Here is a 56,070-nt window from a genome sequence, read left to right on the forward strand (position 1 = left end):
AGGCGAGTGTCGTCATCGCGTCCGACCACACGCCGGTGCCCACAAGCAGTCCGACACACACGGCAGTTGTGACCCCGGAGCGCCAACCGCCGACGACCACGCCGATGCCGATCAGAGCCGCGCCGACGAGCCACCACGGGGAGTCGGTGAGCAGCGACTGGAACGGATTGAGCAGACCGTTGGTGATCGCGTCCCGGAAGGCGTTGGTGACCCCGGAGAGGTTGTCCTGCGCCCAAGTCGTCACGCTGTCCGCCGCGTTGGCGATGTGGCTGCCGGTCGTGCCGTCGCCGGGGTACTGCGCCGCCCAGAGGTACGTGTGCGACAGATAGATCAGCACGACGACGACCACCGCGCCCGAACCGAGCAGCGGGCGGCGCCACTTGAGGAAGCGGCCGGAGGAGTTGCGGGCCTGTTCCGCACGCGTGCTGGAGGCGGTCGTGACCCGGTCCAGGACGATCGCCATGATGACGATCGCGAGGCCCGCGTTGAAGGCCGTGCCGACGTCGAGCGACTGAAGGGCCTGCATGACGGTCTTGCCGAGGCCGGGCGCGTCGATCAGGGCCGCGATGGTGACCATGGCCAGGGCGGCCATGATGGTCTGGTTGACGCCCATCACCACGGTCCGCTTGGCCATCGGCAACAGCACCTTGAGCAGCGACTGCCAGCGGGTCGAGCCCATCGAGTCGGCCGCTTCCACGGTCGTCTCCGGGACGTTGCGGATGCCGTGCGCGGTGATGCGGATCGCGGGCGGGGCCGCGTAGATCACCGTGGCGATCACGGCGGAGGCCGGGCCGATGAGGAAGATCAGGGTCAGGGGCGCGAGGTAGACGAAGGTCGGCATCGTCTGCATGAAGTCGAGGAAGGGCGTGATGATCCGGTTGAACCGGTCGGACAACCCCGCCCACACGCCCAGCGGGATCGCGAACACCAGCGCCACGAGGACCGCGGAGAGGGTGAGCGCCAGGGTGTCCATGCTCTCCTGCCACAGGCCCTGGAGCCCGAAGAAGGCGAACCCTGCCACGGCGAGGAGCGCGACCCGCCAGTTGCCGACGGCCCAGGACACGAAGCCCGTGATGCCGACGACTCCGAGCCAGCCGATCTGCGGCACCGGCCGGTCGCCGCTCGGCTGCGAGATCAGGTCCTGGACGAAGGTCACCAGGTTGTCGATGACCAGGCGGATCTCGTTGAAGAAGTAGAGGAAGAGCGGGTTGGAGTTGCGGTTCGCGCCGACCGAGTCGTTGAGGTCGTTGAACCACCGGTGCAGTCCGGTGAGATCGGCCGCCGCGAGCGTCAGCGTCTGCTTCCCGCGCAGTACGGCGAACAGCACGAGCCACACGACGAGGATGGCGCCGACCATCATGGGCCGGGTGATCTTGCGTCGCGGGCCCTTCACGTCCGGTACGGCGTCCGCGACTTGCGCTGTCGGCTCCGGTTTCTCCACGGCGACGGTCATCACGCGTCGCCTTCCCGCCCGGCGACGACCGCGAGGATCTCCTCGTCGCCGACGATGCCGAGCAGCTTGCCGTTCTCGACGACCTTGACCGGCCTGTCGGCGGCGAGCACCGCGCGCGTGGCCTCGCGTACGACGACGTCCGGACCCAACTCCGGCCCGTCCAGGGGGTCTTCGTCCACGGCCGGGCGCATGATCCAGCGCAGGGTGAGGACGTCACCGCGCGGCACGTCCTTCACGAACTCGCGCACGTAGTCGTCGGCCGGGGCACCGACGAGCTCGTCGCCCGTACCGCACTGCACCATCTTGCCGTCGCGCATGATGAGGATCCGGTCGCCCAGCTTCAGGGCCTCGGACAGGTCGTGGGTGATGAACACCATGGTCTTGCCGACCTCGTGGTGCAGCCGGATGACCTCGTTCTGCATGTCGCGGCGGATCAGCGGGTCGAGCGCGGAGAAGGGTTCGTCGAAGAGGAGGACGTCCGGGTCGCCCGCCAACGCCCGGGCGAGACCCACGCGTTGCTGCATACCGCCGGAGAGCTGGTCGGGGTAGGAGTTCTCGTACCCCGACAGACCCACCAACTCGACGACCTCCAGGGCCCGTTTGGTCCGCTCGGCCTTGCTCATGCCGCGGATCTCCAGGCCGAAGGACACGTTGTCGACGACCCTGCGGTGCGGCAGCAGCCCGAAGTGCTGGAAGACCATGGAGAACTTACGGCGCCGCAGCTCGCGCAGCCGCTTGGCGTCCGCGTCCCGGATGTCCTCGCCCTCGAAGACGATCTCACCCGAAGTGGGTTCGATCAGCCGGGTGAGACATCGCACCAGGGTGGACTTCCCGGAGCCGGACAGGCCCATGACGACGAAGACCTCGCCGGGCGAGACCTCGAAGTTCACATCGCGTACGGCGGCGGTGCAGCCGGTGCGGTCCATCAGCTCACGGCGGGTGAGCCCGCACAGTTCCTCTGAGTCGGGTACCTGGTCCGCCTTCGGCCCGAACACCTTCCACAGCTTGCGCACGGATATGACCGGGGTGGGGCCCGAGTCCTGGGGCGTGCCGCGCCGCTGCGGCACCTCGGTCTGTGCTGGGGTCACGATCGACCTCTTTTCGGCGTTCAGCCGCGGAACCAGTGCTGCGGCCGGGGTTGGATGTTCTGCCAGATGTGCTTGGGCTCTCGGTACTCGTTCAGGCCGGTCGGTCCCAACTCCCGGCCCACGCCCGAGTGTCCGAAGCCACCCCATTCCGCCTGCGGCACATAGGGGTGGTAGTCGTTGATCCACACCGTGCCGTGCCGCAGCCGCCGGGCGACCCGCTGGGCCTTGCCCGCGTCCTGGGTCCAGACGGCGCCGGCGAGTCCGTACTCGGTGTCGTTGGCGATGCGTACGGCGTCGTCCTCGTCGCTGAAGCGCTCGACGGTCAGGACCGGTCCAAAGGACTCCTCGTGCACCACCCGCATGTCCTGCGTGCAGCCGTCGAGGACGGTCGGCGGGTAGAAGTGCCCGTCGGCGAGGGCGGGTTCGGTCGGCCGCTCACCGCCACACCGCAGTACGGCACCCTCGGCGATGCCGGCCGCGACATACGCCTCGACCTTCTCGCGGTGCTGTGCGGAGATCAGTGCGCCGGTCTCGGCCTCGGGGTCGAAGGGGCCGCCGAGCCTGATCTGCCTCGCGCGGCGCACCACTTCGTCCACGAAGCGGTCGTGCAGCGAGTCCTCGACGATCAACCGGGCCCCGGCGGAGCAGACTTGGCCGGAGTGCAGGAAGACGGCCGTGAGCGCGAAGTCCACGGCCGTCTCGAAGTCGGCGTCGGCGAAGATGACGTTGGGGTTCTTGCCGCCCAGCTCCAGCGCGACCTTTTTCACGCTCGCGGCGGCGGTGGCCATGATGCGTTTGCCGGTCTCCAGGCCTCCGGTGAAGGAGACCATGTCGACGGCGGGGTCCTCGGAGAGCGGTGCGCCCACCTCGGGTCCGGTCCCGAGGACGAGGTTGGCGGCACCGGCCGGCAGCCCGGCCTCCTCCAGCGCCTTCATCAGCAGGATGGAGGTGGAGGGGGTGAGCTCGCTGGGCTTGAGGACGATCGTGTTGCCCGCGAGGAGCGCCGGGGCGACCTTCCAACTGGCCTGCAGCAACGGGTAGTTCCAGGGCGTGATGAGCCCGCACACCCCAACAGGCTCGTAAACGACCCGGCTTACGGCGTCGTCGCGTCCGGTGTCGATGACCCGTCCGGCGTCGGTGCCGCCGATCCCGCCGTAGTAGCGGAAACAGGAGACGACGTCGGCGATGTCGTACTCGCTCTCCACCAGCCGCTTGCCGGTGTCCAGCGACTCGGCGCGGGCGAATTCCTTGGCGTCGCGTTCGAGGATGTCGGCGGTGCGCAGCAGCAGCGCGGCACGCTCCCGCTCGGGGGTGCGCGGCCAGGGTCCGTCGTCGAAGGCGTGGCGGGCGGCTGCGATCGCGGCCTCGGTGTCGGGACGTGTTCCCTCGGACACGGTCGCGGTGAGCGTGCCGTCGGCGGGACAGCGGATCTCACGGTGACCGCCGGCCACCGCGTCGCGCCATTCTCCGTCCACATACAGGTCTGCCACGTGTGGAGCCCTTCGAGCGAATTCCGTTGCGCATTGTGCACCGTATTGCTTGTGGTGGAACACCCTGGCGAATGTGCAGACATACGTCAAGGGGTTGGCAGATGACGATTTCGCCATGCGGCACATTGCCCGGCCACCTCTTGACCGGGAGCCGCGCCCGGCCCAACCATGTTGCGTATCGCTCACCATGTTGCGCAACACGCACCGACGGAGGCCGTTCATGTCCCCTCGACCGCACCCTGGCCGCGAATTCGTCCTCACCCTCTCGTGCCCGGACACCACCGGACTGGTCCACGCCGTGAGCGGCTTCCTCGTCCGGAACTCCGGCAACATCCTGGAGAGCCGGCAATTCGATGATCGGCTCAAGGGCCGCTTCTTCATGAGGGTCCACTTCGACGTTTCCGATCCAAACGCCGACCTGAAAACACTGCGTTACCGATTCGGTCCGGTCGCCGAGGCATACCGCATCTCCTGGACCCTCCGGGACGCCTCGACGCCGACCCGAACCCTGATCATGGTGTCCAAATTCGGCCACTGCCTGAACGACCTGCTCTTCCGCAAGCGCACCGGCGCCCTCAACATCGAGATCCCCGCGATCGTCTCCAACCACCGGGACTTCGAGGGCCTCGCGGACACCTACGGCATTTCCTTCCACCACATCCCGGTCACGAGGGACACGAAGGCCGAGGCCGAGGCACGCCTCCTGGAACTGGTGCGCGAGCTGGACATCGACCTGGTGGTGCTGGCCCGCTACATGCAGGTCCTCTCCGACGACCTGTGCAAGGAGCTCGAAGGCCGCGCCATCAACATCCACCACTCCTTCCTCCCCAGTTTCAAGGGCGCCCGCCCCTACCAGCAGGCGTACGACCGCGGGGTGAAGCTCGTGGGCGCGACCGCGCACTATGTGACGCCGGAGCTGGACGAGGGCCAGATCATCGACCAGGACGTGGTCCGGGTGGACCACTCGCTCGACGCCGAGGAGCTGGTGACGGTGGGGCGGGACGTGGAGGCGCAGGTGCTGGCGCACGCGGTGAAGTGGCACAGCGAGAGCCGGGTGATGGTGGACGGGAATCGGACGGTGGTGTTCCGGTAGGAGCGAGCGCTGTATACGGCTTCTGGTGGCGGTACTTGGGGCGCAGGCCGGTACAAGTCGGCCCTTCAGGCGGTGCCCTTTCAGCGCGGGCCGGCACAATCCAGCCGTCCGGCGTTTGAGGACGAGGCTCCTTCAGGGCCGAAGCGGGGGCTGGGGGCGGCAGCCCCCAGCACGGCAGAAGCCCGCTACCCGCCCAACCGCTCCAACGCGGCCCGGCGCCACCGCTCCGTCTCGGCGAGCTGGTTGAAGGTGAAGACGTGCAGCCCCGCCACACCCGCCGAGGGCGCGGTCAGCTCCTCCGCGGCACGGCCGAGCAGCCGATCCGGCGAGTAACCACCAGGCGCCGCGAACCGCAAGAACCACGACGCGTGCTTCGTGAGGAAGCGCGTCGACTCCCCCACCCCGATCTTCGTCGCCATGGCCAGCAGCTTCGCGCGCTGCACCGGCCCCGCGACGCCCACGTACAGCGGCAGGGTGACGTCACGGCGTCGGATCCGGCCGACCCACTCCCCCAGCACGCGCGCGTCGAAGCAGAGGTTGCTCACGATGTACGTGGCGTGCGCGCGCTTGTCCCACATGGCCTGGATGGTGAGGTCGTCGTGGATGAGGGGGTGGCTCTCGGGGTAGCCGGTGATGCCGACGCGGCCGAACGGGTCGCCCAGTTCGCCGAGCCTGCGCAGCACCGGCAGCGCCCCGTCGTAGACCCCGGCCGGCGGATCGGCGTCGCCCGCCGGGACGAACACGTCGTCGACACCGGCCTGCCGGAGCCGGTCGACGACGTCCTTGAGGTGCGCGTCGTCCCGCAGCAGCCGAGCGGGGACGTGTGGGACCACGCGGTAACCGTGCGCCGACAATCGCCCGACGAGGTCGAGGGTCGGTTCCAGCCCTTTGACCGGCGACGCCGTCACGGTGACGACGACATCGCGCGCCACATGGGCGAGGACCTTCTCCTCGGTCGCCTTCGCGGGCAGCACCTCGTAACGGACGCTCGACAGCAGCGTCTTGAGACCGTCGCCGCCCAACCCGGCCTACCCGGACTGCTTCTGGGCGTCGCGGTGGCGGTAGTACACGGCCTTGGAAGGAGCCAGTGGCTCCTTGCCCAGGATGAGGTCGGCCGCCTTCTCGGCGATCATCATGACGGGCGCATAGATGTTGCCGTTGGTGACGTACGGCATCACCGACGCGTCGACGACCCGCAGCCCCTCGACTCCGTGCACCCGCATGCTGGTCGGGTCCACGACGGACATCTCGTCGGTGCCCATCTTGCAGGTGCAGGACGGATGCAGGGCGGTCTCGCCCTCCTTGGCCACCCAGGCGAGGATCTCCTCGTCGGTCTCGACGGACGGGCCGGGCGAGATCTCCCCGTCGTTGTACGGGGCCAGCGCCGGCTGATTGAGGAGCTTGCGGGCGACCCGGATCGACTCGACCCACTCGCGCCGGTCCTGTTCCGTGGAGAGGTAGTTGAAGCGCAGCGCCGGGTGCTCCAGCGGGTCCTTGCTCTTGATCTTCACCGAGCCGATGGCGTCGGAGTACATGGGCCCGACGTGCACCTGGTAGCCGTGGCCGCCGGCCGGCGAGGAGCCGTCGTAGCGGACCGCGATCGGCAGGAAGTGGAACATCAGGTTGGGGTAGTCGACGTCCTCGTTGCTGCGGGCGAAGCCGCCGGCCTCGAAGTGGTTGGTGGCGGCGGGTCCCTTGCGGAAGAGCCACTGCAGGCCGATGAAGGGGGCGCGCCACTTCGCCATGTACGGCTGCATGGAGACGGGTTGCTTGCAGGCGTACTGGATGTACACCTCCAGGTGGTCCTGCATGTTCTCGCCGACGCCCGGCAGGTCGTGGACGACGTCGATACCGAGCGCGCTCAGCTCCTCCGCGTTGCCGACGCCCGAAAGCTGAAGCAGCTGGGGGGAGTTGATGGCGCCGCCGCAGAGGATGACCTCGCGGGCGCGCACCTGGTGGACCTTGCCGCGATGCTTGTACTCGACGCCGACGGCCTTCTTGCCCTCGAAGAGGACGCGGTGGACCATCGCGCGGGTGGTGACGGTGAGGTTGGGCCGCTTGCGTACGGGCTTCAAGTACGCCTTGGAGGCGGAGAGCCGGCGGCCCCGGCTGACGTTGCGGTCGAAGGGGGCGAAGCCCTCCTGCTGATAGCCGTTGACGTCGTCGGTGCGCGGATAACCGGCCTCCTGCACCGCGTTGAGGAAGGCGCCGAACAACGGGTTGGCGGCGGGCCCGCGTTCGAGGACGAGGGGGCCGTCGTGGCCGCGGAACTCGTCGTCGGGATCGGCCGCGAGGCAGTTCTCCATGCGCTTGAAGTACGGCAGACAGTGCGCGTAGTCCCAGCTCTCCATGCCGGCGTCGGCGGCCCAGCGCTCGTAGTCCATGGGGTTGCCGCGCTGGAAGATCATGCCGTTGATGCTGCTGGAGCCGCCCAGCACCTTGCCGCGGGCGTGGTAGACGCGCCGGTTGCCCATGTGCGGCTCGGGTTCCGACTCGTACTTCCAGTCGTAGAACCGGCTGCCGATCGGGTAGGTCAGCGCGGCGGGCATGTGGATGAAGACGTCCCACGGGTAGTCGGGCCGGCCGGCCTCCAGGACGAGCACCTGGTTGCCCGGGTCCGCGGAGAGCCGGTTCGCCAGTGCGCTGCCGGCGGATCCACCGCCGACGATGACGAAGTCGTATTGCAGGGGAGCCATGATCTCTCGTCTCGCTCGCGCCGTAGATACGCGAGGCATGCTAATACGGGTATCGCCATACGCACCAGGTTGCGAGCAACGCAACTTGCAAGGTCCAGGTTTCCGGGTTGTTACCGGTGGTCGAGCGGGTCGGGGCCGGTGGCGGGCAGCGCTCGGCGGCCCCGGACACCGGGGCGAGCGGCAGGTGGGGCAGGACTACGGGGCGAGCGGGTGGACCGCGCCCATGGCCTGGTCGAGAAGCCGGGACAGGGGGACGGTGCCGTCGCGTTCGACCCAGGTCTCGATGGCCGCGTCGAGGCAGCCGAGGGCGCCGGCGACGAGAGCCGACGCGGCCGGTTCGGCCGCCGTGCCGGTGCGGCGGACCACCTCGGGGCGCAGCAGTTCCCGCATCTGCAGGTAGCGCTCCTGGTAGCGGCTGCGCACCGAGGGCGACCGGACGATCGCCCGGGCCGTCTGGAGTGCGGCGGCACTGTCCTTGACCTGCCGAACCGCGGGCTCCAGGGCGTGCCGCAGCGCCGTCCAGATCGGTTCGTCCTCCGGCCGCCGCTCAAGGGCGTCCCGCGCGTGCCGGGCGTGGTCCTCCGTCATGACCAGGAGGCCGTCTTCCTTGGTGGGGAAATAGCGGAAGAATGTCGCCCGGGACACCCCGCGGCCTTGGCGATCTGCTCGATCGTGGTCTGCTCGAAGCCGCGCGACAGAAACATCTCCAGCGCGATCTCGGCAACTTGCGCCTTGACCGCCAGCCGCGTGCGCTCTCGGAGCGACAGCACGGGCTCTGCAGGAGGGGTAACCCTGATCACGCGCTATCGCGTTTCCTTTACCAGCCTCTGTCTCACTCGCGCGACTCGATACCCCACGACGAAGCCGCTGGCCACAGTCGGGCGCGAACAGTTCGGGGCGTCGACGACACGGCCGAGTTCCACGCGGCGCGGAAGCGACTCAAACGCGCGTGTTCGAAACCGGCGGCGGGCTCGTTGTCCCGGTCAGCATCAGTCGTCCCCAACCCGGCCTGTACGCAGCCCTGTTGGTGACGCATGCCGGTGGCCGCCGTAGGCGCCGCCACCGGTCCACGCTTCGTTCGCCCACCTGACCGACCGCTGACGTCCCCGCCGCCCGAACGCCCAGAAGGAGAAACCCCGTGACACACCCGCAGCCGGGTGAATGGAACACCCACTACGCGCAGGGGCGACGCTTCCGCGCCCTCAGGGACGCGGAACGGACGCTGCTGGCCGAGCACGTACCGTCCCCCGGCAACGGCGGTCGGGCCCTCGAAGTCGGCTGTGGTCTGGGCGAGTTGGCCTTCCACCTGGCGTCGACGGGCTTCACCGTCGACGCCGTGGACTGGTCCGACACCGCCCTCGAACACGCCCGCGCCGGCAGTCCGGCCGACGTGCGCTGGCTCCGCCTGGACATCGAGCGGGACGACCTCGCTCCCCTGGAGAAGAACACGTACGACCTGATCACGCTCCGCCTCGTGTACGCCTTCCTCGGCGACCGCACCCGCGTCCTGCACGACCTCGGGAGCCGGTTGTGCGAGGACGGCGCGATCGTGGTGATCACCCCGCTCGCCGCGAACACCCCGGCCGGGAAACGGGACATCGCCCTGGACGAGGACGAGATCAGCCTGCTGAGCGCCGGTTGGGAACAGGTCCGGCGCTTCGACGCGGACGGGCTCGCGTTGGTGATCCTGCGCGGCCCGCGCCGAGACCACGCCATTGCGGTGGAGAAGAACCGGCCCGCGCCGCACGCGGTGACCGGCGCCTGCGCGGTCGTGACCGACGCCGACGGCCGGGTCCTGCTGGGCCGTTCCACCAGCGGGATGTGGGAGCTGCCGGGCGGGCGTACCGAGGGGTCCGAACCGTTCGAGCGGACGGCGGTGCGTGAACTGGCCGAGGAGACCGGCCTGATCGCCGCCCTTGCCGACGCGCAGGTGCTGAGCATGCTCTGGGACGACCACCACGGCATCTCCCGCCTGACCGCCGTGGTCCGCGTCACCGCCCATTCCGGCACTCCCAGGCGCTGCGAGCCCGACAAGTTCGCACGCTGGGAGTGGCATCCGACGCACACCCTGGCCCACCTCGACCGGATCTTCGCCCCGTCCGCACAGGCACTGATCGCCGTCTGGCCCGGCGTCCTCCCCGGCCTGACGCCCGTGCGTGCCTACCCGCACGCGGGACGGATTCCAGGAGATTCCGCGGGTGGTGCCGTTTGACCTTGACACGGTGGCAAGGTCTTCACTGCCTCCCAGGAGGTGGCCCCGATGACCATGACAACAAGGCAGGACACGGCTACGACACGCGCGCTCCGGGCGCTGGACGACACGAGTTCGTCCGTGCGGCTGCGGGCGGCGCTGGCGGTCGGGACGGCGCCGGACCCGTGCTTCGTCGGCAAGCTCGTCGAGCGGTGCGCGGTCGAGCCCGAGTTCTTCGTCCGGGACATGCTGACCTGGGCGCTCACCCGTCACCCGGTGTCCCTGACGCTCCCCGCGCTGTTCCGCGAACTCCGTTCGGAGCGTGCGCAGGCGCGCAGTCAGGCGCTGCACACGCTGTCCAAGATCGGGGACCGGCAGGCATGGCCGGCGATCACCCGGGCGCTGTTGTCCGACGCCGACGAAGAGGTGGCGAGGAGCGCCTGGCGGGCCGCGGTCGTACTCGTGCCGGACGGCGAGGAATCCGCCCTGGCCACGGTGCTGGCAACCCAACTCGGGCGCAGTGAGCGGGAGTCGCAGCTGAGTCTGAGCCAGGCGCTGGTCGCGCTGGGTGAGGTGATCGGGCCGGCTCTGCATGCGGCGACGACGGTCTCCGACCCGCGGGTACGTGCGCACGCGCTCGCGACGCAGAGGCTGCTGCGCGACCCGGACGCCGGGTTCGAGTCGGCGATCGAGGAGGCCAAGCGCGTCGTGGCCCTCACCGGGGCGCCCAGGACGGACGATGAGAACCGTGCTGATCGGTGAGGTGTCGAGACGGTCCGGGGTCAGTGCCCGCATGCTCCGGCACTACGAGTCCCTCGGTCTGGTGCGGCCTTCGGGTCGGACGGGATCCGGTTATCGGGAGTACTCCGGGGAGGACATCCGGCGGATCTTCCACATCGAGAGCCTACGGTCGCTGGGCCTGTCGCTGCGTGACATCGGGCGCGCGCTCGACGATCCCGGTTTCACGCCCTCGGCGCTCGTCGGCGACCTCATCCGGCAGACGCACGACCGCATCGCGGCCGAGACCGAGCTGCTCACGCGGCTCGGCCGGATCCGTGCGGCGGATCCCGTCGGCTGGGAGGACGTACTCCAGATCGTCGCGCTCCTCCAGGCGCTGGGCTCGAAGAGCGCGGACGCGCGGCAGCGCGCGGTCCTCTCCTCGGGCGACGAGGTGCCGGTGGAGGCTCTGGTGGAGGCGGCACTCGGCGAGACGGAGCCGAACGTCGCGGGCGCCCTGCGCTGGGCGCTCGCGCGATCGGAGGACGGCGGTGTCCCGGCGCTGCTGGCCGAGGCCCTCGGTTCACCGGTGGCAGCGGTGCGGGAACGTGCCGTTCAAGCCCTCGTCGAGCTGCCCGGCGATGAAGCCTCCGCGCGGCTGCGGGACGCCCTCGCGAACCCCGACGCCGTTGTGCGCGGGTATGCGGCTCTGGCGCTCGGTACGCGTGGTGCGGCCGAGGCGGTCCGCGCGCTCGTCGACATGATCGTGGAGGGAAGGAACGACACCGACGCGGCCGATGCTCTGAGCGTGCTGGCGAGCGACACCGCGACTGCGGACCGGATCGCGACCAGGCTCGTCGACCGCCTCGCCGACGACACCACCGAGGCGCCCGCACGCGGGCGGCTGACCCAGGCACTCGCGGACATCCCGGGGCCGACGGCATCACGCGCCCTCGTAGAACTGTCACAGGACGAGGACCGCGCCGTCGCGCTGACCGCCACGTACCTTCTTCGGCTCCGGGACGCGCGATGACAAGGCCTACGCCCGGCTCGCCTCCGTGCCGTCGTCATCCCTGTCGTACGGCCCGGGGCTGACGAGGCCCGTCTCGTATGCGACGACGACTGCCTGGGCGCGGTCGCGGAGGGTGAGTTTGCCGAGGATGTGGGAGACGTGGGTCTTCACCGTGGCCTCGGACAGGTGGAGTCCGGTGGCCAGTTCGGCGTTGCTCAGGCCCTGCGCGAGGAGGCGCAGGACGTCCAGTTCGCGGGGTGTGAGGGCGGCCAGATCGCGGTGCAGGGACGGCCGTTCCGGGCTGCGGCGGGCGAACCGCTCCACCAGGCGGCGGGTGATGGCGGGGGCGAGCAGCCCGTCGCCGGCCCGGACCGTGCGGACGGCGGCCACGAGGTGTTCCGGGGTGACGTCCTTGAGCAGGACTACGGCAGCGCCTCCCTCGACGCGGCCGTGTCGGGGATGAGCGGACCCGTCACCGTGACCGCGTTCGACGGTGACGCCTCCTGGGGCGGATTCACGATGGTCGGTGGGCGGTGGTTCAGCGGGGCGGGCGAGGTCGTCGTGCCCAGCACGATTCTGAGCGCCACCGGAACGAAGGTCGGCGACAGCGTCACCATCACCGTGCGGGGCAGGCCAGTTGTCGTGCGAATCGTCGGCGAGGTGTTCGACACCGGCAACGACGGTCGCCGGGTCTTCACCGACGCCGCCACACTCCGGACCGCCGCGCCCGGTCTCAAGTCCACGGCCGAGTACGTCGATCTGAAACCCGGCACCGGCACGGACGCGTATGTCAGCGCGCTCAACGCCGAGTTGAAGCCTTTTGGAGTGAGCGCGACGAGTGCCAAGTACGCGAACGGCAGTGACACCGCGACCGTTCTCGACTCGCTCACCGCTCTGCTCACCGTGCTGCTGGTCTGTGTCGCCGGGCTCGGTGTGCTGGGCGGGGTCGTGCTCGACACCCACGAGCGCGTTCACGACCTGGGCATCCACAAGGCGCTCGGCATGACACCGCGCCAGACCGTCACGATGGTCGTCACCTCGGTCGTGCTGCCGGGACTGGCCGGCGGCGCCCTCGGCGTACCGCCGGGCCTGGCCGTGCACCACGCGGTGCTCCCCGCGATGGACCGGGCGGCGGGGCTGCGGCTGCCCGACTTCGTCGTCGACGTCTACGGCGCCGGGGACCTGGTCCTGCTCGGGCTCGCCGGAGTCGCCGTCGCCGTCCTCGGCTCCCTGCTCCCGGCCGGCTGGGCAGCACGCCTCCGCACGGCGACCGCGCTCCGAGCCGAGTAGCGGAGTAGCCAGTAGCGGACTAGCCGAGCCGAACGGACACGCAACCTTCTCGCAACCTCGCGCGTGCTGCGATGGGCCATCGCATCCGGCTACTGGGGACGGCAGACATGGACGACAACACCCCGCGCGTCGAGCTCACCCCCGCCGCGGAGGACCTGCTGCGCCAACTGCACGCACAGCACGGTCCGCTGATGTTCCATCAGTCGGGTGGCTGCTGCGACGGCAGTGCACCCATGTGCTACCCGGAGGGCGAGTTCCGCACCGGTGGCTCGGACGTGCTGCTCGCCGAGCTTGAGGTCGAGGGTGTGCCGGAACCCGTGACGTTCTGGATCTCGCGCAGCCAGTACGAGGTCTGGAGCCACACGCGGCTGATCGTGGACGTCGTAGCGGGTCGCGGCAGCGGTTTCTCGCTGGAAGCACCCGAGGGGGTGCGTTTTCTCACCCGTTCCCGTGTAGTCGGCGCCTAGGAGCCCCGTCGGCCATCGCCTTCTGATGCACTTCCCCTGAGTCCTGGGAAAGTTGACGAGACATCAGGGGGCACTGTGACGCATCGTCAGAAGCGTTCCGGAGCAGCACGTTTCAGAGTCGAACGGTTAAGAACAGGCAAGTCGGCACTCGCGTTTCTCGCGGTATTCGGTGCGCTGGCCGGTGCGGCCCTGGCGGGGGCGGCACCGGCCGGCGCCGTGCCGGGCACCACGCGGCTCGTGCCGGGCACCACGCGGCTGGCGCCGGGCGTCACCTACCGGCAGTTCGACATCAGGGCGGCCAGGGGTGTGACCCACGCCCATGTGGTCGTGGTGGATCTGCGCAACTCCCATGTGCGCGTGAACCTGCTGTACCCGGGCGCGGTGGCGGCCCGGGAGCCCGTCTCCGAGCTGGCCGACTCGGCGGGCGCCGTCGCGGGCGTCAACGGGGACTTCTTCAACATCACCGAGACCCAGCACCCGGGCGTCGCGGCCACGGGTTCCACCGACGGACCGGCCATCGCGAGCGGTGTCGCGCTCAAGGGGGCCGTGCCGGACGGCCAGCGCTTCGGACCCGCGCTGCCGCCCGGCACGAACACACGGAACGTGCTCGGCGTGGGCGTCGACCGCGTGGCCCGGCTGGACAGCCTCACCCTCAAGGGGACGGTCGGTACCCCGCAGGGCCGGATGCCGCTCGGCGGGTTCAACCAGTACGCGCTGCCGGTGAACTCCATCGGTGCGTTCACCCCACAGTGGGGCAGCGTCTCCCGGGTGCGTGCCACCTGTGGCACGGACACGAACCGGGCCGCCGCGTGCAGCACGGACACCTACGAAGTCACCATTCGCCACGCGCGGGTCGTGTCGGCGTCCCACACTCCCGGCAGTGGTGCCATCGCCGCCGGCACCACGGTCCTCGTCGGCCGTGAGGCGGGTGCCCAGCAGCTGCGGAAGCTGTCCGTCGGCGAGCGGGTGCAGGTGCTGCACCACCTGGTGGCGTCGAGGTCCGGGGTTCCGTACCGCTTCGCCCTGGGCGGCTACCCGGTCCTGCGGGGCGGACGGCCCCTGGCCGGCCTCGACGACACGACCTCCGCCGTGCGCACCGCCGTGGGGATCGCGAACCACGGCCACCGCCTGCTGCTGTTCGCCACGGACGGGGCGGTCGCGTACCGCACCGGTCTGACGATCGCCGAAGTCGCCACCGAGATGCGGACGTTGGGCTCCATCGACGCCTTCAGTCTGGACGGCGGCGGCTCGACGACCCTGGTCGCCCGCGCACCCGGCGCGAGCGCCGTCACGGTACGGAACCACCCCAGCGGAGGCGCCGAGCGGCCCGTACCGAACGGCGTCGGGGTCTTCTCAACCCGCTGATCAACCCGCCGGCCTCATGGATGCAGTGCGCTCACCAGATCCGCGGTGGCCGTGAGGCCACTGTGGATCGTGGGCGCGATGCTGGTGCCGGCCATGAAGAACCCGAGCAGTGCGCAGACCAGCGCATGGGAGAGCTTCAGCCCGCCGCTGCGCATGAAGATCACCGCAAGGATCAGGAGCAGCAGCACCACAGAGATGGAAATGGCCATCGTCACCCTCCTCCGCCACGCCGACGTGTCCGGTTCGCGGCGTTCGGCCGCAAGTGTGGCGTAGCGGAGGGTTCATCCGGGCTACCGACGTGTCCCCCGAACGTGTGGTGTCATCCCGTGTCACGTGACCACATGTGGTGTCACGCCGTGCGGTGGGCGTCCAGGAAGGCTTCCAGGCCGGCGAGGTCGTCGGTGTTGAGGAAGTCCACACCGGCGGCGAACAGTTCCTCCCACAGTGCTTCACGGGCGGGGCCCGCCACATCCGGGGTGTTCCAGAACCGCACGGTCTGCCCGGCCGCGTGCGCCTGCCGCACGATGTCGCGCAGCTTCTGCCGCTCGGCGGCGGGGAAGGCACCGTCGCCGAGCCAGGTGAAGTTGGTCTGCCAGTTGTCGCTGATGAGCGAGATGAAGGAGGCGGGCACCGAGCTGCCGAGGTCGGTGAGCCGGCCGTCGTAGAAGGCGCGGCGCACGGCCTGCGCCTCCATCGGGATGCGGGCCGCGCGGTCGCCGGAGATGACGTTGGTGACCGCGCCCCGGTGGACGCGTCCGTGGGCGTAGGTGGTGAACAGGTGCTTGTAGCGCCGGAGATGACGGTCGAGTTCGAGGTACGTCGAGGAGCCCTCGGTCTTGATGTCGATCAGGAGCTGGAGCGGCTTGCGCCAACCCCGGTACACGGAGCCGTGGTTGGCCTTCACGAGGGCGGAGAGAGGGTCCAGGTAGAGGGATTCGAGGGTGCGGCTCGGGTCGAGTTCGGATGCGTCGTGTCCGATGAGGAGTTGGTCGCCGACGAGGAAGATGTCGGCCTCGACACTGCCGAAACGGTGGTCGAGGGCGTCGAAGAGGGGCCGGGGGTGCTCGTAGTCGTTGTGGGCGTGGGCGCGCCACAACGGGCGTCGGCGGTGCCCCTGTTCGGCGGCGAACGCGCTGCCTGCGGGCGGGGCGAGCACGACCGCGAGGGTGGCGCCGAACGCGGTGAGGGCTCTGCGGCGGGTGATGAGGGCCATGGTGTTCCTCCCTGTGGGGCGGGTTCGAACCACAGGGAGTATGGGGCTGTACGGCCCCCAATGAACCTGTACATGCCAGGAGTTGGCCGGACCGTCCTCGCCTGTTCACTCCTTCGGCGGGGACGCACGGAAAAGCCCGCCCCAGGTGGGACGGGCTTCACCGGATGGTCGAACGGCGGTCAGGGGGCGCGCAGATCGACCAGTTCCGCCAGTGCCTCACGATGGGCGCCCGCCGTGCCGTAGGCGATGGAGTCGGCCTTGGCCCGCTTCAGGTAGAGGTGGGCGGGGTGCTCCCACGTCATACCGATGCCGCCGTGCAACTGGACGGCCTCCTCGGCCGCGTGGACGACGACGGACGTCGCGTAGGCCTGCGCGACGGCGACCGCGACGTCGGTGTCGTCGCCGGTCGTGAGGGCGTCGGCCGCGTTCCGTGCGGCGGCCCGCAGACTGACGACCTCCAGCCACAGCTGCGCGAGCCGGTGCTTGAGCGCCTGGAACCCGCCGACCGGCCGGTTGAACTGCTTGCGCTCCTTGAGGTACCGGACCGTCTCCGTCAACGTCCAGTCGGCGACGCCCAGTTGCTCGGACGCGAGCAGCCCGGCCCCGGCCCGCAGGGCACGTCGTACGGCAGGCGCCGCGTCACCGATCCGGCGTCCCGCGGCCCCGTCGAGCATCACCCGCGCCAGCGGCCGGGTCAGGTCCAGGGACACCTGCGGTTCGACGGTCACCGCGCCCGCCTCGACGGCGTACAGCCCGCCGTCCTCGCCCGGCACCAGCAGTACATCGGCGGCGGCAGCGTCCGCGATGCCGGTCAACTCCCCGTGCAGGGAGCCGTTTTCGAGCCGCACGGTCGTGTGGGCGGCGCCCGGAGCGACGCTCAGGGAGACGGCGAGGGCACCGATCCTGCGCCCGGACGCCAGCTCGGCGAGGAGGTCCTCGGCCCCGCACTCCAGCAGTGCCTCGGTGGCGACGACCGCGCTCGTGAGGTACGGGACGGGGGCGACGGCGCGGCCCAACTCCTCCAGTACGACGGCGACTTCGCGGTGCGTGGCGCCCTGGCCGCCCTGTGCCTCGGGCACCAGGAGTCCGGCGAGGCCGATGCCGTCGGCGAGGGACTTCCACAGGGACAGGTCGTGCGGGGCGTCCGACTCGGTGCGCGCGATGACGCCCGCCGCGTCGCAGTGGTCGGTGAGCAGGTCCCGGACGACGGCGCGCAGCGCCTCTTCCTCCTCCGAGTAGAGAAGATCTGTCATCGGGCCAGGTCCTTCCAGGCGACGTCCTTGTCGGTGCGCGGCTCGGCCGGGAGGCCCAGGACGCGTTCGGCGACGATGTTCAGCAGGACCTCGCTGGTCCCGCCCTCGATGCTGTTGCCCTTGGAGCGGAGGTAGCGGTAACCGGCGTCGCGGCCGGTGAAGTCCACCAGTTCCGGGCGGCGCATGGTCCAGTCGTCGTACAACAGGCCCTCCTCGCCCCGGAGTTCGACCTCCAGGCCGCTGATCTCCTGGTTGAGGCGGGCGAAGGAGAGCTTCATGCCGGCGCCCTCGTGACCGGGCTGGCCCGCGGCGAGCTGCTGGCGCAGCCGCTCGCCGGAGAGCCGGGCGACCTCGGCCTCCACCCAGAGCTTGAGGAGGCGCTGGTGGAGGTCGTGGGTGCGCAACTCGGGGCGCTCGCGCCAGGTTTGGCTGATCGGGCCGATCATGCCGCCCTCGCGGGGGATGCGCATGCCTCCGATGGAGACGCGTTCGTTCATGAGCGTGGTCTGCGCGACCCGCCAGCCGTCGCCGACCTCGCCGAGGCGGTGGGCGTCGGGGATGCGGACGTCGGTGAGGAAGACCTCGTTGAACTCGGCCTCGCCGGTGATCTGGCGCAGCGGCCGGACCTCGACTCCGGGGTCGGTCATGTCGCAGACGAAGTAGGTGATGCCCGCGTGCTTGGGCACGTCCGGGTCGGTGCGCGCGATGAGGATGGCCCAGCGGGCGAGGTGGGCGCTGGAGGTCCACACCTTCTGCCCGTTGACGATCCAGCCTCCCCCACTCTCGGCTTCGCTCGAGCGGGAGGGGCCCCCATCCTCCCGTACCGCCCGCGTGCCGAGCGCGGCCAGGTCGGACCCGGCGCCCGGCTCGCTGAAGAGCTGGCACCAGACCTCCTCGCCGACCCAGAGAGGCCGCAGGAACTGCTGCTTCTGCTCCTCCGTGCCGTACTTGAGGATCGTCGGGGCGGCCATGCCGAGGCCGATGCCGATCCGGCGCGGGTCGTTGTCGGGGGCGCCCGCGGCCGCCAACTCGGCGTCCACGACGGCCTGGAGGGCGCGCGGGGCACCGAGGCCACCGAGGCCCTCGGGGTAGTGGACCCAGGCCAGTCCCGCGTCGAAGCGGGCCTTGAGGAAGTCCAGGCGGTCGGTCTCCAGGGGCGGGTGCGCGGTCAGCAACTCGGCCGTGCGGCGCCCGAGTTCGGCTGCGTCGACGGTCTTCTCACTCATACGGCGGCTCCGTTCTCCAGCGACGGCAGGATCGTGACCCGGCCGGTCGTGACCCCGTCGGCGACCCGCTGCACGGCGGCCGCGGCGCCGCTCAGCGGCACGCGCTCGCTCACCAGGGGCTTGATGACACCCCGGGCGGCCAGGTCGGTGAGCTGCTCGTGGCAGTGGAGGATCAGCTTCGGGTTCTTGGTGGCGTACAGGCCCCAGTGCAGGCCCAGGATCGAGTAGTTCTTCACCAGGGCGTGGTTGAGCGACGGGCTCGGGATGGTGCCGCTCGCGAAGCCCACGACCACGATCCGGCCCTCGAAGGCGACGACCTTCGTGGACTGCGTGTAGGCCTCGCCGCCGACCGGGTCGTAGATCACGTCGGCACCGCGTCCGCCGGTGGCCTCCTTGACGGCCGCGACGACGTCCTCGGTCCGCCGGTCGATCACGACGTCGCAGCCCAACTCCCGTGCCACGGCGGCCTTGTCGGCACCGCCGACGACACCGATGACGGTGGCACCTGCGGCCTTGCCGAGCTGCACGGCCGCGCTGCCGACCCCGCCCGCGGCGGCGTGCACGAGGAGCGTCTCGCCCGCCTCCAGGTGGGCGCGCCGGTGGAGGCCGAACCAGCCCGTCTGGTAGCCGATGTGCAGCGCGGCACTCTCCGCGTCGTCCAGCGACTCGGGCGCGGGCAGCAGTCCGGCGGCGTCCGCGACGGCGTACTCGGCGAAACCGCCGTACGGCAGCGCGGGGTTGGCGATCACGCGGCGGCCGTCCTCGGTCTCGCCGCAGATCTCCACGCCCGGGGTGAACGGGAGCGGCGGCCTGACCTGGTAGTGGCCGCGGCACATCAGCACGTCCGGGAAGTTGATGTTCGCGGCACGCACCTTCAGCAGGACCTGGCCGTCACCGGGGGTCGGCCGCTGCACCTCCTCCAGGCGCATCGCCTCACTCGGCTCGCCGTTCTGGTGCACTTGCCATGCCTGCATGCGGGGCCTCCACGGACTGCTCTGTCTTACCGGGCTTGGTCGCATACTAAGCGGTCGCTTGCAGATCGGGAACCGTCGGGTTCGTCACGGTCCGGGGGTGCGTGCAGTTCTTTGACCGCGAGCCGGTGGGGGCTGGGCGCGCAGTTCCCCGCACCCCTTCAGGGCGCGCTTTGCCGGGCCTTCCTCGGGCGTGCACGGACGTGCATGCGCTCGCCCTGCGGGCCGAACAGGCTCAGGAACTCCGCGGGGCCCTCCCCCGTCGACCCGAACCAGTGCGGCACCCGCGTGTCGAACTCGACGGCCTCCCCCGTCGCGAGCACCACGTCGTGCTCGGCGAGCACGAGCCGCAGCCGCCCGGACATCACGTAGAGCCACTCGTAGCCCTCGTGGGTCCGCAGATCGGGTTCCTCCTGCCGTTGGGGCACCAGCACCTTGAAGGCCTGGAGTCCGCCCGGCTGACGCGTGAGCGGCCAGTAGGTGCGCCCGTGCCGCCGGATCGGCTCGGACCGCACCCGGGGATCACTCACCGGCGGCGTCCCCACCAGTTCGTCCAACGGCACCTGATGGGCCCGTGCGATCGGCAGCAGCAGTTCCAGGCTGGGCTTGCGCAGCCCGGACTCCAGCCGGGACAGGGTGCTCACCGAGATGCCGGTCGTCGCCGAGAGGCCGGCGAGGGTCGCGCCGCGCTCCTTCCGGATCCGCCGAAGCCTCGATCCGACCTCCGCAAGGACCTCGTCCGTGTCGTCACTCATGACCGTTATTGCAGTTTCAGCAAACGCGTTTGTCAATACGGCAGCGATGGAGCGACCTTCGGGGGTGGAGGTGGTCACCATGACCGAGACACATACCGAGCCCTACGAAGTGGTCGTCATCGGCGGCGGCGCGGCCGGACTGTCCGCCTCGCTGGTCCTGGGCCGGTCCCGGCGCCGCACGCTGGTCGTCGACGCGGGCGAGCCGCGCAACACGCCCGCCGCGCACATGCAGGGCTATCTGACCCGGGACGGCATGTCCCCCGCCGAGTTCCTGGCCCTGGGCCGAGAGGAGATCGCGCGCTACGGCGTCGAACTGGTCCGGGACCGCGCGGTGGATGTCACGACGGGCCAGGACTTCGCCGTGGCGCTGGCGAGCGGGGAGACCGTGCGCGCACGCCGACTCGTCATGGCCACCGGTCTCAAGGACGAGCTGCCCACCGTCCCCGGAGTCGCCGAGCGCTTCGGCCGGGACGTGATCCACTGCCCGTACTGCCACGGCTGGGAGGTCCGCGACCAGGCCTTCGGCGTGCTCGCCACGGCACCGATGAGCGTGCACCAGGCGCTGATGGTCTCGCAGTGGTCCAAGGACGTGACCCTGTTCCTGCACACCGTCGCCGAGTCCGGGCTGACGGACGACGACCTGCGCAGGCTGGCGGCCGCCGGGATCGCCGTGGTCCCCGGTGAGGTCGCGGAGCTCGTCGTCGAGGACGACAGACTCACCGGTGTGCGCCTGGCAGACGGCACCACGCACCCCCGCGAGGCCGTTTTCGTCGCACCCCGTCCGGTCCCGCAGACCGGCCTCCTGGAGAAGCTGGGCGCCGAAATGCAGGAGACCCCGTTCGGGACGTATCCCGTGGTCGACCCGACGGGCCTGACGACCGTGCCCGGGGTGTGGGCGGTCGGCAACGCGATGGGCTTCGGCGAGCAGGTCGTGAACGCGGCCTCCGCCGGTTACCGCGCGGGCGCCACCATCAACGGGGAGCTCCTCATGGCCGACCTCGACGCCGGCATCCGGGCGTAGCTGTCCGGGTGTAGACCGCCCGCCTCCGTTGCACGATGGCTGCATGCTGCTGACCCGGCTCGCGCACGTGTCCCAGGAGGTCGCCGCCACCTCGGCGCGGTCCCGGAAGATCGCCCTGCTCGCGGAGCTCTTCCGGGACGCGGAGGCCGACGACGTCCCGATCGTCATCCCGTATCTGGCGGGCCGCCTGCCACAGGGCCGGCTCGGCATCGGCTGGAAGGTGCTGAGCCGGCTGGTCGATCCAGCATCGGAACCCACCCTGACCGTGCGCGAGGTGGACGCCCGCCTCACCGCTCTCGGCAAGGTGTCGGGCACCGGCTCGCAGGTCGAACGGGCGCGCCTGGTGGGCGAGTTGATGGGTGCGGCCACCGCGGACGAGCAGCGCTTCCTGTTCGGTCTGATCACCGGCGAGGTCCGGCAGGGCGCGCTGGACGCGGTCGCCGTGGAGGGTCTGGCGGAGGCGACCGGCACACCTCCGGCGGACGTACGGCGGGCGGTGATGCTGGCCGGTTCGCTCCAGACGGTGGCGGAAGCCCTGCTCGCCCAGGGCCCCGCCTCCCTCGACCGGTTCCGGCTGACCGTGGGCCGCCCGGTCCTGCCGATGCTCGCGCACACCGCCTCCTCCGTCGCCGAGGCCGTCGGGAAACTGGGCGAGTGCGCGGTCGAGGAGAAGCTGGACGGCATCCGTGTCCAGGTCCACCGCGACGGCGAGACCGTACGGCTCTACACCCGCACGCTCGACGACATCACCGACCGCCTCCCCGAACTCACCGCAGCGGCCCTGGAGTTGAGAGGCGAGCGGTTCATCCTGGACGGTGAGGTCATCTCCTTCGACGCGGACGGACGGCCGCGCTCCTTCCAGGAAACGGCCGGCCGGGTGGGCTCCCGGGTGGACGTGGCCACGGCCGCCGAGACCGTCCCCGTCTCCCCCGTGTTCTTCGACGCGCTGTCCGTCGACGGCCACGACCTGCTAGACCTGCCCTTCGCCGAACGACACGCGGAACTGGCCCGGTTGGTGCCGGAACCGATGCGCGTCCGCCGCACCCTCGTCTCCGGCCCGGAGGACATCCCCGCGGCGGATGCCTTCCTCACCGAGACCCTGAGGCGCGGCCACGAGGGAGTCGTCGTCAAGGGCCTCGACGCCTCCTACAGCGCTGGCCGCCGGGGCGCCTCCTGGCTGAAGGTGAAGCCCGTCCACACGCTCGACCTGGTCGTGCTGGCCGCCGAGTGGGGCCACGGCCGCCGCACCGGCAAGCTCTCCAACCTCCACCTCGGCGCCCGCAACCCCGACGGCTCCTTCGCGATGCTCGGCAAGACCTTCAAGGGCATGACCGACGCCGTGCTGACCTGGCAGACCGAGCGCCTCCAGGAGCTGGCCGTGGAGAGCGACGGGCACGTGGTGACCGTACGGCCCGAACTCGTCGTAGAGATCGCGTACGACGGACTGCAGAGGTCGACCCGCTACCCGGCCGGTGTCACGCTCCGCTTCGCGCGGGTCGTGCGCTACCGCGAGGACAAGCGGCCGGAGGAGGCCGACACCGTGGAGACACTGCTGGCCGCACATCCGGAGGTGAAGCCGTGAGCGGGACGGGAAAACGGAGCGCCGGGCTGCTGTTGTTCCGGCACACCGATCGCGGTCTGGAGGTGTTGCTCGGGCATATGGGTGGCCCGTTCTTCGCACGGCGGGACGCGGGCGCGTGGAGTGTGCCGAAGGGTGAGTACGAGCCCGACGAGACCGCCTGGGACGCGGCCCGGCGCGAGTTCCGGGAGGAGCTGGGGCTCGCGCCGCCCGAGGGCGAGGCGATCGAGCTCGGCGAGGTGCGGCAGACCAACGGGAAGGTCGTCACCGCGTGGGCGATCGAGGCCGATCTCGATCCGGCGACCGTGGTGCCCGGCACGTTCCGGATGGAGTGGCCGCCGAAGTCCGGGCAGGTCCAGGAGTTCCCGGAGCTGGACCGGGTCGAGTGGATGGACCTCGAACGGGCGCGGGCCGTCGTCGTCAAGGCGCAGGCCACGTTTCTCGACCGGCTGGCGGAGCACTCGGACTGAGCAAGCCCGCACGCGTTGCGGCCGTCCCCGCCACGCGGGAAGGTCGAAGGACAGCCCGCACCAGGAGGTCAGCCATGCCCATCGCGACGGTCAACCCGGCCAACGGCGAGACACTCAAGACGTACGAGGCCATGGGTGACGAGGAGATCGAACGCCGGCTCCGGCTCGCGGAGGCCACGTTCCGTACCTACCGCACGTCCTCCTTCGCCGAGCGCGCCCGGCTCATGCACCGGGCCGCCGACCTGCTCGACGAGGATCAGCAGGACATCGGCCGCATCATGACCACCGAGATGGGCAAGCCGGTCAGGCAGGCCCGCGCGGAGGCCGCCAAGTGCGCGAAGTCGATGCGCTGGTACGCCGACCACGCACAGGAGCTGCTCGCCGACGAGGAGCCCGCCGCCTCCGACGTGAAGGACTCCGGCGCCTCGCGGGCGCTGGTCCGCTACCGGCCGCTCGGCCCGGTGCTCGCGGTGATGCCGTGGAACTTCCCGCTGTGGCAGGTGATCCGCTTCGCGGCACCCGCGCTGATGGCGGGCAACGTCGGTCTGCTCAAGCACGCCTCGAACGTCCCGCAGACCGCCCTCTACCTGGAGGACCTGTTCCACCGCGCGGGCTTCCCCGAGGGCGCCTTCCAGACCCTCCTGGTCGGCTCCGGCGCGATCGAGGAGATCCTGCGCGACGAGCGGGTGAAGGCGGCCACCCTCACCGGCAGCGAACCCGCGGGGCGGGCGGTCGCGTCCGTCGCCGGGGACATGGTCAAGAAGACGGTGCTGGAGCTGGGCGGCAGCGACCCCTACGTCGTCATGCCGTCCGCCGACATCGACCGGGCGGCGAAGACCGCGGTGACGGCGCGGGTGCAGAACAACGGGCAGTCGTGCATCGCCGCCAAGCGGTTCATCGTGCACACGGATGTCTTCGACGCGTTCGCCGAACGGTTCGTGGCCGGCATGAAGGCGCTCACCGTCGGTGATCCGCTGGCGGAGGAGACCGAGGTCGGACCGCTCGCGAGCGAACAGGGCCGCAGCGATCTGGAGGAACTCGTCGACGACGCCGTGGAGAGCGGCGCGACCGTGCTGTGCGGCGGCGAGCGGCCCGACGGGGACGGCTGGTACTACCCGCCGACCGTCCTCGCCGACATCACCCGCGAGATGCGGATCCACCGTGAGGAGACGTTCGGGCCCGTCGCCACGCTGTACCGCGTCGCCGACCTCGACGAGGCGGTCCTGGTCGCCAACGACACGCCGTTCGGGCTGAGTTCCAACGTCTGGACCCGGGACGAGGCCGAGGTCGACCGTTTCGTACGGGATCTGGAGGCCGGCGGAGTCTTCTTCAACGGGATGACCGCGTCCCATCCGGCGTTCCCGTTCGGCGGGGTGAAGCGGTCCGGGTACGGGCGGGAGCTGTCGGGGCACGGAATCCGGGAGTTCTGCAACATCACAACGGTATGGCACGGAGCGTGAGCGTTCCGCGGCTACGATCCCCCGTGTGAACCGCGAAGTGACTCTGCCTCTGATCGTCGACGACCGCGGGACCTTGCAGGTGGCTGCCGCGGATGTCAGCAAGCTTTTGCGTACCGTGGGTGGGCGGTGGCTGCACCTTGTCGAGGCCGGTGAGGAGGGGCTCGATGAGGACACGGTGGCTGCGTTGACGATCGAGTTGGCGAAGTTGGCCGATCGGATTGACGTGGCTTGTATCGCCCACAGCAGTGGGGGTTCTGGTTGATCGCGACTGCGGGTCCTATGTGGCTGGGCGCGCCCACGCGGCGGAGCCGCAAATAGACACAGCCCCGCGCCCCTGGGCGGGGTTGCCGAGCGTTGACCAGAAGCTCGCCTCATAAGCCTTGAGCAAGGTGCTGTACGCGGTCACCAAACCGTCATTCACCTTGCCCGCCCGGATCGCCGCCGTCGCCCTTTGTTCCAATTCCGGGGACGGCTCGGCGAAGAGGTCGAAGAAGCCGCACGCTTCCTCCGTGAAGCCGTAGTGCTCACGCAGCGCGCCCGCGATCGTCGCGCAGTAGCCGCCCCATTCCGCGAAGTTGGACGTCAACGCCCGTACTACGTCCGTCGGTTCCGCGTTGAGGGCCAGCCACGCCACATATGCCGGGTACGCCTGACAGCCCGCCAGCGGCTCATAAGTCCGCAACCGGGCCTCGTCCACGCCGCACGCCTCCGCGAACGCGATGAGCCGCTCGCCTGCCATCGCCTCGCCCTCCGCCAGGAACTCGAAGAATTCGGCCGCTTCCGGAGTGGCCGTCCCGCGTTGCGCCAGATGCAGGAAGGCGCGGCGGTCGGCCGGGATGACGCGGTGCTGTTCCAGGGCCAGGGTTGCGAGGGTTTCTCGCGGGGCGGTGCCGGTCTCGATCCGGGCTACCAGAGGGTTGGTGGTCATGGCGTCCTTCTTCGGCCGGGGTCCGGATACTGATCCGACCTTTACACAGGGTCCCTGAATTGGAGTAGTCCACCGAGAGATCGTCGCCCTCAAGGGTGATCGTGGGTGCACCACCCTCTGAGGTGAACCACCTTCTGACCGGCGGGCGAAGGCCTTCCGGAAGGCGAAAGCAGGGACGGTTCATGGCGACTTTGTGCAAGCCCTCGGTGTCGGTTCCCGAGCACGTGATCACGATGGAGGAGACGCTGGAGCTGGCGCGCTCCCGTCACGCGGACCACCCCAACCTGCCGCTGGCCCTCCGGCTGATCGAGAACACCGGTGTGCGTACCCGGCACATCGTGCAGCCCATCGAGGAGACCCTGAAGCACCCCGGGTTCGAGGACCGCAACAAGATCTACACGGCCGAGGCGAAGGCCCGGGTCCCGGCGGTGGTGCAGCGGGCACTCGACGAGGCCGAGCTCCTCACCACGGACATCGACGTGATCATCTACGTCTCGTGCACGGGCTTCATGATGCCCTCGCTCACGGCCTGGCTGATCAACGAGATGGCCTTCGAGTCCACCACCCGCCAGATCCCGATCGCCCAGCTCGGCTGCGCGGCCGGCGGCGCGGCGATCAACCGGGCGCACGACTTCTGCACGGCGTACCCGGACGCCAACGCGCTCATCGTGGCCTGCGAGTTCTGCTCGCTGTGCTACCAGCCGACCGACCTCGGCATCGGCTCCCTGCTGTCCAACGGGCTCTTCGGCGACGGCATCGCCGCGGCCGTGGTGCGCGGGCGGGGCGGCACGGGCATCCAGCTGGAGCGCAACGGGTCGTACCTGATCCCCAAGACCGAAGAGTGGATCATGTACGACGTGCGGGCCACCGGGTTCCACTTCCTGCTGGACAAGCGGGTGCCGGCCACCATGGAGCCCCTCGCACCGGCGCTCCAGGACCTCGCGGGACTGCACGGCTGGGACGCGGCCGACCTGGACTTCTACATAGTCCACGCGGGCGGGCCTCGAATACTCGACGACCTGAGCAAGTTCCTCCAGGTCGACCCGCACGCGTTCCGGTTCAGCCGGGCCACCCTCACCGAGTACGGCAACATCGCCAGCGCCGTCGTCCTGGACGCGCTGCGCCGGCTCTTCGACGAGGGCGGCGCCGAACACCGGGCGCGCGGACTGCTCGCCGGGTTCGGACCCGGCATCACCGCCGAGATGGCCCTGGGCCGCTGGCACAACGACGACCGAGAGACGGCTTGAGTACGGCATGACTGAAGAGACGCTCACCGAGACCCTGCCCCCGGTCCGGCCCTGGCCGGCCCTCGACCTGACCGGGGTGGACTTCGACCCGGTCCTCGCCAAGCTGATGCGGGAGGGTCCGGTCAACCGGATCAAGCTGCCCAACGGCGAGGGCTGGGCGTGGCTGGTCACCCGGCACGAGGACGTGCGGATGGTCACCAACGACCCCCGGTTCAGCCGCGAGGCGGTGATGGACCAGCCGGTGACCCGGCTCGCCCCGCACTTCATCCCGGCCCGTGGCGCGGTCGGCTTCCTGGACCCGCCGGACCACACCCGGCTGCGGCGCTCGGTCGCCCCGGCGTTCACGACGCGCGGGGTGGAGCGGGTGCGGGAGCAGTCCCGGCTGCTGCTCGACGAGTTGGTCGACGAGCTGATCCAGGACGGACCCCCGGCCGATCTCACCGCGACCGTGCTGAGTCCCTTCCCGATCGCGGTGATCTGCGAGCTCATGGGCGTGCCGGCGGCCGACCGGCACGGCATGCACACCTGGACCCAGCTCATCCTGTCCTCCTCGCACGGCGCCGAGGTCAGCGAGCAGGCCAAGCAGGAGATGGGCGCCTACTTCGGCGATCTCATCGGTCTGCGGGAGGGCAGCGACGGCGAGGACGCCGCCTCGCTGCTCGGCGCCGCCGTGGGCCGGGAGGAGATCACCCTGGAGGAGGCGGTCGGGCTCGCGGTGCTGCTGCAGATCGGCGGCGAGGCGGTCACCAACAACAGCGGGCAGATGTTCTATCTGCTGCTGACCCGCCCCGATCTCGTCGAACGGCTGCGCGCCGAGCCCGAGTCGAGGCCCCAGGCCATCGACGAACTGCTGCGCTACATCCCGCACCGCAACGCGGTCGGGCTGTCCCGGATCGCCATGGAGGACGTGGAGATCCGTGGGGTCCGGATGCGGGCGGGCGACCCGGTGTACGTGTCGTACCTGGCCGCCAACCGCGACCCGGACGTCTTCCCCGACCCCGAGAAGATCGACTTCTCGCGCAGTCCGAACCCGCACGTGTCCTTCGGTTTCGGCCCGCACTTCTGTCCCGGCAACATGCTGGCGCGGATGGAGTCCGAGCTGCTGGTGGACGCGCTGCTGGACCGGCTGCCGAGGCTCCGGCTCGCCGTACCGGCCGATCAAGTGCCGTTCAAGAAGGGCGCGTTGATCCGCGGTCCCGAGGCACTGCCCGTGACGTGGTGAGGTGCCGATGACGGCGACGGAGGGGCTGCTCGTACCGCCGGGGCACGGCCGGATCGTACAGACACCCGCGCAGCACGTGACGTTCAAGGTGACCGGCTCGCACTCGCGGACGGCGTCCACCTTCGAGGTGGTGGTGCCGCCGGGGTTCGACGTCGGGGCCCATGTGCACACGCGCAGCGAGGAGTTGTTCTACGTGCTCGAAGGCGAGCTGGACGTGCTCGCCTTCGAGCCGCGCATCCGGACCCCGGACAACTGGCAGCGCTGGGAGTCGAGTTCGGGCACCCGGGTGGTACGGGCGACACCGGGCACGGTGATCGTCGTACCGCCCGGTTGTCCGCACGCGTTCGCCAACCCCACGGAGACGCCCGCGAAGATGTTCTTCCAGGCGTCTCCGCCGCCCGACCACGAGCGGTATTTCGAGGAGCTGCTGGAGATCCTCGGGAGCGGGGGTCCGCCGGATCACGCGGCGATCGAGGAGCTGCGCGCGCGGTACGACATCGAGCAGCTGACGCCCCTCAAGCACCGTTGACCCTCCGGCGCGGACGGTAATCCAGTTGATCGGCGCGGAGAGGCTCGGCTAGGAAGGGCCCATGCTGCGAGGAAACAGGATCGGGCTCCGGGCCACGCGGGAGTCGGACGTCCCGATCCTGCACGCCGAGTTGTACGACGACGTGGAGACGAGGTCGAGAGCCGACTCACGGCCCTGGCGGCCCCTCCCGCCGGACCCCGCGACCTCGCCCTTCGCGGCCACCGAGCCCGACGAGGATGCCGCCCCCTTCTCCGTGGTGTCCCTCGACCACGACGAGTTGGCGGGCGCCGCGGGGTTGTGGGGCATCGACACCCACAACAGAAGCGCCCACCTGGGCATGTCGTTGCGGCCGGGGTTCCGCGGCCGCGGTCTCGCCGCCGACGTCGTGAAAGTCCTGTGCACATATGGCTTCACGGTCCGCGGCCTGCACCGCCTCCAGCTGGAGACCCTGGCCGACAACACGGCGATGATCCGGGCGGCCTCCCGCGCCGGTTTCACCCAGGAGGGCAGGCTCCGCGGCGCGGCGTGGGTGAACGGCGAGTTCGTGGACGAGGTGATCCTCGGGTTGCCGGCCGAGGACTGGAACCCCGGTGCGCACGAGCGCCCTGAAGGGGCGGGGGGCTGAATCGATGTGCGGCTCCGCCGCGTGGGCTCGTCCAGCCCCCACCGCCCCGCACCCGAATCTCAACGAATGGGCATCCCCGACAACGTTCTGGCGATCACCAGCCGCTGAATCTCACTGGTGCCCTCGAAGATCGTGTAGATCGCCGCATCCCGGTGCATCCGCTCGACCGGATACTCACGGGTGTACCCGTTCCCACCGAGGATCTGGATCGCCTGCGCGGTCACCTTCTTCGCCGTCTCGCTGGCGAACAGCTTCGACATCGACCCCTCGGCCGCCGTGAACTGCTTGCCGTTGACCGCCATCCAGGACGCCCGCCACACCAGCAGCCGAGCCGCGTCGATGGACGTACGCATGTCGGCGATCTGGAAGGCGACACCCTGGTTGTCGATGATCGGCCGGCCGAACTGCTCGCGGGTCTTCGCGTAGTCGAGGGCGACCTCGTAGGCGGCGCGAGCCGTGCCCACCGCCATGGCGCCGACCGCCGGGCGGGACGCCTCGAACGTGGCCATCGCCGCGTTCTTCACGCGCTCGCCGCCGCCCGCCTTGGCGCGCTCACGGGCGCGGGCGAGGCGCTCGTCCAGCTTCTCCTTGCCGCCGAGCAGGCAGGAACCGGGGACGCGGGCGTTCTCCAGGACCACCTCGGCGGTGTGCGAGGCGCGGATGCCGTGCTTCTTGAACTTCTGCCCCTGGGACAGACCCGGCGTGCCGGCCGGGACGATGAAGGAGGCGTGGCCCTTGGAGCCGAGGTCCGCGTCGACGACCGCGACGACGACGTGGACGTTGGCGATACCGCCGTTGGTCGCCCAGGTCTTGGTGCCGTTGAGGATCCACTCGTCCTTGGCCTCGTCGTAGACGGCACGCGTGCGCATGGACGCCACGTCGGAACCGGCGTCGGGCTCGGAGGAGCAGAAGGCGGCGACCTTCACGTCGTTGGCGTCGCCGTACATCTGGGGGATCCAGGTGCCGATCTGCTCCTCGGTGCCGTTGGCGAGGACGCCGACGGCGGCCAGGCCGGTGCCGACTATGGAGAGGGCTATGCCCGCGTCGCCCCAGAACAGTTCTTCCATGGCCATCGGGATGCCGAGGCCGGTGGGGTCGAAGTACTGCTGGGCGTAGAAGTCCAGGGAATAGATGCCGACCTTCGCGGCTTCCTGGATGACCGGCCAGGGAGTCTCCTCACGCTCGTCCCATTCGGCGGCGGCGGGGCGGATGACATCGGCGGCGAAGCCGTGCAGCCAGTCCCGCACCTCCTTCTGTTCGTCGTTGAGTTCCATGGTGAACTCGGCCATGACTCCTCCAGCAGCGCACTAGCATGTTACTTGCGGTAACTACAGAGTCTGTTACCGACGGGTAGGAAAAGTCAACTCCCGATGACGTCTCGGCAGCCCGTTCGAGGCGTGTGGCACGTTGAGTGTTAGTTTGCGCAGGCGTTACCGATTCAGCACGGGTGGGGAGAGACCATGGACACCACGCAGCGGACCGATCAACAGCGGTCCGCCGACCGCCGACGGCGCGAGCTGTTGGAGGCCGCGGACAGAGTGGTGCTGCGTGACGGACCGCAGGCCTCGATGAACGCGATCGCGGCGGAGGCCGGCATCACCAAGCCGATCCTGTACCGGCACTTCGGTGACAAGGGTGGACTGTACGCGGCGCTCGCCAAGCGGCACACGGACGCGTTGCTGTCTTCTCTGCGGGCCGCGCTGGACGCCCCCGCCGAGCGTCGGGAGCGGGTGGAGGCCACGCTCGACACCTACCTCGCGGCGATCGAGGCGCTGCCTCAGGTGTACCGGTTCCTGATGCACCCCGTCGAGGGTGGGCAGACCGCGGACCACGGGTTCGACACGGGGAATCACTCCGTTCCGCTGCTTCGGCGGATGGGGGAGGAACTCGCTCAGGTCATCGAGGAGCGGGTGGATCTCGGGCCGAACAGTCAGCAACTGGCCCGTGTGTGGGGGCATGGGATTGTCGGGATGATGCATGCGGCGGGTGACTGGTGGCTCGGTGAACGGCCTTGCTCCCGGGCTGAGTTGGTGCGGAGTCTTGCCGACCTGTTGTGGGGGCGGTTGGCTGCCGCCGGGGACAAGGTTGGTGGGCCCGGGTTCTGAGGTCGTATGGAAAGTGCGGGCCGGTGGGGGCTGGTCGCGCAGTTCCCCGCGCTCCTTAAGACAAAGACCTGAAGTCAGCGGTGCCATGAAGCTCGGGCTGCCTGTCGCATCAAGCGTTTGTGGCGCCAGCCCGTCACGCGGTCCGCGTACACCCGTCCCTCCACGTGGTCGTACTCGTGTTGAAGGCAGCGAGCGAACCAACCCGTTCCCTCCACGGTGATCGGTTCGCCGGTTGCCGTGAAGCCCTCGACGACCGCGTGGTCGTAGCGTTCCGTTCCCGCCTCCAGGCCCGGCAGGGACAGACATCCCTCCGGGCCTCTCAGGACCACACCGTCCGCCTCGACCAGGCGTGGGTTCACCACGTGGCCGAGGTGGCGGGTCTCCTCGTCGTCGGGGCAGTCGTAGACGAACACCCGCAGGGATTCGCCGACTTGGTTCGCGGCGAGGCCCACGCCCTGGGCCGCGTACATCGTCGCGAACAAGTCCTCTACGAGGCGGGCGAGTTCGGGGCCGAAGTTCGTGACCTCCTCGCACGGGGCATGCAGGAGGGGGTCGCCGAGCAGGGTGAGGGGACGGACTCGCCCGTGGGCGCCCGGGATGGAGCCGTATCGCATGGGCGCAAGGGTACGGTTCTCTACGGCGCACGCCCGCCGCGAGGCGTTCGCGGTGCCGCGGTTCGGGCACTGATAAGGATCTCGATAGGCTGAGGTCCACACCACGTTGCCGGAGGCAGAGGCGCGGCGCGTACGCAAGGAGGATCGAGAACTGATGGCAGGCAACTCGGACCCGCTCACGCCGCGGGCCAAGCTGGCCGTGACGGCGGGCAAGGCGGTCGCGGCGGCATCGCGTGCCGCGGGGCGGGGCAGCGGATCGGTGATCGGCGGCCGAGTGGCACTCAAACTCGACCCCGACCTCCTCGCCCGGCTCGCGCAGAGCCTTGATGTGACCCTGGTCTCGGCCACCAACGGCAAGACCACGACCACGCGGCTCATCGCCGAAGCGCTGGGGGCCGCCGGTCCCGTCGTGTCCAACGCGCTCGGTGCCAACATGCCCGCCGGTATCACCTCGGCGCTGGCCGGCGGCTCGGACGCCAAGTTCGGGGTCATCGAGGTCGACGAGAAGTACCTCGCCGGCGTCGCCCGGGACACCGACCCCAAGTGCATCGCGCTGCTCAACCTCTCCCGTGACCAGCTGGACCGCGCGGCCGAGACCCGCATGCTCGCGGAGAACTGGCGTGAGGGGCTTGCCGGTTCGAAGGCCGTCGTCGTCGCGAACGCGGACGATCCGCTGGTCGTGTGGGCCGCCTCCTCCTCCCCCAACGTGATCTGGGTCGCCGCCGGGCAGATGTGGAAGGACGACGCCTGGTCGTGTCCTTCGTGCGGTGGCGTGATGCAGCGGCCCGGTGACGACTGGTTCTGCGGCGAGTGCGGATTCCGGCGGCCCACGCCGAGTTGGGCGCTCTCCGGGGACCATGTGCTCGATCCGCACGGTTCTGCTTGGCCCATCCACCTCCAACTGCCGGGGCGTGCCAACAAGGCCAACGCCGCGTCCTCCGCCGCCGTCGCCGCCGTGTTCGGGGTGCCGCCGCAGGTCGCCCTGGAGCGCATGTACCGCGTGCAGGCCGTCGCCGGGCGCTACGACGTCGTCCAGTTCATGCAGCGCGACCTGCGCCTGCTGCTGGCGAAGAACCCGGCGGGCTGGCTCGAAACGTTCAGCCTGATCGATCCGCCGCCGACCCCGGTGATCCTCTCGGTGAACGCGCGCGGCGCCGACGGCACCGACACCTCCTGGCTGTGGGACGTCGACTACACGCGACTGACCGGCCACCCCATCTTCGTCGTCGGCGACCGCAAGCTGGACCTCGCGGTCCGTCTGGAAGTGGCCAACCAGCACTTCCAGGTCTGCGACAACCTCGACCAGGCCGTACAGCAGGCCCCGCCCGGCCGCATCGAGGTCATCGCGAACTACACCGCGTTCCAGGACCTGCGCCGCCGCGTCGGCAACTGAGACCCAGAACCCCCAGAGGACGAATGACCATGAGCGACAACCAGCTCCGTCTGGTGTGGATCTACCCCGACCTGCTGAGCACCTACGGCGACCAGGGCAACGCCCTCGTCGTGGAACGCCGGGCGCGGCAGCGCGGCCTCGACGTGGCCCGGCTGGACGTGCGCAGCGACCAGCCGATCCCGACCTCCGGCGACATCTATCTCATCGGCGGCGGTGAGGACCGCCCGCAGCGGCTCGCGGCCGAGCGGCTGCGCCGGGACGGCGGCCTTCACCGGGCGATCGGCAACGGCGCGATCGTCTTCTCGGTGTGCGCCGGCTACCAGATCCTCGGCCACGAGTTCATCAACGACCTCGGCCAGCGCGAGCCCGGCCTCGGCCTGCTCGACGTGGTGTCGGTGCGCGGCGAGGGCGAGCGGTGCGTCGGCGACGTCCTCGGGGACATCGACCCGCGCCTGGGCCTGCCGCCGCTCACCGGTTTCGAGAACCACCAGGGTGTCACCCACCTCGGCCCCTCCGCGCGCCCGTTCGCGCAGGTGCGGCTCGGCAAGGGCAACGGCACGGGCGACGGCACCGAGGGCGCGTACAACGACACGGTGTTCGGTACGTACATGCACGGGCCCGTGCTCGCCCGCAACCCGCAGATCGCGGACCTGCTGCTGAAGCTGGCCCTCGACGTCAACGCGCTGCCGCCTATCGACGACCGCTGGTACGAGGCGCTCCGCAACGAGCGCATCGCCGCAGCTCAGCAACCCGCGTAAGCGGCCCGTACACCTGGTCTTCGGGTGCGGGCAACCAGCCCGTCTGACGCCTCGTCCGCGCAGGTGAGCGGGGTCGTCCAGCAGGCGGACGCACGCTACGACCCCGCCCCCTCCTGCCGTTAGGGTGGCGGGGATCGTGCCGGACAAAGTGGTCCGGTCCCGCCCACGTTGAGAAGGTTCTTTCGGGCTATGCGCATTGGTGTGCTCACGTCCGGCGGCGACTGCCCCGGCCTGAACGCCGTCATCCGGTCCGTCGTGCACCGCGCCGTCGTGGACCACGGCGACGAGGTCATCGGCTTCCGGGACGGCTGGAAGGGCCTCCTGGAGTGCGACTACCTCAAGCTCGACCTCGACGCGGTGAGCGGCATCCTTGCTCGCGGCGGCACCATCCTCGGTTCCTCCCGGGTCCAGCCCTCCCATCTGCGGGACGGCGTGGAGCGGGCCCGGGGCCATGTCGAGGAGCTCGGCCTCGACGCGATCATCCCGATAGGCGGCGAGGGCACGCTCAAGGCCGCCAAGCTGATGTACGACGCCGGGCTCCCGATCGTCGGCGTCCCCAAGACCATCGACAACGACATCGCCGTCACGGACGTCACCTTCGGCTTCGACACGGCCGTCGGTGTCGCGACCGAGGCGCTCGACCGGCTCAAGACGACCGCCGAGTCCCACCAGCGCGTCCTCGTCGTGGAGGTCATGGGCCGGCACACCGGCTGGATCGCCCTGCACTCCGGCATGGCGGCCGGCGCCCACGCCATCGTCGTACCTGAACGCCCCTTCGACATCGAGGAGTTGGCCGCGCGCGTCGGCGAACGCTTCGAGGCGGGCAAGCGCTTCGCGATCGTCGTCGCTGCGGAGGGTGCGAAGCCTCGCGCGGGCTCCATGGAGTTCGACGAGGGCAAGAAGGACGTCTACGGCCATGAGCGCTTCGCGGGGATCGCGCGGCAGCTGTCCATCGAGCTGGAGGAACGGCTCGGCAAGGAGGCGCGGCCGGTGATCCTCGGGCATGTGCAGCGTGGGGGTACGCCTACCGCGTACGACCGTGTGCTCGCGACCCGGTTCGGGTGGCATGCGGTGGAGGCCGCTCACCGTGGGGAGTTCGGGAAGATGACCGCGCTTCAGGGGACCGACATTTTGATGGTGCCGTTGGCTGATGCGGTCGAGACTCTTAAGACCGTGCCCGCTGATCGGTATGAAGAGGCCGAGTGCGTGCTCTGAACGCCGTGAGGTGATTCGTCGGGTGCGGGTCGCGCTGTGGCTGGTCGCGCCCACGCGGCGGAGCCGCAAATGTCACAGCCCCGCGCCCCTGGGTGGGTGCACTTGCCCCCGGTCGCAGAAGTGACCGGGGGCAGTTCTAGTCTGGTGCGGACAGACGACGCACACCCCCACGAATCAGGAGCCGTCCGATGGATCACGGCGGGCACGGCATGACCATGGATCTGCCGCCGTTCACGTTGGGGCGCGGACTTGAGTGGTCGGCCGACCCGTTCTTCCTCACCGCCTGTTTGCTGGGGCTGGGGCTGTACGGCTGGGGGGTCGTGCGGTTGAAGCGGCGCGGGGACTCGTGGCCCGTGGGGCGGACGATCTCGTACGTCATCGGGGTGCTGACCGTCGGGCTCGTGATGTGCACCAAGCTCAACGACTACGGCATGGTCATGTTCAGCGTGCACATGGTGCAGCACATGATCATCAGCATGCTGTCGCCGATCCTGCTGCTGCTCGGTGCTCCGATCACCCTCGCGCTGCGGGCGCTGCCGCCTGCGGCCAGGGGTCGGAAGGGGCCCCGCGAGCTGCTGCTGATGTTCCTGCACAGCCGGTACATGAAGATCATCACGCATCCCGCGTTCACGATCCCGCTGTTCATCGCGAGCCTGTACGCGCTGTACTTCACGCCGATCTTCGACTTCCTGATGGGCTCGAAGACCGGGCACATCGCGATGATGGTGCACTTCCTCGCCGTGGGCGTGGTGTTCTTCTGGCCGATCATGGGCGTGGACCCGGGGCCGAACCGGCCGGGCTATCTGATGCGGATGCTGGAGCTGTTCGCCGGGATGCCGTTCCACGCGTTCTTCGGCATCGCGCTGATGATGGCGTCGGAGCCGATGGTCGAGACGTTCAAGCACCCGCCCGCCTCGCTCGGCATCGACGCGCTCTCCGACCAGAACGCGGCCGGCGGTATCGCCTGGGCGTTCAGCGAGATCCCCTCCGTGCTGGTGCTGATCGCCCTGCTGTTCCAGTGGTACGGCTCGGAGCAGCGGCAGGCCAAGCGGCAGGACCGGGCCGCCGACCGGGACGGCGACAGGGAACTTGAGGCGTACAACGCCTATTTGGCCTCATTGAACACACGAGGCAATTGAGCGCACGCGGCTCACTGAACGGAGAATTCGTTCAGTAGCATAAAGCGCGATGGGGGAACCGCGACCGGGGGGAGCGGTAATGACATTTCGCGCGGTTGTGCAAAGGACCGGAATTGCAGTGATCCGCAGGATCGCCGTGCTGCTCGTCTGTGTCCTGGTCGTGAGTGGCTGCGGCGGGGGCGCACATACGTTCGCCGTAAAGGCGGTCGCCGTCGGAGTTCCGTCGCTCGCGCCTTTCTTCGACGAGAAACAGGGACTGGGCCACGACGCCGAGGTCCGCTCGCTGCCGGTGCGGGGCACCCTGCAGCAGGGAGACACACCCGGTCTGTACGGGGGCACCAGGCAGCCGACCATCTGTGACGTGGCGAAGCTCAAGAGGTTCCTGACCGATCCCGCGAACCACCGGAAGGCGGTGGCGTGGTCGTCCGTGCTCGGTATCACCACGGACCAGATCCCGGGCTATCTCGACCGGCTCACACCCGTACTCCTGCGTCACGACACTCTCGTACAGAACCACGACTACAAAAAGGGAAAGGCAACGCCCTACAACTCCCTTCTCCAGGCGGGAATCGCGATTCTCGTCGACGAGCAGGGGGAACCCGCCGCGAAGTGCTCGTGCGGAAATCCGCTGCGCCCGTTCAAGGGCGACGCGGGGAGGATTTCCGTCAAGTTCGCGGACGGCAACAGGAAGTGGCACGGATATGAGCCGTCCTCGGTGGTGGCCGTGCAGCCGGCGCCCCGGAAGATGGAGCGGCTCGCCCTCGTGGACGTCGGCGATCCCGATGTCGGCATCACGCGTCCGGTCGGTTCGACGGGCAGGCACGACAGCACCTTCGACACCCGGCGGCAGCACGCGGTGCCGAACCTCATGGGGGCCACGTTCGGGGAGGCTCGGCGGCAACTGGTGAGCAGCGGGCTGGCCGTGGGGTACGGAGGGAGCGCGGCGCCGTCCGACGACGCGCGGGTGACCGCGTCCAATCCGCCGGCGGGGACCGAGCTGAGGTTCGGGCAGTACGTGACGCTGACGGTGTCCGGCGGGACGAGCGGTGGAGCGACCGGGGCGACGTCCACTCCCCCGGCTCCGACGACCTCCGGACCGACGGTGGGCCCGCCGACGTCCACGGCACCGCCCTCCACGTCTCGGACAGCACCGCCCACGACCTCGTCGCCGCCTGCCTCACCGCCCTCGTCGCCGCCCCCGTCCTCGCCCAAGAGCAAGCCGCCGCCGTCGAGCAGCTCACCGCCGAGCAGCTCTCCCAAGACCGGTTCGCCCTCGGTGGTGACCAGTGCGCCCGTGACGAGCGCGCCGGTCACCACCAGCGCGGCGCCCGTGACGAGCGCCCCCGTGACCAGTAGCGCGCCCGTCACGAGCAGCGCCCCCGTGACGAGCAGCGTGCCCATCACGAGCGAACCGGTCACCAGAGACCCCGTGACCGGCACCCCCGCCGCGACCGAGACATGACGCGGAACCGGGAGGGGGACACCGGATGCCTCAGGGATCGCCGACGTCGGGCGTGGGCCGGGTCATCGCCGGCCGTTATCTCCTGCTGAACCGGCTGGGCAGTGGCGGTATGGGACATGTGTGGCTCGCACATGACCAGCGGCTGGCCTGTGAAGTCGCGCTCAAGGAGATCGTGTTCAGCAACCCGGCCTCCGCCGGCGCCGAGCGGGAGGCCCGGGTGGCCCGCGCCCAGGCAGAGGCCCGGCACGCGGCGGGGCTGCGCGGCCACCCCCATGTGGTGACCGTCCACGACGTACTGGAGCACGACGGGCTGCCGTGGATCGTCATGGAGTATGTGGCGGACGCCGTCGACCTGCGCGACCTGGTCGGCCGGCAGGGCCCGCTCGCCCCGGCGGAGTGCGCCCGCATCGGGCTCGCCGTGCTCGACGCGCTGACCGCCGGGCACGAGCGGGGCGTCATGCACCGGGACGTGAAACCGGCGAACATCCTGCTCGCGCCGGACCGCACCGGTTCGCCGTACGCCCGGGTCCTGCTCACCGACTACGGCATCTCGGTGCAGCCGGACGGCGGGGAGACGCGGTACACGCTGACGTCCGTGCTCGTGGGCACGGCGGGCTATCTGGCGCCGGAGCGGGCCACGGGCGGGCCGCCGACGGCCGCCGCCGACCTGTTCTCGCTGGGCTGCACGCTGTACCACGCGGTCGAGGGCCACGGCCCCTTCACCCGTGAGTCCCCGCTCGCCGAGGTCACCGCCGTGGTCATGGAGGACCCGCTGCCACCGGCCCGCGCGGGCGCCCTGGCACCGGTGCTCCACGCGATGCTGGAGAAGGATCCGCTACGGCGGATTCCGGCGGCGGAGGCGGAGGCGGCGCTGTCGCGGATCGTGACGCCGCAGGCCGAGGCGGAGGCGTACGCCCGCACGCAGACGGACCTGGGTTCGGAGTCCCCCTGGGAGGGGCGGCCCGCGCCGGTGCCGGTGGCGATGCCTACGCAGGCCTCGCCGCCGTACGGATACGGGGTCCCGGCGGCCCAGCCCTCCCCCGCGGGCCGGCGTCGGCGTCCTCGGCCCCGGGTCCTCCAGTCCGTCCTGGCGGGGCTGCTCGGGCTCGTTCTGGCCCTGGGCGGTGTCTGGTACGCGATGGCTCATCAGCCGCCCGGCAAGGAAACCGGCAAGAAGGGTCCGCCGTACGGCACGGCCGTCGGGCTCTCCGCGCCGCTCAAGGACGGCGACTGTGTCACCGCCGACTGGCCGGGCGGGCATCGCTTCCGGGGGACGCCGCGGCTCGCCGTGGACGCCGGCTGCCGGACGACGGTGCCGGACGGGCAGGTGATGGCGTTCGTGTCCACCGCGTCCGCGGGCGAGGCGCGGAAGGTCGGCGCCGACCGGTGTGCGCAGCGGACGCAGGAGATGCGGGAGAAGCTCGCGGACGTGCGGGGCTACGCCGTCGTACCGACCGACACGGGTTTCGAGGCGGCCGGACACCGCACCGCCTGTCTGGTGCTGGGCGCGCACGGGCCGGTCTACGGGCCGCTCGGCAGCCACCGCACCCTCGGGTCGGCGTTCGCGGACACGTCGACCATGCAGAAGCGGGACTGTCTGGACGTGCCCTCGAACCGGGCGGCGAGCCTGGTCTCCTGCGCCGGAAAGCACGACCAGGAAGTGCTCGGGTTCACCCGGTTGGGCGCGGACGTCACGCTGGCCCAGGCGCGCACGCGGTCGGACGCGGCCTGCGCACAGGACGTCCCGCCGGCCGACTACGGCTTCGATCCGTCGGTCTACCAGGCCGCCTCCTGGACCAGTGAGGGACCGTGGAAGTCCGGCACTCATTTCGTCGTGTGCGCCGTGCGGAAGCAGAACGGGGGCACCATGGAGGGGGACGGACCATGAGGAGGGTGTCGCGATGCCCGGTTCCACGAAGACCATGGGGGTGATCACCGTCGGCGGGCTGGTGGTGGTGACGGCCTACACGGTGGCGCTCGGCAGCAACGGCTGGCTGTGGTTCGGCTGGGTCGTGCTGGGGCTCATCACCCTGGGGATGGTGGCCACGCGCAGCACCTGAGGGCTCATCACTGCTCGCTCCGGCGGCTCGCCGAGTGCACGCCCGGCTGGTACTTCGGCAGCCGGGCGGTGATCTTCATGCCCGCTCCTACGGCGGTCTCGATGACGAGGCCGTAGTCGTCGCCGTAGACCTGGCGGAGCCGGTCGTCGACGTTGGACAGGCCGATGCCGCCCGAGGGGCTGACCTCGCCCGCCAGGATGCGGCGCAGCAGGTCGGGGTCCATGCCGGCGCCGTCGTCCTCGATGACGACCAGTGCCTCGGCGCCGGCGTCCTGCGCGGTGATGCTGATGCGGCTCCTGCCCGCTGCATTCACGGCCTTGCCTTCGAGGCCGTGTTTCACGGCGTTCTCCACGAGCGGTTGCAGGCACAGGAACGGGAGCGCGACCGGAAGTACCTCGGGGGCGATCTGGAGCGTGACCGAGAGCCGTTCCCCGAAGCGGGCCCGGACCAGTGCCAAGTAGTGGTCGATGGCGTGGAGTTCGTCGGCGAGGGTGGTGAAGTCGCCGTGCCTGCGGAACGAGTAGCGGGTGAAGTCGGCGAATTCGAGGAGCAGTTCGCGGGCGCGCTCGGGGTCGGTGCGGACGAACGAGGCGATCACCGCGAGCGAGTTGAAGATGAAGTGCGGGGATATCTGGGCCCGAAGTGCCTTGATCTCGGCCTCGATCAGCTGGGTGCGGGACTGGTCGAGATCCGCCAACTCCAGTTGGACGGAGACCCACCGCGCGACCTCTCCGGCGGCCCGGACCAGCACGGCTGACTCGCGCGGCGCGCAGGCGACCAGCGCGCCGTGGACCCGGTCGTCGACGGTGAGCGGGGCGACCACCGCCCAGCGCAGCGGGCAGTCCGGAGCAGCGCAGGTGAGCCGGAACGCCTCGCCGCGGCCGGTCTCCAGCGGGCCCGCGAGCCGCTCCATGATCTCGGCCCGGTGATGGTCACCGACGCCGTCCCAGGCGAGGACCTGCTTCTGGTCGGTCAGGCAGAGCGCGTCGGTGCCGAGCAGCGTGCGCAGTCTGCGGGCCGAGCGGCCGGCCGTCTCCCCGGTAAGGCCCGCGCGCAGCGGCGGTGCGGCGAGGGAGGCGGTGTGCAGGGTCTGGAAGGTGGCGTGCTCGACGGGGGTGCCGAGCCCGCCGAGGCTCTCCGGGCGCGCGGTGCGCCGCCCGAGCCAGAAACCGGCGGCGAGCAGCGGGAGTACGGCGACACAGAGGCCGGCCAGGAAACCGCTCATGTACCCGCCTCCGTCGCATGAGACGCTCTCACGCCTTCACCTCCACCCGCAGTTCCTCCGGCAGATGGAAGCGCGCCAGGATCGCCGCCGTTCCCGTCGGCACCCGGCCCGGCGTGGCCAGGGACACCAGCACCATCGTGAGGAAGCCCAGCGGTACCGACCAGAGCGCGGGCCAGGCGAGCAGGGCGTGCAGTGAGCCCGTGCCCGGGAAGCCGGCCATGGTCGCGGCCACGGCGGCGAACGCCGAGCCGCCGCCGACGAGCATTCCGGCCGCCGCGCCGGGCGGGGTGAGCCGGGTCCACCAGATGCCGAGGACCAGCAACGGGCAGAAGGAGGAGGCCGATACGGCGAACGCGAGTCCCACGGCGTCGGCGACGGGCAGCCCGCCGACCAGGACGCTCGCCACCAGGGGGACGACCATGGCGAGGACCGTGCCGAGCCTGAAGTGCCGTACCCCGCGCGACGGGAGGACGTCCTGGGTGAGGACTCCGGCGACGGCCATGGTGAGTCCCGAGGCGGTGGACAGGAACGCGGCGAAGGCGCCGCCCGCGACCAGCGCGCCGAGCAGATCGCCGCCGACCCCGCCGATCATGCGGTCGGGCAGCAGGAGGACGGCCGCGTCGGCGTCGCCGGTGATGGTGAGTTCGGGGGTGTAGAGGCGGCCGAGGGCGCCGTAGACGGGTGGCAGAAGGTAGAAGGCGCCGATGAGGCCGAGGACGGCGACAGTGGTGCGGCGGGCGGCGACGCCGTGCGGGCTGGTGTAGAAGCGGACGACGACGTGCGGCAGGCCCATGGTGCCGAGGAAGGTGGCGAGGATGAGGCCGTACGTGGCGTACAGCGGGCGTTCCTCGCGGCTCGCGGCGAGCGAGGTGGACATGCCGCCGTTGGTGCCGCGGTCGGCGACGGGGACGGTGGCGCCCTTGGCGAAGGTGAGGCGGGTACCGGCTCCGATGTGGTGGGTGCCGGTGGGGAGTTGGAGCCGCTCGGCGCGGTGGCGGCGGCCGTCGACCGTGCCGTTCACCGTGACGGTCAGGGGGCGGTCGAGTTTGAGGTCGAGGGTGTCGTCGACGCGGACGACGCGCTGTTCGCGGAAGGCGGCCGGTTCCTCGAAGGCGTGCCGGGGTGCTCCGTCGCTCTGCCAGGCGAGGACCAGGAAGAGGACGGGGACGAGCAGCGCGGTGAGCTTCAGCCAGTACTGGAAGGCCTGGACGAAGGTGATGCTGCGCATGCCGCCCGCGGCGACGGTCGCGACGACCACGACGGCGACGATCAGCCCGCCGAGCGAGTCGGGCGCGCCGGTGAGGACGGTCAACGTCAGCCCCGCGCCCTGGAGTTGGGGCAGGAGGTACAGCCAGCCGACCCCCACGACGAAGGCGCCCGCGAGGCGTCGTACGGCGTGCGAGGCGAGCCGGGCCTCGGCGAAGTCGGGGAGGGTGTAGGCGCCGGAGCGGCGCAGCGGGGCGGCGACGAACAGCAGCAGGACCAGGTATCCGGCGGTGTAGCCGACCGGGTACCAGAGCATGTCGGGGCCCTGGACGAGGACCAGGCCCGCGATGCCCAGGAAGGAGGCGGCGGAGAGGTATTCGCCGCTGATGGCGGCCGCGTTGAGGCGGGGGCCGACGGTACGGGAGGCGACGTAGAAGTCGGAAGTGGTGCGGGAGATGCGCAGGCCGAAGGCGCCGACGAGGACGGTCGCCACGACGACGAGGGCGACCGCCGGTACGGCGTAGCTGGAGTTCACGCGCCTCAGCGGTCCTCTACGAGGCGTACGAAGTCGCGTTCGTTGCGTTCTGCGCGGCGCACGTACCAGAGGGCGAGCAGGACGAGCGGGGCGTAGAGGCAGAAGCCGAGGATCAGCCATTCGAGGCGGCGGGAGCCCGGGGTCGCCGCGAACACCAGGGGCAGCGGGCCGACGAGCAGGACCAGGACCGCGAACACCATGAGGGCGGCGCGGAGTTGGGTGCGCATGAGGGAGCGGACGTAGGTGTGGCCGAGGGTGGTCTGTTCGTCGATCTCGGTGCGGGGGCGGGAGTAGCCGGAGGCGCGCCGGGTGCGGCGGGGTGGGCCGGTGACGACGACCCTGCGTTCGCTGGGTTCCTGAGGCACTGTCAGGACCTCCGCATCAGCAGGTCCCGCAGTTCGCGGGTGTGGCGGCGGCTGACCTGGAGTTCCTCGCCGCCCACCAGGACGCTCACCGTGCCCGCGTCCAGGCGGAGTTCGCCGATGTGGCGCAGGGCGACGAGGTGACGGCGGTGGATGCGGACGAAGCCGCGCGAGCGCCAGCGGTCCTCCAGGGTGGAGACCGGGATGCGGACGAGGTGGCTGCCGCGGTCGGTGTGGAGCCGGGCGTAGTCGCCCTGGGCCTCGACGTGGGTGATGTCGTCGACGGCCACGAAGCGGGTGACGCCGCCGAGTTCGACGGCTATGTGGTCGGGATCGGGTTCGTGCACGGGTATCCGCGGTGCGGCGCCGCCGAGTTCGGCGGCCCGGCGCACGGCCTCCGCGAGCCGTTCCTTGCGGACGGGCTTGAGGACGTAGTCGACTGCCTTGAGATCGAAGGCCTGTACGGCGAAGTCCTCGTGCGCGGTGACGAACACGACGAGCGGCGGCTGCGCGAACCCCGTCAGCAGCCGTGCCAGGTCCAGCCCGTCGAGGCCGGGCATCTGGATGTCGAGGAACACGACGTCGATGGCCTCGGGTCCGCCCGGGCCGGACTCCAGGGCGCGGTTGATGCGCCGCAGCGCCTCGGTCGCGTCGCCCGCGCCCTCCGCGCTGCCGATGCGTGGATCGGCGTTCAGCAGATAGAGCAACTCCTCCAGCGAGGGGCGTTCGTCGTCGACGGCGAGGGCGCGCAGCATGAACGTGGAGTGTAGGAGGAATTCGTACGCCTGGACATGTACCCGGCGTGGACGTCCCCGCTGGATACAGTGCCGACATGAACAGCAGGACCACCCCGTTCGACGAGCTCGACCGGAAGATCATCAACGCGCTGATGGCGAACGCCAGGACCAGCTTCGCCGAGATCGGCGCGGCGATCGGGCTGTCCGCGACGGCCGTGAAGCGGCGGGTGGACCGGCTGCGGGAGACGGGTGTGATCACCGGGTTCACGGCGACCGTACGGCCGTCCGCGCTGGGGTGGCGCACGGAGGCGTACGTGGAGGTGTACTGCGAGGGCGCCGCGCCCCCCAGGCGGCTCGCGGAGGTGGTGCGCAACCATCCGGAGATCACCGCGGCGATGACCGTGACCGGTGGCGCGGACGCGCTGCTGCATGTGCGGGCCACCGATGTGGATCACTTCGAGGAGGTGCTGGAGCGGATCCGGCAGGAGCCGTTCATCCGGAAGACGATCAGTGTGATGGTGCTGTCCCACCTCCTCCCGGAAAGCCCGGAAGCGGGCGCCACCCACCCCGCCCCGGGCGACGCATCAGACCTGCGCTGACCCCGCCCAAGACGCAGCATTCCTGCGCAGACACGCAGCCTTCATCGCTTGTCGCGCGTATTGGTCTCTTCCTACCGTGGTGTCAACCCCCAGTCGACATCACAGGAAGCGGAGGAACCCCTCTGTGCCCGAGACCCGTGTGCGGCGCCGGCGGCGCTTTCTCGTCTGCGAACCCAGACACTTCGCCGTGCAGTACGCGATCAACCCCTGGATGCATCCCGACCACAAGGTCGACGTCGATCTCGCCCAGGAGCAGTGGCGAACACTGATCGACACCTACCGCGAGCACGGCCACACCGTCGACACCGTGCCCCCGGCCCCCGGCCTCCCGGACATGGTGTTCGCCGCGAACTCGGCGGTCGTCGTCGAGGGCCGCGTCTTCGGCTCCCTCTTCCACGCACCCGAGCGGCGCCCCGAGTCCGACCACTACGACATGTGGTTCAAGGCGGCCGGCTACGACGTGTACCGCCCCGAGTCGGTCAGCGAGGGCGAGGGCGACCTGATCCCGACCGGCCGTTATCTGCTGGCCGGCACCGGGTTCCGTACGACCCGCGAGGCCCATCGCGAGGTGCAGGAGTTCTTCGGCGTCCCGGTGATCAGCCTGACGCTGGTTGACCCGTACTTCTACCACCTGGACACGGCGCTGTTCGTCCTCGACGAGGACAACATCTGCTACTACCCGGAGGCGTTCTCGCCGGGCAGCCGCGAGGTGCTCGCGCGGCTGTTCCCGGACGCGGTGCTCGCGACCCGTGAGGACGCGATGACGTTCGGCCTCAACTCCGTCTCCGACGGCCTGCACGTCTTCATCGCGCCCCAGGCCGAGGCGCTGGCCGCGCGCCTCGCCGAACGCGGCTACGTCCCCGTCCCCGTCGACCTGTCGGAGTTCCACAAAGCCGGCGGCGGCATCAAGTGCTGCACCCAGGAGATCCGCTCATGACCGCACCCGCCAGCGCCCGTACGTCCGCCGACCTCATCCGTGCCGAGGAGCCGGTCCTCGCGCACAACTACCACCCGCTGCCCGTGGTCGTCGCCCGCGCCGAGGGCACCTGGGTGGAGGACGTCGAGGGCCGCCGCTACCTCGACATGCTCGCGGGCTACTCGGCCCTCAACTTCGGCCACCGCCACCCCGCGCTGATCGAGGCGGCCCACCGCCAGCTCGACCAGCTGACGCTCACCTCCCGCGCCTTCCACAACGACCGCCTTGCCGAATTCGCCGAGCGGCTCGCGGAGTTGACCGGCCTCGACATGGTGCTCCCGATGAACACGGGCGCGGAGGCGGTCGAGAGCGGCATCAAGGTGGCCCGCAAATGGGCCTACGACGTGAAGGGCGTCCCCGCCGACCGCGCCACCATCGTCGTCGCGGCGGAGAACTTCCACGGCCGTACGACGACGATCGTCAGCTTCTCCACCGACGAGACGGCGCGGGCGGGCTTCGGCCCCTTCACGCCGGGCTTCCGGATCGTGCCGTACAACGACCTCGCGGCAATGGAGGCGGCGGTCGACGAGACGACGGCGGCGGTGCTGATCGAGCCCATCCAGGGCGAGGCCGGAGTCATCATCCCTGACGCGGGCTATCTGGCCGGTGTCCGCGAACTCACCACCCGCAAGGGCTGCTTGTTCATCGCGGACGAGATCCAGTCGGGCCTCGGCCGCACCGGCCGCACGCTCGCCGTCGAGCACGAGGATGTCGTCCCGGACGTGCTGCTGCTCGGCAAGGCGCTCGGCGGGGGCATCGTGCCGGTGTCGGCGGTGGTCGCGCGGCGCGAGGTGCTGGGGGTGCTGCACCCGGGCGAGCACGGTTCGACATTCGGCGGGAACCCGCTCGCCGCGGCGGTCGGCACGGCGGTCGTCGAACTCCTGGAGACCGGTGAATTCCAGCGCAGGGCGGCCGAGTTGGGCGTGGTCCTGCGGGACGGTCTGACCGAGCTGGTCGGCAAGGGTGTCGTCGGGTTCCGCTCCCGCGGCCTCTGGGCGGGCGTCGACGTCGACCCGGCCATCGGCACCGGCCGTGAGATCAGTGAACGCCTCATGCGTGAGGGCGTGTTGGCCAAGGACACCCACGGCTCCACGATCCGGCTGGCCCCGCCGCTGACCATCACGGCGGACGAACTCCGGTCCGCCGTGGGTGCGTTGGAGAGGGTCCTGACGCAAGGGGCGTGAGGTGACGGGTGGTTGGGCCGGCGCTCGGGCGCCGGCCCAGCTACTGCTCGCCCGTGGGAGCGACGGCGTCGGCGAGGGCGGCCTGGGCCAGCAGTCGACGCGCCAGGTCGCGGGCCTCGTCCACGGTCAGGGAGGCCCAGAGCCCGGGCTCGCCGCGCACGACGGGGCCCACGTCCAGGGTGACCCGGGTGATCGGCCGCTCGGGGAGCGCCAGCAGCAGTCGCTTCACCGCGACCTGCCGACCGCAGGTGGTCACCAAGGGCGCTTCACCCGACGGCGGGAGCGGCTCCTGCCCTGACCGAATCATCTCGTCCACGACCCTTCTCTGAATATCCGGCGAGGTATCAGGAGCAGCACGGAACGGGCCCGGGTTGTTCCCGACCCGGGCGAGGCGGCCGTAGCGCACCGTGTTCGCCCGTACGGCGGACGGTGGCGCTCGCGGACAGCAGGGTGAACCCCGGGCGAATTCTCGCCCGCCCTCCGGTCAGAACAGGGTCAAGGGAGGCGGTGGGGTCGGTGGCGCCCTCATAAGATCGCGGGTACCGCCACCTTTCGTACGACTGCCCCTGGAGGCCCGGCGTGCCCGGAACCGCGCGCGGCGCCGAAGCCGAAGCAGAGCCCGCTCCCGCCGCCGGACATCGCCGTACCGTCCTGCTCGCGGCCGGCGCCCTGGTCGTCGTCGCGGCCGTCGTGGCCGGTGTGCTGACCCAGCGGGGGTCCGGCTCGGGCGGGAAGACCGCCGTCGCCGCCGACGGCCTGCCGCACACCACCGTCGAGGTCGCGACCTCCGGCTGCGGGACCGGCTGGACGCACCCGCAGGCCGGCCATCAGGTCTTCGAGCTGCGCAACACGTCGAGCACGGTGGCCGAGGTGTATCTGACCGACCCGACGACCGGCGCGGTCTACGGCGAGGTCGAGGGGCTCGCGCCGGGGACGGTTCGGCCGCTCGGGGTGACCCTGGGCAACGGTTCGTACGCCTTCAAGTGTCTGCCCGACGACGCCGACGCCGTGACCGGGCCGACCGTGCGGATCACCGGCTCGAAGGTGAGGAGCGGACCGGCCGCCGTCCCGGTCACCCAGCAGGAACTCATCCCGCCCACACTCGGCTACCAGAAGTGGATTCAGTCCCGGACCGTCGAACTGGCCCGGAAGACCGACGTGTTGAGGTCCGCAGTGGATCGCGGTGATCTCGCGGCGGCCCGCACGGCATGGCTGCCCGCGCATCTCGTCTACGAGCGGATGGGGGCCGCCTACGGCACGTTCGGCGACTCCGACGGGGCGATCAACGGCACCACGGCCGGGCTCTCGGGCGGGGTGCGCGACGCCGGGTTCACCGGGTTCCACCGGGTCGAGTACGGGCTGTGGCACGGCGAGCCGGCGAGCGGGCTGCGCGGTCCCGCCGACCGACTCGCCAAGGACGTCCACGCGTTGGAGAGCAGCTGGCCCTCCCAGCGGATGGACCCGTCCGACACCGGACTGCGCGCGCACGAAATCCTGGAGAACACCGTGCAGTTCGAGCTGACCGGCCGCACCGACTACGGCAGCGGCACCAACCTGGCCACCGCCCGCGCCAACCTCGACGGCACGCGCGTACTGCTCGGATACCTGAGCCCGCTGCTGAAGACCCGGGACACGGGCTACGCCGAACTCGGCGACTGGATGGACCGGGCCCAGCACACCCTGGACGGCTTCGACCACTCCGGGAAGTGGACGCCCCTGGCTCAACTCATGCGTCCGCAAAGGGAGAAGGTCGACTCCGACCTCGGTGGACTGGTGGAGCGGCTGGCCGACGTGGCGGCCCTCACGGACGTACGGAGGACCGCGTGAAGCGCGGACACGAGGTGGGCCGCCGGGGTTTCCTGGCGAGCGCGGCGGCCGTGGCCGGTGCCGGCCTGGTCGCCGCCGACCGGGGAACGGCGTCGGCCGCCGCCGCGGAGAGCGGTGCGCGCGTGCCCTTCCACGGGCTCCACCAGGCGGGGATCATCACCCCCGCGCAGCGCGCCACCGCGTTCGTCTCCTTCGACACCACCGCCGAGAACCGGGCCGAACTCACCGACCTCCTACGGACGTTGACCGACCGGGCGCGTTTCCTGACCTCCGGCGGCAGCCCGGAGGACCTGGGCATCACCGCCCCGCCCGCCGACTCCGGCACCCTGGGCCCCGACCTCCCGGCCGACCGGCTGAGCGTCACGGTCGGCGTCGGCGCCTCGCTCTTCGACGACCGCTACGGGCTCGCGAAGCGCGTACCCCGCCGACTGACCACGATGCCCGCGTTCCCCGACGACGACCTCGACTCCGCGTGGTGCCACGGCGATCTGAGCGTGCAGTTCTGCGCCGACACCTCCGACACCGTGCTGCACGCCCTGCGCGATGTCACCCGGCACACCCGTGGCGGTATGCAGGTGCGGTGGCGGACGGACGGGTTCGTCAGCCCGCCGCGCCCCTCGGGCACCCCGCGCAACCACCTCGGCTTCAAGGACGGCATCGCCAACCCGGAGGTGACCGACGCCCGCGCGATGAACGACCTCGTGTGGGTGGGGGCCGGCAGCGGCGAACCGGCGTGGACGACCGGTGGCAGCTATCAAGTCGTACGGCTGATCAGGATGCTGGTGGAGTTCTGGGACCGGGTCTCCCTCACCGAGCAGGAGCGGATGTTCGGCCGCGCCCGGGACACCGGCGCACCGCTGGACGGGCGGCACGAGAAGGACACCCCGAACTACGCGCAGGACCCGCAGGGCGATGTGATCCCGCTCGACAGCCACATCCGGCTCGCCAACCCGCGCACCACGCAGAGCGCGGACCAGCGCATCCTGCGCCGCGGCTACAACTACGACCGGGGCATGGACAGCAACGGCAACCTAGACATGGGCCTGCTGTTCTGCTGCTACCAGCAGGACCTCGCCCGGCAGTTCGAGACCGTACAGAAGCGGCTGGCCGGTGAACCGCTGGTCGACTACGTCTCGCCGTACGGCGGCGGCTACTTCTTCGTGCTGCCCGGGGCCCGCGACAGCGCCGACTGGCTCGGCCGCACCCTGCTGACCTGAGAGCACGGTCAAGACCAGACCAACAGACCATGAGAAATTCCTGACCGGGCGTTCGCTCGCGCGTCATTGCTCCTCCCCCGCCCCGCCGTCACCATTGCCCAGGCTACGGCCGTAGGCGTCACGGCCAAGGGTGGCGTGGCACGCGAGAACAGTGCTCCCGGAAGGCGAGACAGCATGATCGGCACAGGAAGAATCCCAGGCGGGCGGCGCGGACTGACCCGCGTGGGCGCCCTGCTCGGCGCGGCGGCGCTGGCCACGGCGGGCGGGGTCGTGCCCGCGGCGGCGAGCTCCGGCGGCCACCAGCCCTCCGGCAGCACGCACACGGCCACCCCGATCAAGCACGTGGTGGTGCTCTACGACGAGAACATCTCGTTCGACCACTACTTCGCCACCTACCCGAAGGCCGCCAACACGGACGGCACGAAGTTCAAGGCCGCGGCCCGCACGCCGAAGGCCGACAACCTGCTCAACGCCGGGCTGCTGAAGAAGAACCCGAACCTCTACACGCCCACCCGGCTGAGCAGTTCGCAGGTGATGACCTGCGACCAGAACCACTCCTACGGCCCCGAGCAGTACGCGGCCGACGGCGGCAAGGCCGACAAGTACGTCGAGAACACCGAGGTCAACAAGTGCACCGGCCTGTTCGGTGAACCCGGTCTGGTGATGGACTACTACGACGGCAACACCGTCACGGGCCTGTGGAACTACGCCCAGCAGTTCGCGCTGAACGACCACTCCTTCAGCTCGACCTTCGGACCCTCCACGCCCGGCGCGCTGAACCTGGTCTCCGGTCAGACGCACGGCGTGATCTCGGTCGACCCTGCCTCCGGCACCGAGAACCCGAAGCAGACGACGACCCCGGACCCGTACGCCGTGGTCTCCCCGAACGCCAAGGGTGTCGGCACGGTCGTCAACGACCCCGACCCGGCCTTCGACGACTGCTCGGACAAGGACCACACCTCGACCAGCGCGCTCGCCGAGATGCAGGGCAAGAACATCGGTGACCTGCTCAACAACAAGGGCGTGACCTGGGGCTGGTTCCAGGGCGGCTTCCGGCCCAGCACCGCCTGGGACGGCAAAAGCGGCGACTACGCCAAGTGCGCGGGCACCACGCACACCAACGTGGGCGGCGCGGCCTCCGAGGACTACAGCCCGCACCACTCGCCGTTCGAGTACTACAGGTCGACGTCCAACCCGCACCACCTGGCGCCGAAGTCGGTGGCCGAGATCGGCCACAACGGCCGGGCGAACCACAACTACGACCTGACGGACTTCGACGCGGCGCTGAAGGCGAACCACCTTCCCGCAGTGAGCTTCCTGAAGGCGGCCGAGTACCAGGACGGGCACGCCGGCTACTCGGACCCGGCCGACGAGCAGAACTTCCTGATCAAGGAGATCAACGCGATCCAGAAGTCGCCGGAGTGGAAGTCGACGGCGGTCGTCATCGCCTACGACGACTCCGACGGCTGGTACGACCACGTGACCTCCAAGGTGCTCAACGGCTCCAAGGACTCCACGGTCGGCTCCAACGGCAAGGCCACCGACAGCCCGGCCTGCCAGGCCGGTCCGGCGGCGAAGGGCGGCTACGCGGACCGCTGCGGCCCGGGCACCCGGCAGCCGCTGCTGGTCGTCTCGCCGTACAGCAAGGTCAACAAGATCGACCACACGCCGACCGAGCAGGCGTCGATCACCCAGTTCATCGAGGACAACTGGCACACCGGCCGGATCGGTGACGCGTCCTTCGACCAGCGGGCCGGCACCCTCTCCGGGATGTTCGACTTCAAGCACCCGAACGACAAGCAGGTGCTGCTGAACACGAACGGCTCAGTGCAGTCGGTCAAGCGGATCCCGCACTACTCCCAGATCTCGTCGACGGCCTCCACGGCTCCGTACCCGGCGTACGTCCAGGACCTGAAGGCCCAGAACGTCGCCGCCAGCGGTACCGCCTCCAACACGCCGGTGATCGCGATCGGCGCGGGTCTGGTCACCGCCGCGGGCGCGACCACCGCGTTCGCGCTGTACCGCCGCAGGGCGCGCACCGCGTCCGTGTAAGTCCCGGCGGACCGGGGGCAGTTCCGTCCCGAGGGCGGCGAGGGGTTCCTTCTCGCCGCCCTCGGCCGTGTCCGCGGCGCGCTGATCGCCACCGGTTCCACGCGGCGCCGCCTGCGCCTACACTGGCACCCCACGAGAGACCGGGTGACCTGCGAGAACAGATCGGTCGAGCCGACCCGCCGGAGTGAGGAGCGACCCCCCTTGTTCTACTATGTCCTGAAATACGTGATTCTGGGTCCCTTGCTCAGACTGGTCTTCAGGCCCCGCATCGAGGGCCTCGACCACATACCGGAGGCGGGCCCCGCGATCGTCGCGGGCAACCATCTCTCGTTCTCCGACCACTTCCTGATGCCCGCGGTCCTCAAGCGCCGGATCACCTTCCTGGCCAAGGCCGAGTACTTCACCGGCCCCGGCATCAGGGGCCGCCTCACCGCAACCTTCTTCCGCAGCGCGGGCCAGATCCCGGTCGACCGCTCCGGCAAGGAGGCGGGCCAGGCCGCGATCCGCGAGGGCCTCGGCGTCCTCAGCAAGGGCGAGCTGCTCGGCATCTACCCGGAGGGCACCCGCTCCCACGACGGCCGCCTCTACAAGGGCAAGGTCGGCGTCGCGGTCATGGCCCTGAAGGCCCAGGTGCCCGTCATCCCCTGCGCGATGATCGGCACCTTCGAGGCCCAGCCGCCCGGCAAGGTCATCCCGAACATCCACCCGGTGACCATCCGCTTCGGCAAGCCCCTCGACTTCTCCCGCTACGCCGGCATGGAGAACGAGAAGGCCATCCTGCGCGCCATCACCGACGAGATCATGTACGCGATCCTGATGCTCTCCGAGCAGGAGTACGTCGACCAGTACGCGGCCGTCGTCAAGGCGGAACAGGCGGCCGCCGCAAAGGAACGCAAGTTCCCTCGCCTGCCGCTGAGTTGAGGGTCCGCACGCGGAAGACATGACGAGGGGCGGCCGGTTGAGAACCGGCCGCCCCAAGTCGTGTACGACTGCTGCTCGTTACGGCACCGGCGTCGCGTGCGGGGTGCACGTCACGTCGGCGGCGTCCAGCTTGCCGGTGAGGAGGTAGGTGTCCACCCGGCTGTTGATGCACGGGTTGACCAGACCGGTCACACCGTGGGAGCCCGCGTCCTTCTCGGTGATCAGACGGGAGCCCTTGAAGCGCTGGTGCAGGACGACGGCACCCTCGTACGGAGTGGCGGCGTCACGCTGCGACTGCACGATGAGCACCGGCGGCAGACCCTTGCCGGTCCTGACCTCGACCGGGGACTGCTGCTTCACGGGCCAGGTGGCGCACGGCAGGTTCATCCAGGCGTTGGACCAGGTCAGGAACGGGTACTTCTTGTTGAGCGCCGTGTTGTCCTTGTCCCACTTCGCCCAGCTGGTGGGCCACTTGGCGTCGGTGCACTCGACGGCCGTGTAGACGGCGTTGCCGTTCTCCGAGGTGATGTTGCCCGCGGTGTCCGACATGTCGGGCGAGGCCGCGTCGATCAGCGGCTGGGGGTCACCGGCGAAGTACTTGCTGAACGCGGTGGCGACCGGCACCCACGAGGAGTCGTAGTACGGGGCGCCCTGGAAGAAGCCGAGCAGCTCGGCCGGACCGACGACCCCGCCGAGCGGGCTCTTCTTGGCGGTGGCGCGCAGCTGCAGCCACTTGGCCTGTACGGCGTCGCGGGTGGTCCCCAGGTGGAAGGCCGCGTCGTTCTTCGCGACCCAGTCCTCCCAGTCCTTCCAGCGACCCTCGAAGGCGACGTCCTGGCCGAGGTTGGCCTCGTACCAGATGTTGTCGCGCGCCGGGTTGACGACGCTGTCGACGATCATCCGGCGGACGTGCGACGGGAACAGGGTGCCGTAGACGGCGCCGAGGTAGGTGCCGTAGGAGACGCCCAGGTAGTTGAGCTTCTTCTCGCCGAGGGCGGCGCGGATGACGTCCAGGTCGCGCGCGGTGTTCGGCGTGGTCATCTGCGCGAGCATGGTGCGGCCGGTGCGCTCGGCGCAGCCGTCCGCGTACTCACGGGCCAGCTTGCGCTGCGCGTTCTTGTCGGCCGTGGAGTCCGGTACCGGGTCCGCCTTGGGCGCCTTCACGAACTCCTGCGGGTCGATGCAGGAGATGGGCGCCGAGTGGCCGACACCGCGCGGGTCGAAGCCCACGAAGTCGTACGCCTTGGACGTGTTGACCCACAGCGGGTTCTTGGTGGTGACCCGGCGCGGGAAGCGCATTCCGGAGCCACCCGGGCCGCCGGGGTTGTAGACGAGCGCGCCCTGGCGCTCCTCCTTCGTGCCCGTGCTGCCGATGCGGTCGACGGCCAGCTTGATCGTCTTGCCGTTGGGCTTCGTGTAGTCGATCGGCACGGTGACCCAGCCGCACTGGATCGGCTTCTCGAAACCCCAGTCGGCGGGACAGTCCTGCCAGTCGATCCCGGCCTTCGCGGCGCGGGCGGCGGCGAGCGCGGCACCCTTGGCCGCACTGTCCTGCCCGTGGCTTGCCGCCTGGTTGGTCTGCGCGTTGGCCGTGGGCGCCGCCACGGCGCCGGCTATCAGAGCCGCCGCGGCGAACCCGGCCGAGCCGAACGCCGTGACGCGGCTCCTCGGTCTGATGAACCTCAAGTGGGCCCCTCCCCGTACTTAGTTGCGAAATGGTCTCGGGGGATCCTCCCGGCTGTGAGGTGTCTGAGGACAGAGGCTGTTGACCTTCTTTACCAATCCGATAAGCGGAAACTCACGTACCGCTCAGCGGATACTCACCCGAGGGACACCAAGGCCTCGTCCAGCACCCGCCGCAACCGCAGCCCGTCGGCCGCGACGGCCGTCACCAGCACGGCAGGCCCGGCCAGCGGCGCCAGCGCCGCGCACTCGCCCAGCATCCGCGCCGCGGGCGGCTCCCGGGTGAACTCCGGCCGTACGACGACGAGTTGCCCCACCGCGCGATGCCCCGCGAGGACGGCGGGCCCGTCCCAGCCGCCCGGCGCTCCGGGACCGCAGGCCAACTCCTGATCCAGCACGGCCCGTCCGGCGATCCGCAGCGTGAGCCGGCTGGTGAGCCGCCCGGACTCCTCACCGACCCGCCCGAGCACCTGCTCCTCGCGCAGGACGAGCCGGGCGGAGCCGGCGAGGTCGACGCGGGTGGTGACTCTAAGGTCGCTGCCGCACACGGAGATCAACTGCTCGGGCAGCCAGTGCAGTTCACCGTCCTCGTCGACCCTGAGCCGTACGTCGTACCGCGACTCCCCTTTCGCCTGCCCCGGCAGCGCGATGGTGGCGGCGGCCGACCCGACCCGCAGCCGCGCCCCGCTCTCCACATCGGCCTCGACGGCGAAGTGGTCCCCGCCCAGCGGCCCGCTCATCGCCCCGACGAGCATGACCCGGGCCTCGGAGCCGCTGGCGCGGGTCCGACGCAGCGCGAGCGGCCCATCGCCCTCCAGCACGGGAAGCGCGGTGCCGCCGCGCCCGTCCTCCCGGGCCACGATCCGCGCGGTGGCCCGAACGCCGGTCGCGATCACGCGGCCCACGCGGCGAGTTGCGCCCGCACCCAGGCGGCGACGTCCGTGACCCCCGCCTCGGTCCGCAACGACTGGAAGACAACGGGCAGTTCGGCCCGCTGCGCCTTCGCGTCGGCGGCCATCCGCCCGAGATCGGACCCCACGTACGGCGCGAGGTCGGTCTTGTTGACGACCAGCAGATCGGCGGTCGTCACCCCGGGCCCGCCCTTGCGCGGAATGTCGTCCCCGCCGGCGACGTCGATCACGAAGATCTGCGCGTCGACGAGCCCCTTGGAGAAGGTCGCGGTGAGATTGTCCCCGCCGGACTCGACGAGGATCAGATCCAACGGCCCGACCTCGTCCTCCAGGTCCTCCACGGCTTCGAGGTTGGCGGAGATGTCGTCCCGGATCGCCGTGTGCGGACAGGCCCCCGTCTCGACGGCGCTGATCCGCTCGGGCGGCAGCACGGCCTCCCGCAGCAGGAACTCGGCGTCCTCACGGGTGTAGATGTCGTTGGTGACGACGGCGAGGGAGAGTTCGTCGCGCAGGGCCCGGCAGAGCGCG

The 56,070-nt window shown here is 70.3% G+C and carries 55 protein-coding genes and 1 pseudogene (2 of these 56 running past the window's edge); 31 read left to right on the forward strand and 25 right to left on the reverse strand.

Annotated elements, in window-relative coordinates:
• The 3 genes in view from ACWDEW_RS21525 to ACWDEW_RS21535 are tightly spaced (at most 20 nt apart) and all read right to left on the reverse strand, a layout consistent with a single transcriptional unit that may run on beyond the window.
• Positions 1–1,453, reverse strand: the 5' portion of a protein-coding gene (locus ACWDEW_RS21525; RefSeq protein ID WP_450514568.1) for an ABC transporter permease. The gene continues 554 nt to the left of window position 1, outside the view; the window shows 1,453 of its 2,007 coding nt (coding positions 1–1,453); the start codon lies at positions 1,451–1,453; the stop codon falls past the left edge of the window.
• Complete coding sequence (locus ACWDEW_RS21530) at positions 1,453–2,541, reverse strand: quaternary amine ABC transporter ATP-binding protein (protein ID WP_450514569.1); 1,089 nt, start codon at positions 2,539–2,541, stop codon at positions 1,453–1,455. Before ACWDEW_RS21530 ends, ACWDEW_RS21525 begins: the two co-directional genes overlap by 1 nt.
• A 20-nt stretch (positions 2,542–2,561) precedes the next feature.
• Positions 2,562–4,031 (reverse strand): aldehyde dehydrogenase family protein, encoded by a 1,470-nt coding sequence (locus tag ACWDEW_RS21535; protein ID WP_450514570.1) that lies wholly within the window; start codon positions 4,029–4,031, stop codon positions 2,562–2,564.
• A gap of 220 nt (positions 4,032–4,251) precedes the next feature.
• Here ACWDEW_RS21535 and purU point away from each other — a divergent pair, with 220 nt between their 5' ends.
• Positions 4,252–5,124, forward strand: a complete 873-nt coding sequence (gene purU, locus ACWDEW_RS21540; RefSeq protein ID WP_450514571.1) for a formyltetrahydrofolate deformylase — start codon at positions 4,252–4,254, stop codon at positions 5,122–5,124.
• 185 nt (positions 5,125–5,309) lie between these two features.
• On the opposite strand, the gene ACWDEW_RS21545 is transcribed toward purU, so the two are convergent.
• The 4 genes from ACWDEW_RS21545 to ACWDEW_RS21560 all read right to left on the reverse strand — a co-directional run bounded on the left by ACWDEW_RS21545 (position 5,310) and on the right by ACWDEW_RS21560 (position 8,590).
• The gene (locus tag ACWDEW_RS21545; RefSeq protein WP_450514572.1) at positions 5,310–6,146 is read right to left on the reverse strand and encodes a 5,10-methylenetetrahydrofolate reductase; all 837 of its coding nucleotides are present in this window, start codon (positions 6,144–6,146) and stop codon (positions 5,310–5,312) included.
• Positions 6,147–6,152: 6 nt separating this feature from the next.
• Positions 6,153–7,820 carry a choline dehydrogenase gene (gene betA / locus ACWDEW_RS21550; RefSeq protein WP_450514573.1) on the reverse strand — a complete coding sequence of 556 codons (1,668 nt, stop codon included), beginning with the start codon at positions 7,818–7,820 and terminating at the stop codon, positions 6,153–6,155.
• A gap of 195 nt (positions 7,821–8,015) precedes the next feature.
• Complete coding sequence (locus tag ACWDEW_RS21555; RefSeq protein ID WP_450514574.1) at positions 8,016–8,408, reverse strand: acyl-CoA-like ligand-binding transcription factor; 393 nt, start codon at positions 8,406–8,408, stop codon at positions 8,016–8,018.
• Positions 8,405–8,590, reverse strand: a complete 186-nt coding sequence (locus ACWDEW_RS21560) for a TetR family transcriptional regulator (protein ID WP_450514575.1) — start codon at positions 8,588–8,590, stop codon at positions 8,405–8,407. The genes ACWDEW_RS21555 and ACWDEW_RS21560 overlap by 4 nt, the downstream gene beginning before the upstream one ends.
• 368 nt (positions 8,591–8,958) lie before the next feature.
• Between ACWDEW_RS21560 and ACWDEW_RS21565 the strand changes: the two genes are divergently transcribed.
• The 3 genes from ACWDEW_RS21565 to ACWDEW_RS21575 are packed head-to-tail and all read left to right on the forward strand — an operon-like array spanning position 8,959 to position 11,761.
• Positions 8,959–10,032 (forward strand): bifunctional class I SAM-dependent methyltransferase/NUDIX hydrolase, encoded by a 1,074-nt coding sequence (locus ACWDEW_RS21565; RefSeq protein WP_450514576.1) that lies wholly within the window; start codon positions 8,959–8,961, stop codon positions 10,030–10,032.
• 48 nt (positions 10,033–10,080) lie between these two features.
• Positions 10,081–10,773, forward strand: coding sequence for a HEAT repeat domain-containing protein (locus ACWDEW_RS21570; RefSeq protein ID WP_450514577.1), 693 nt, complete (start codon positions 10,081–10,083; stop codon positions 10,771–10,773).
• Positions 10,760–11,761: a MerR family transcriptional regulator gene (locus tag ACWDEW_RS21575; RefSeq protein WP_450514694.1), complete on the forward strand. Its 1,002-nt coding sequence runs from the start codon at positions 10,760–10,762 to the stop codon at positions 11,759–11,761. Before ACWDEW_RS21570 ends, ACWDEW_RS21575 begins: the two co-directional genes overlap by 14 nt.
• 6 nt (positions 11,762–11,767) lie before the next feature.
• On the opposite strand, the pseudogene ACWDEW_RS21580 reads toward ACWDEW_RS21575, so the two are convergent.
• Positions 11,768–12,175, reverse strand: a pseudogene (locus ACWDEW_RS21580) (LuxR C-terminal-related transcriptional regulator); the annotation flags it as partial.
• Here ACWDEW_RS21580 and ACWDEW_RS21585 point away from each other — a divergent pair.
• From ACWDEW_RS21585 to ACWDEW_RS21595, 3 genes are all read left to right on the forward strand, one after another.
• Positions 12,134–13,030, forward strand: a complete 897-nt coding sequence (locus tag ACWDEW_RS21585; RefSeq protein WP_450514695.1) for an ABC transporter permease — start codon at positions 12,134–12,136, stop codon at positions 13,028–13,030. The pseudogene ACWDEW_RS21580 and the gene ACWDEW_RS21585 sit on opposite strands and share 42 nt — an antisense overlap.
• Before the next feature lie 107 nt (positions 13,031–13,137).
• Positions 13,138–13,497 carry a DUF779 domain-containing protein gene (locus tag ACWDEW_RS21590; RefSeq protein ID WP_362983051.1) on the forward strand — a complete coding sequence of 120 codons (360 nt, stop codon included), beginning with the start codon at positions 13,138–13,140 and terminating at the stop codon, positions 13,495–13,497.
• A 174-nt stretch (positions 13,498–13,671) separates the two neighbouring features.
• Positions 13,672–14,862: a phosphodiester glycosidase family protein gene (locus ACWDEW_RS21595; RefSeq protein ID WP_450514696.1), complete on the forward strand. Its 1,191-nt coding sequence runs from the start codon at positions 13,672–13,674 to the stop codon at positions 14,860–14,862.
• A 14-nt stretch (positions 14,863–14,876) separates the two neighbouring features.
• Here ACWDEW_RS21595 and ACWDEW_RS21600 read toward each other — a convergent pair whose 3' ends face one another.
• From ACWDEW_RS21600 to ACWDEW_RS21625, 6 genes are all read right to left on the reverse strand, one after another.
• Positions 14,877–15,071: a hypothetical protein gene (locus ACWDEW_RS21600; RefSeq protein ID WP_450514578.1), complete on the reverse strand. Its 195-nt coding sequence runs from the start codon at positions 15,069–15,071 to the stop codon at positions 14,877–14,879.
• Positions 15,072–15,211: 140 nt separating this feature from the next.
• Positions 15,212–16,075 (reverse strand): phosphatidylinositol-specific phospholipase C/glycerophosphodiester phosphodiesterase family protein, encoded by an 864-nt coding sequence (locus tag ACWDEW_RS21605; RefSeq protein ID WP_450514579.1) that lies wholly within the window; start codon positions 16,073–16,075, stop codon positions 15,212–15,214.
• A 179-nt stretch (positions 16,076–16,254) separates the two neighbouring features.
• The gene (locus ACWDEW_RS21610) at positions 16,255–17,328 is read right to left on the reverse strand and encodes an acyl-CoA dehydrogenase family protein (protein ID WP_450514580.1); all 1,074 of its coding nucleotides are present in this window, start codon (positions 17,326–17,328) and stop codon (positions 16,255–16,257) included.
• Positions 17,325–18,554: an acyl-CoA dehydrogenase family protein gene (locus tag ACWDEW_RS21615; protein ID WP_450514581.1), complete on the reverse strand. Its 1,230-nt coding sequence runs from the start codon at positions 18,552–18,554 to the stop codon at positions 17,325–17,327. The genes ACWDEW_RS21610 and ACWDEW_RS21615 overlap by 4 nt, the downstream gene beginning before the upstream one ends.
• The gene (locus tag ACWDEW_RS21620; protein ID WP_450514582.1) at positions 18,551–19,528 is read right to left on the reverse strand and encodes an NADPH:quinone oxidoreductase family protein; all 978 of its coding nucleotides are present in this window, start codon (positions 19,526–19,528) and stop codon (positions 18,551–18,553) included. Before ACWDEW_RS21620 ends, ACWDEW_RS21615 begins: the two co-directional genes overlap by 4 nt.
• A gap of 158 nt (positions 19,529–19,686) precedes the next feature.
• On the reverse strand, positions 19,687–20,280 hold the full coding sequence (locus tag ACWDEW_RS21625) for a helix-turn-helix domain-containing protein (protein WP_450514583.1): 594 nt from the start codon (positions 20,278–20,280) through the stop codon (positions 19,687–19,689).
• 79 nt (positions 20,281–20,359) lie between these two features.
• On the opposite strand from ACWDEW_RS21625, the gene ACWDEW_RS21630 reads away from it, so the two are divergent.
• The 5 genes from ACWDEW_RS21630 (at position 20,360) to ACWDEW_RS21650 (ending at position 25,072) form a co-directional block, all read left to right on the forward strand.
• Entirely contained in the window at positions 20,360–21,301 is a 942-nt protein-coding gene (locus ACWDEW_RS21630; RefSeq protein WP_450514584.1) for an NAD(P)/FAD-dependent oxidoreductase, read from the forward strand.
• A 43-nt stretch (positions 21,302–21,344) separates the two neighbouring features.
• A complete protein-coding gene (locus tag ACWDEW_RS21635; RefSeq protein WP_450514585.1) occupies positions 21,345–22,883 on the forward strand; it encodes an ATP-dependent DNA ligase in 1,539 nt (512 codons plus the stop codon).
• The gene (locus ACWDEW_RS21640; RefSeq protein WP_450514586.1) at positions 22,880–23,350 is read left to right on the forward strand and encodes an NUDIX domain-containing protein; all 471 of its coding nucleotides are present in this window, start codon (positions 22,880–22,882) and stop codon (positions 23,348–23,350) included. Before ACWDEW_RS21635 ends, ACWDEW_RS21640 begins: the two co-directional genes overlap by 4 nt.
• Positions 23,351–23,424: 74 nt before the next feature.
• A complete protein-coding gene (locus ACWDEW_RS21645; protein WP_450514587.1) occupies positions 23,425–24,810 on the forward strand; it encodes an NADP-dependent succinic semialdehyde dehydrogenase in 1,386 nt (461 codons plus the stop codon).
• 25 nt (positions 24,811–24,835) lie between these two features.
• Positions 24,836–25,072: a DUF6213 family protein gene (locus tag ACWDEW_RS21650; RefSeq protein ID WP_450514588.1), complete on the forward strand. Its 237-nt coding sequence runs from the start codon at positions 24,836–24,838 to the stop codon at positions 25,070–25,072.
• Between the two features lie 15 nt (positions 25,073–25,087).
• On the opposite strand, the gene ACWDEW_RS21655 is transcribed toward ACWDEW_RS21650, so the two are convergent.
• Positions 25,088–25,738 carry a thiaminase II/PqqC family protein gene (locus tag ACWDEW_RS21655; RefSeq protein ID WP_450514589.1) on the reverse strand — a complete coding sequence of 217 codons (651 nt, stop codon included), beginning with the start codon at positions 25,736–25,738 and terminating at the stop codon, positions 25,088–25,090.
• A gap of 182 nt (positions 25,739–25,920) precedes the next feature.
• Between ACWDEW_RS21655 and ACWDEW_RS21660 the strand changes: the two genes are divergently transcribed.
• The 4 genes from ACWDEW_RS21660 to ACWDEW_RS21675 all read left to right on the forward strand — a co-directional run bounded on the left by ACWDEW_RS21660 (position 25,921) and on the right by ACWDEW_RS21675 (position 29,361).
• On the forward strand, positions 25,921–26,985 hold the full coding sequence (locus ACWDEW_RS21660) for a type III polyketide synthase (protein ID WP_329245056.1): 1,065 nt from the start codon (positions 25,921–25,923) through the stop codon (positions 26,983–26,985).
• 7 nt (positions 26,986–26,992) lie between these two features.
• Positions 26,993–28,207: a cytochrome P450 gene (locus ACWDEW_RS21665; protein ID WP_450514590.1), complete on the forward strand. Its 1,215-nt coding sequence runs from the start codon at positions 26,993–26,995 to the stop codon at positions 28,205–28,207.
• A gap of 7 nt (positions 28,208–28,214) precedes the next feature.
• On the forward strand, positions 28,215–28,736 hold the full coding sequence (locus ACWDEW_RS21670) for a cupin domain-containing protein (RefSeq protein ID WP_450514591.1): 522 nt from the start codon (positions 28,215–28,217) through the stop codon (positions 28,734–28,736).
• A 61-nt stretch (positions 28,737–28,797) separates the two neighbouring features.
• Complete coding sequence (locus ACWDEW_RS21675; protein ID WP_450514592.1) at positions 28,798–29,361, forward strand: GNAT family N-acetyltransferase; 564 nt, start codon at positions 28,798–28,800, stop codon at positions 29,359–29,361.
• A 59-nt stretch (positions 29,362–29,420) separates the two neighbouring features.
• On the opposite strand, the gene ACWDEW_RS21680 is transcribed toward ACWDEW_RS21675, so the two are convergent.
• A complete protein-coding gene (locus ACWDEW_RS21680) occupies positions 29,421–30,650 on the reverse strand; it encodes an acyl-CoA dehydrogenase family protein (RefSeq protein WP_359610369.1) in 1,230 nt (409 codons plus the stop codon).
• A gap of 171 nt (positions 30,651–30,821) precedes the next feature.
• Between ACWDEW_RS21680 and ACWDEW_RS21685 the strand changes: the two genes are divergently transcribed.
• Complete coding sequence (locus ACWDEW_RS21685) at positions 30,822–31,466, forward strand: TetR family transcriptional regulator (RefSeq protein ID WP_399119716.1); 645 nt, start codon at positions 30,822–30,824, stop codon at positions 31,464–31,466.
• A gap of 74 nt (positions 31,467–31,540) precedes the next feature.
• Here ACWDEW_RS21685 and def read toward each other — a convergent pair whose 3' ends face one another.
• Entirely contained in the window at positions 31,541–32,080 is a 540-nt protein-coding gene (def, locus tag ACWDEW_RS21690; protein ID WP_450514593.1) for a peptide deformylase, read from the reverse strand.
• 154 nt (positions 32,081–32,234) lie between these two features.
• Between def and ACWDEW_RS21695 the strand changes: the two genes are divergently transcribed.
• The 7 genes from ACWDEW_RS21695 (at position 32,235) to ACWDEW_RS21725 (ending at position 40,107) form a co-directional block, all read left to right on the forward strand.
• Positions 32,235–33,473, forward strand: a complete 1,239-nt coding sequence (locus ACWDEW_RS21695) for a Mur ligase family protein (protein WP_406462508.1) — start codon at positions 32,235–32,237, stop codon at positions 33,471–33,473.
• Positions 33,474–33,502: 29 nt separating this feature from the next.
• Positions 33,503–34,231, forward strand: a complete 729-nt coding sequence (locus ACWDEW_RS21700) for a type 1 glutamine amidotransferase (RefSeq protein WP_450514594.1) — start codon at positions 33,503–33,505, stop codon at positions 34,229–34,231.
• A gap of 189 nt (positions 34,232–34,420) precedes the next feature.
• Complete coding sequence (locus ACWDEW_RS21705; protein ID WP_043668541.1) at positions 34,421–35,446, forward strand: 6-phosphofructokinase; 1,026 nt, start codon at positions 34,421–34,423, stop codon at positions 35,444–35,446.
• A gap of 188 nt (positions 35,447–35,634) precedes the next feature.
• A complete protein-coding gene (locus tag ACWDEW_RS21710) occupies positions 35,635–36,585 on the forward strand; it encodes a cytochrome c oxidase assembly protein (protein WP_450514595.1) in 951 nt (316 codons plus the stop codon).
• 118 nt (positions 36,586–36,703) lie between these two features.
• The gene (locus ACWDEW_RS21715; RefSeq protein WP_450514596.1) at positions 36,704–38,047 is read left to right on the forward strand and encodes a DUF6777 domain-containing protein; all 1,344 of its coding nucleotides are present in this window, start codon (positions 36,704–36,706) and stop codon (positions 38,045–38,047) included.
• Positions 38,048–38,072: 25 nt separating this feature from the next.
• The gene (locus tag ACWDEW_RS21720; protein WP_450514597.1) at positions 38,073–39,935 is read left to right on the forward strand and encodes a protein kinase domain-containing protein; all 1,863 of its coding nucleotides are present in this window, start codon (positions 38,073–38,075) and stop codon (positions 39,933–39,935) included.
• Between the two features lie 13 nt (positions 39,936–39,948).
• Positions 39,949–40,107, forward strand: coding sequence for a hypothetical protein (locus ACWDEW_RS21725; protein WP_019070924.1), 159 nt, complete (start codon positions 39,949–39,951; stop codon positions 40,105–40,107).
• Between the two features lie 7 nt (positions 40,108–40,114).
• Here the strand turns inward: ACWDEW_RS21725 and ACWDEW_RS21730 are convergent, their stop codons facing one another.
• From ACWDEW_RS21730 to ACWDEW_RS21745, 4 genes are read right to left on the reverse strand one after another with little or no spacing between them, the layout of a single operon-like run.
• The gene (locus ACWDEW_RS21730; protein WP_450514598.1) at positions 40,115–41,332 is read right to left on the reverse strand and encodes a histidine kinase; all 1,218 of its coding nucleotides are present in this window, start codon (positions 41,330–41,332) and stop codon (positions 40,115–40,117) included.
• 28 nt (positions 41,333–41,360) lie between these two features.
• The gene (locus ACWDEW_RS21735; RefSeq protein WP_450514599.1) at positions 41,361–43,073 is read right to left on the reverse strand and encodes a sodium/solute symporter; all 1,713 of its coding nucleotides are present in this window, start codon (positions 43,071–43,073) and stop codon (positions 41,361–41,363) included.
• A gap of 5 nt (positions 43,074–43,078) precedes the next feature.
• Complete coding sequence (locus ACWDEW_RS21740; protein ID WP_450514600.1) at positions 43,079–43,438, reverse strand: hypothetical protein; 360 nt, start codon at positions 43,436–43,438, stop codon at positions 43,079–43,081.
• 2 nt (positions 43,439–43,440) lie between these two features.
• A complete protein-coding gene (locus ACWDEW_RS21745; RefSeq protein ID WP_019070929.1) occupies positions 43,441–44,190 on the reverse strand; it encodes a LytR/AlgR family response regulator transcription factor in 750 nt (249 codons plus the stop codon).
• Between the two features lie 77 nt (positions 44,191–44,267).
• On the opposite strand from ACWDEW_RS21745, the gene ACWDEW_RS21750 reads away from it, so the two are divergent.
• The 3 genes from ACWDEW_RS21750 to rocD all read left to right on the forward strand — a co-directional run bounded on the left by ACWDEW_RS21750 (position 44,268) and on the right by rocD (position 46,931).
• Positions 44,268–44,771, forward strand: coding sequence for an Lrp/AsnC family transcriptional regulator (locus tag ACWDEW_RS21750; RefSeq protein WP_362983075.1), 504 nt, complete (start codon positions 44,268–44,270; stop codon positions 44,769–44,771).
• A gap of 124 nt (positions 44,772–44,895) precedes the next feature.
• Positions 44,896–45,708: a dimethylargininase gene (ddaH, locus tag ACWDEW_RS21755; RefSeq protein ID WP_450514601.1), complete on the forward strand. Its 813-nt coding sequence runs from the start codon at positions 44,896–44,898 to the stop codon at positions 45,706–45,708.
• On the forward strand, positions 45,705–46,931 hold the full coding sequence (rocD, locus tag ACWDEW_RS21760) for an ornithine--oxo-acid transaminase (RefSeq protein ID WP_450514602.1): 1,227 nt from the start codon (positions 45,705–45,707) through the stop codon (positions 46,929–46,931). Before ddaH ends, rocD begins: the two co-directional genes overlap by 4 nt.
• Before the next feature lie 40 nt (positions 46,932–46,971).
• Here rocD and ACWDEW_RS21765 read toward each other — a convergent pair whose 3' ends face one another.
• Entirely contained in the window at positions 46,972–47,187 is a 216-nt protein-coding gene (locus tag ACWDEW_RS21765) for a hypothetical protein (protein ID WP_450514603.1), read from the reverse strand.
• 323 nt (positions 47,188–47,510) lie between these two features.
• On the opposite strand from ACWDEW_RS21765, the gene ACWDEW_RS21770 reads away from it, so the two are divergent.
• From ACWDEW_RS21770 to ACWDEW_RS21785, 4 genes are all read left to right on the forward strand, one after another.
• Positions 47,511–48,758: an EfeM/EfeO family lipoprotein gene (locus tag ACWDEW_RS21770; RefSeq protein WP_450514604.1), complete on the forward strand. Its 1,248-nt coding sequence runs from the start codon at positions 47,511–47,513 to the stop codon at positions 48,756–48,758.
• Positions 48,755–49,975, forward strand: a complete 1,221-nt coding sequence (efeB, locus tag ACWDEW_RS21775) for an iron uptake transporter deferrochelatase/peroxidase subunit (RefSeq protein WP_450514605.1) — start codon at positions 48,755–48,757, stop codon at positions 49,973–49,975. Before ACWDEW_RS21770 ends, efeB begins: the two co-directional genes overlap by 4 nt.
• 174 nt (positions 49,976–50,149) lie before the next feature.
• Positions 50,150–52,027 carry a phospholipase C gene (locus ACWDEW_RS21780; protein WP_450514606.1) on the forward strand — a complete coding sequence of 626 codons (1,878 nt, stop codon included), beginning with the start codon at positions 50,150–50,152 and terminating at the stop codon, positions 52,025–52,027.
• Between the two features lie 201 nt (positions 52,028–52,228).
• Positions 52,229–52,948 carry a lysophospholipid acyltransferase family protein gene (locus tag ACWDEW_RS21785; protein ID WP_450514607.1) on the forward strand — a complete coding sequence of 240 codons (720 nt, stop codon included), beginning with the start codon at positions 52,229–52,231 and terminating at the stop codon, positions 52,946–52,948.
• A gap of 78 nt (positions 52,949–53,026) precedes the next feature.
• Here the strand turns inward: ACWDEW_RS21785 and ACWDEW_RS21790 are convergent, their stop codons facing one another.
• The 3 genes from ACWDEW_RS21790 to ureG form a co-directional block, all read right to left on the reverse strand.
• Complete coding sequence (locus ACWDEW_RS21790; protein ID WP_450514608.1) at positions 53,027–54,634, reverse strand: alpha/beta hydrolase; 1,608 nt, start codon at positions 54,632–54,634, stop codon at positions 53,027–53,029.
• A 134-nt stretch (positions 54,635–54,768) separates the two neighbouring features.
• Entirely contained in the window at positions 54,769–55,536 is a 768-nt protein-coding gene (locus ACWDEW_RS21795; RefSeq protein ID WP_450514609.1) for an urease accessory protein UreD, read from the reverse strand.
• On the reverse strand, positions 55,524–56,070 hold the 3' portion of the coding sequence (gene ureG, locus ACWDEW_RS21800; protein ID WP_450514610.1) for an urease accessory protein UreG. It continues 131 nt past the right edge of the window; only the last 547 of its 678 coding nucleotides appear in the window; its start codon lies beyond the right edge, outside the window; the stop codon is at positions 55,524–55,526. The genes ACWDEW_RS21795 and ureG overlap by 13 nt, the downstream gene beginning before the upstream one ends.

The sequence above is a fragment of the Streptomyces sp. NPDC001100 genome (genome assembly GCF_053598575.1).

Bases quoted from the DNA above. Each gene is read 5' to 3' on its own strand.
- purU (WP_450514571.1), top strand. From the start codon at position 4,252: ATGTCCCCTCGACCGCACCCTGGCCGCGAATTCGTCCTCACCCTCTCG.
- betA (WP_450514573.1), bottom strand. From the start codon at position 7,820: ATGGCTCCCCTGCAATACGACTTCGTCATCGTCGGCGGTGGATCCGCC.
- ACWDEW_RS21555 (WP_450514574.1), bottom strand. From the start codon at position 8,408: ATGACGGAGGACCACGCCCGGCACGCGCGGGACGCCCTTGAGCGGCGG.
- ACWDEW_RS21570 (WP_450514577.1), top strand. From the start codon at position 10,081: ATGACCATGACAACAAGGCAGGACACGGCTACGACACGCGCGCTCCGG.
- ACWDEW_RS21590 (WP_362983051.1), top strand. From the start codon at position 13,138: ATGGACGACAACACCCCGCGCGTCGAGCTCACCCCCGCCGCGGAGGAC.
- ACWDEW_RS21600 (WP_450514578.1), bottom strand. From the start codon at position 15,071: ATGGCCATTTCCATCTCTGTGGTGCTGCTGCTCCTGATCCTTGCGGTG.
- ACWDEW_RS21605 (WP_450514579.1), bottom strand. From the start codon at position 16,075: ATGGCCCTCATCACCCGCCGCAGAGCCCTCACCGCGTTCGGCGCCACC.
- ACWDEW_RS21610 (WP_450514580.1), bottom strand. From the start codon at position 17,328: ATGACAGATCTTCTCTACTCGGAGGAGGAAGAGGCGCTGCGCGCCGTC.
- ACWDEW_RS21615 (WP_450514581.1), bottom strand. From the start codon at position 18,554: ATGAGTGAGAAGACCGTCGACGCAGCCGAACTCGGGCGCCGCACGGCC.
- ACWDEW_RS21620 (WP_450514582.1), bottom strand. From the start codon at position 19,528: ATGCAGGCATGGCAAGTGCACCAGAACGGCGAGCCGAGTGAGGCGATG.
- ACWDEW_RS21625 (WP_450514583.1), bottom strand. From the start codon at position 20,280: ATGAGTGACGACACGGACGAGGTCCTTGCGGAGGTCGGATCGAGGCTT.
- ACWDEW_RS21630 (WP_450514584.1), top strand. From the start codon at position 20,360: ATGACCGAGACACATACCGAGCCCTACGAAGTGGTCGTCATCGGCGGC.
- ACWDEW_RS21635 (WP_450514585.1), top strand. From the start codon at position 21,345: ATGCTGCTGACCCGGCTCGCGCACGTGTCCCAGGAGGTCGCCGCCACC.
- ACWDEW_RS21645 (WP_450514587.1), top strand. From the start codon at position 23,425: ATGCCCATCGCGACGGTCAACCCGGCCAACGGCGAGACACTCAAGACG.
- ACWDEW_RS21655 (WP_450514589.1), bottom strand. From the start codon at position 25,738: ATGACCACCAACCCTCTGGTAGCCCGGATCGAGACCGGCACCGCCCCG.
- ACWDEW_RS21660 (WP_329245056.1), top strand. From the start codon at position 25,921: ATGGCGACTTTGTGCAAGCCCTCGGTGTCGGTTCCCGAGCACGTGATC.
- ACWDEW_RS21665 (WP_450514590.1), top strand. From the start codon at position 26,993: ATGACTGAAGAGACGCTCACCGAGACCCTGCCCCCGGTCCGGCCCTGG.
- ACWDEW_RS21670 (WP_450514591.1), top strand. From the start codon at position 28,215: ATGACGGCGACGGAGGGGCTGCTCGTACCGCCGGGGCACGGCCGGATC.
- ACWDEW_RS21675 (WP_450514592.1), top strand. From the start codon at position 28,798: ATGCTGCGAGGAAACAGGATCGGGCTCCGGGCCACGCGGGAGTCGGAC.
- ACWDEW_RS21680 (WP_359610369.1), bottom strand. From the start codon at position 30,650: ATGGCCGAGTTCACCATGGAACTCAACGACGAACAGAAGGAGGTGCGG.
- ACWDEW_RS21685 (WP_399119716.1), top strand. From the start codon at position 30,822: ATGGACACCACGCAGCGGACCGATCAACAGCGGTCCGCCGACCGCCGA.
- def (WP_450514593.1), bottom strand. From the start codon at position 32,080: ATGCGATACGGCTCCATCCCGGGCGCCCACGGGCGAGTCCGTCCCCTC.
- ACWDEW_RS21695 (WP_406462508.1), top strand. From the start codon at position 32,235: ATGGCAGGCAACTCGGACCCGCTCACGCCGCGGGCCAAGCTGGCCGTG.
- ACWDEW_RS21700 (WP_450514594.1), top strand. From the start codon at position 33,503: ATGAGCGACAACCAGCTCCGTCTGGTGTGGATCTACCCCGACCTGCTG.
- ACWDEW_RS21705 (WP_043668541.1), top strand. From the start codon at position 34,421: ATGCGCATTGGTGTGCTCACGTCCGGCGGCGACTGCCCCGGCCTGAAC.
- ACWDEW_RS21710 (WP_450514595.1), top strand. From the start codon at position 35,635: ATGGATCACGGCGGGCACGGCATGACCATGGATCTGCCGCCGTTCACG.
- ACWDEW_RS21720 (WP_450514597.1), top strand. From the start codon at position 38,073: ATGCCTCAGGGATCGCCGACGTCGGGCGTGGGCCGGGTCATCGCCGGC.
- ACWDEW_RS21725 (WP_019070924.1), top strand. From the start codon at position 39,949: ATGCCCGGTTCCACGAAGACCATGGGGGTGATCACCGTCGGCGGGCTG.
- ACWDEW_RS21730 (WP_450514598.1), bottom strand. From the start codon at position 41,332: ATGAGCGGTTTCCTGGCCGGCCTCTGTGTCGCCGTACTCCCGCTGCTC.
- ACWDEW_RS21745 (WP_019070929.1), bottom strand. From the start codon at position 44,190: ATGCTGCGCGCCCTCGCCGTCGACGACGAACGCCCCTCGCTGGAGGAG.
- ACWDEW_RS21750 (WP_362983075.1), top strand. From the start codon at position 44,268: ATGAACAGCAGGACCACCCCGTTCGACGAGCTCGACCGGAAGATCATC.
- rocD (WP_450514602.1), top strand. From the start codon at position 45,705: ATGACCGCACCCGCCAGCGCCCGTACGTCCGCCGACCTCATCCGTGCC.
- ACWDEW_RS21780 (WP_450514606.1), top strand. From the start codon at position 50,150: ATGATCGGCACAGGAAGAATCCCAGGCGGGCGGCGCGGACTGACCCGC.